At 69.9% G+C, this 55638-nt stretch carries 54 protein-coding genes and 1 riboswitch (2 of these 55 cut by a window edge); of the genes, 22 read left to right on the forward strand and 32 right to left on the reverse strand.

Annotated elements, in window-relative coordinates; genetic code table 11:
- Positions 1 to 78 carry the 3' end of a hypothetical protein gene (locus tag ASC76_RS15955; RefSeq protein WP_056468383.1) on the forward strand. It extends 1203 nt beyond the left edge of the window, so 78 of the gene's 1281 nt are visible here — the last part of the coding sequence; the start codon falls outside the window, past its left edge; the stop codon is at positions 76 to 78.
- A 228-nt stretch (positions 79 to 306) separates the two neighbouring features.
- Here ASC76_RS15955 and ASC76_RS15960 read toward each other — a convergent pair whose 3' ends face one another.
- A complete protein-coding gene (locus ASC76_RS15960) occupies positions 307 to 1833 on the reverse strand; it encodes a GMC family oxidoreductase (RefSeq protein WP_056468386.1) in 1527 nt (508 codons plus the stop codon).
- Positions 1834 to 2257: 424 nt separating this feature from the next.
- Here ASC76_RS15960 and ASC76_RS15965 point away from each other — a divergent pair, with 424 nt between their 5' ends.
- The 3 genes from ASC76_RS15965 to ASC76_RS25435 all read left to right on the forward strand — a co-directional run bounded on the left by ASC76_RS15965 (position 2258) and on the right by ASC76_RS25435 (position 5728).
- Positions 2258 to 3673, forward strand: a complete 1416-nt coding sequence (locus ASC76_RS15965) for an esterase-like activity of phytase family protein (protein WP_371262138.1) — start codon at positions 2258 to 2260, stop codon at positions 3671 to 3673.
- Between the two features lie 102 nt (positions 3674 to 3775).
- Positions 3776 to 4741: a hypothetical protein gene (locus ASC76_RS15970; RefSeq protein ID WP_157615750.1), complete on the forward strand. Its 966-nt coding sequence runs from the start codon at positions 3776 to 3778 to the stop codon at positions 4739 to 4741.
- 3 nt (positions 4742 to 4744) lie between these two features.
- Complete coding sequence (locus ASC76_RS25435; protein ID WP_157615752.1) at positions 4745 to 5728, forward strand: hypothetical protein; 984 nt, start codon at positions 4745 to 4747, stop codon at positions 5726 to 5728.
- 310 nt (positions 5729 to 6038) lie between these two features.
- Here ASC76_RS25435 and ASC76_RS15980 read toward each other — a convergent pair whose 3' ends face one another.
- From ASC76_RS15980 to ASC76_RS15990, 3 genes are read right to left on the reverse strand one after another with little or no spacing between them, the layout of a single operon-like run.
- Positions 6039 to 7514 (reverse strand): efflux transporter outer membrane subunit, encoded by a 1476-nt coding sequence (locus ASC76_RS15980; protein WP_235580486.1) that lies wholly within the window; start codon positions 7512 to 7514, stop codon positions 6039 to 6041.
- Entirely contained in the window at positions 7511 to 8746 is a 1236-nt protein-coding gene (locus tag ASC76_RS15985) for an efflux RND transporter periplasmic adaptor subunit (RefSeq protein WP_056468395.1), read from the reverse strand. Before ASC76_RS15985 ends, ASC76_RS15980 begins: the two co-directional genes overlap by 4 nt.
- A gap of 4 nt (positions 8747 to 8750) precedes the next feature.
- Positions 8751 to 11969: an efflux RND transporter permease subunit gene (locus tag ASC76_RS15990; RefSeq protein ID WP_056468398.1), complete on the reverse strand. Its 3219-nt coding sequence runs from the start codon at positions 11967 to 11969 to the stop codon at positions 8751 to 8753.
- 20 nt (positions 11970 to 11989) lie between these two features.
- Between ASC76_RS15990 and ASC76_RS15995 the strand changes: the two genes are divergently transcribed.
- Together ASC76_RS15995 and ASC76_RS16000 are read left to right on the forward strand one after the other, a co-directional pair.
- A complete protein-coding gene (locus ASC76_RS15995) occupies positions 11990 to 12787 on the forward strand; it encodes an alpha/beta fold hydrolase (protein WP_235580487.1) in 798 nt (265 codons plus the stop codon).
- 37 nt (positions 12788 to 12824) lie between these two features.
- Positions 12825 to 13424 carry a MarC family protein gene (locus ASC76_RS16000; protein ID WP_056468401.1) on the forward strand — a complete coding sequence of 200 codons (600 nt, stop codon included), beginning with the start codon at positions 12825 to 12827 and terminating at the stop codon, positions 13422 to 13424.
- Positions 13425 to 13442: 18 nt separating this feature from the next.
- On the opposite strand, the gene ASC76_RS16005 is transcribed toward ASC76_RS16000, so the two are convergent.
- Both ASC76_RS16005 and ASC76_RS16010 read right to left on the reverse strand, forming a co-directional pair.
- A complete protein-coding gene (locus ASC76_RS16005) occupies positions 13443 to 14966 on the reverse strand; it encodes a M81 family metallopeptidase (RefSeq protein ID WP_056468404.1) in 1524 nt (507 codons plus the stop codon).
- 10 nt (positions 14967 to 14976) lie between these two features.
- Positions 14977 to 15777, reverse strand: coding sequence for a ferritin-like domain-containing protein (locus ASC76_RS16010; protein WP_056468407.1), 801 nt, complete (start codon positions 15775 to 15777; stop codon positions 14977 to 14979).
- Between the two features lie 86 nt (positions 15778 to 15863).
- Here ASC76_RS16010 and ASC76_RS16015 point away from each other — a divergent pair, with 86 nt between their 5' ends.
- Together ASC76_RS16015 and ASC76_RS16020 are read left to right on the forward strand one after the other, a co-directional pair.
- A complete protein-coding gene (locus ASC76_RS16015) occupies positions 15864 to 16388 on the forward strand; it encodes a gamma carbonic anhydrase family protein (RefSeq protein ID WP_056468410.1) in 525 nt (174 codons plus the stop codon).
- The gene (locus ASC76_RS16020; protein WP_056468413.1) at positions 16385 to 17359 is read left to right on the forward strand and encodes an Hsp33 family molecular chaperone HslO; all 975 of its coding nucleotides are present in this window, start codon (positions 16385 to 16387) and stop codon (positions 17357 to 17359) included. The genes ASC76_RS16015 and ASC76_RS16020 overlap by 4 nt, the downstream gene beginning before the upstream one ends.
- A gap of 27 nt (positions 17360 to 17386) precedes the next feature.
- On the opposite strand, the gene ASC76_RS24780 is transcribed toward ASC76_RS16020, so the two are convergent.
- The 12 genes from ASC76_RS24780 to ASC76_RS16085 all read right to left on the reverse strand — a co-directional run bounded on the left by ASC76_RS24780 (position 17387) and on the right by ASC76_RS16085 (position 31337).
- A complete protein-coding gene (locus ASC76_RS24780; RefSeq protein WP_082549224.1) occupies positions 17387 to 18247 on the reverse strand; it encodes a zinc ribbon domain-containing protein in 861 nt (286 codons plus the stop codon).
- Positions 18248 to 18347: 100 nt separating this feature from the next.
- Positions 18348 to 19019, reverse strand: a complete 672-nt coding sequence (locus tag ASC76_RS16035; RefSeq protein ID WP_056470944.1) for an AAA family ATPase — start codon at positions 19017 to 19019, stop codon at positions 18348 to 18350.
- Positions 19016 to 19639, reverse strand: coding sequence for a nicotinamide riboside transporter PnuC (gene pnuC, locus ASC76_RS16040; protein WP_056468421.1), 624 nt, complete (start codon positions 19637 to 19639; stop codon positions 19016 to 19018). The genes ASC76_RS16035 and pnuC overlap by 4 nt, the downstream gene beginning before the upstream one ends.
- Before the next feature lie 38 nt (positions 19640 to 19677).
- A complete protein-coding gene (ftsB, locus tag ASC76_RS16045; RefSeq protein WP_056468424.1) occupies positions 19678 to 19956 on the reverse strand; it encodes a cell division protein FtsB in 279 nt (92 codons plus the stop codon).
- A gap of 21 nt (positions 19957 to 19977) precedes the next feature.
- Complete coding sequence (gene eno / locus ASC76_RS16050; RefSeq protein WP_056468427.1) at positions 19978 to 21261, reverse strand: phosphopyruvate hydratase; 1284 nt, start codon at positions 21259 to 21261, stop codon at positions 19978 to 19980.
- 31 nt (positions 21262 to 21292) lie between these two features.
- A complete protein-coding gene (kdsA, locus tag ASC76_RS16055) occupies positions 21293 to 22150 on the reverse strand; it encodes a 3-deoxy-8-phosphooctulonate synthase (protein WP_056468429.1) in 858 nt (285 codons plus the stop codon).
- Positions 22151 to 22163: 13 nt separating this feature from the next.
- Positions 22164 to 23816, reverse strand: a complete 1653-nt coding sequence (locus ASC76_RS16060) for a CTP synthase (RefSeq protein ID WP_056470949.1) — start codon at positions 23814 to 23816, stop codon at positions 22164 to 22166.
- A gap of 47 nt (positions 23817 to 23863) precedes the next feature.
- Positions 23864 to 24694 carry an alpha/beta fold hydrolase gene (locus ASC76_RS16065; protein ID WP_056468431.1) on the reverse strand — a complete coding sequence of 277 codons (831 nt, stop codon included), beginning with the start codon at positions 24692 to 24694 and terminating at the stop codon, positions 23864 to 23866.
- On the reverse strand, positions 24694 to 25518 hold the full coding sequence (locus ASC76_RS16070) for a proteasome-type protease (RefSeq protein ID WP_056468433.1): 825 nt from the start codon (positions 25516 to 25518) through the stop codon (positions 24694 to 24696). Before ASC76_RS16070 ends, ASC76_RS16065 begins: the two co-directional genes overlap by 1 nt.
- Positions 25515 to 28106, reverse strand: coding sequence for a DNA mismatch repair protein MutS (mutS, locus tag ASC76_RS16075; protein WP_056468436.1), 2592 nt, complete (start codon positions 28104 to 28106; stop codon positions 25515 to 25517). The genes ASC76_RS16070 and mutS overlap by 4 nt, the downstream gene beginning before the upstream one ends.
- Entirely contained in the window at positions 28103 to 30277 is a 2175-nt protein-coding gene (locus ASC76_RS16080) for an FUSC family protein (RefSeq protein ID WP_157615753.1), read from the reverse strand. Before ASC76_RS16080 ends, mutS begins: the two co-directional genes overlap by 4 nt.
- 22 nt (positions 30278 to 30299) lie before the next feature.
- Positions 30300 to 31337: an inositol monophosphatase family protein gene (locus ASC76_RS16085; RefSeq protein ID WP_056468443.1), complete on the reverse strand. Its 1038-nt coding sequence runs from the start codon at positions 31335 to 31337 to the stop codon at positions 30300 to 30302.
- Between the two features lie 117 nt (positions 31338 to 31454).
- Between ASC76_RS16085 and ASC76_RS16090 the strand changes: the two genes are divergently transcribed.
- Complete coding sequence (locus tag ASC76_RS16090) at positions 31455 to 32189, forward strand: RNA methyltransferase (RefSeq protein ID WP_235580488.1); 735 nt, start codon at positions 31455 to 31457, stop codon at positions 32187 to 32189.
- A 79-nt stretch (positions 32190 to 32268) separates the two neighbouring features.
- Positions 32269 to 33048, forward strand: a complete 780-nt coding sequence (gene cysE, locus ASC76_RS16095) for a serine O-acetyltransferase (protein WP_056468447.1) — start codon at positions 32269 to 32271, stop codon at positions 33046 to 33048.
- A 27-nt stretch (positions 33049 to 33075) separates the two neighbouring features.
- On the opposite strand, the gene ASC76_RS16100 is transcribed toward cysE, so the two are convergent.
- From ASC76_RS16100 to yjgA, 3 genes are read right to left on the reverse strand one after another with little or no spacing between them, the layout of a single operon-like run.
- Complete coding sequence (locus tag ASC76_RS16100; RefSeq protein ID WP_157615755.1) at positions 33076 to 34770, reverse strand: FecR domain-containing protein; 1695 nt, start codon at positions 34768 to 34770, stop codon at positions 33076 to 33078.
- 9 nt (positions 34771 to 34779) lie between these two features.
- The gene (gene mog, locus ASC76_RS16105) at positions 34780 to 35388 is read right to left on the reverse strand and encodes a molybdopterin adenylyltransferase (protein WP_056468455.1); all 609 of its coding nucleotides are present in this window, start codon (positions 35386 to 35388) and stop codon (positions 34780 to 34782) included.
- On the reverse strand, positions 35385 to 35933 hold the full coding sequence (yjgA, locus tag ASC76_RS16110; protein ID WP_056468458.1) for a ribosome biogenesis factor YjgA: 549 nt from the start codon (positions 35931 to 35933) through the stop codon (positions 35385 to 35387). The genes mog and yjgA overlap by 4 nt, the downstream gene beginning before the upstream one ends.
- Before the next feature lie 116 nt (positions 35934 to 36049).
- On the opposite strand from yjgA, the gene pmbA reads away from it, so the two are divergent.
- Complete coding sequence (gene pmbA, locus ASC76_RS16115; RefSeq protein ID WP_056468461.1) at positions 36050 to 37447, forward strand: metalloprotease PmbA; 1398 nt, start codon at positions 36050 to 36052, stop codon at positions 37445 to 37447.
- 6 nt (positions 37448 to 37453) lie between these two features.
- On the opposite strand, the gene ASC76_RS16120 is transcribed toward pmbA, so the two are convergent.
- From ASC76_RS16120 to ASC76_RS16135, 4 genes are all read right to left on the reverse strand, one after another.
- A complete protein-coding gene (locus ASC76_RS16120; protein ID WP_056468464.1) occupies positions 37454 to 37798 on the reverse strand; it encodes a TIGR01244 family sulfur transferase in 345 nt (114 codons plus the stop codon).
- Positions 37795 to 38241, reverse strand: a complete 447-nt coding sequence (locus tag ASC76_RS16125; protein WP_056468468.1) for a GatB/YqeY domain-containing protein — start codon at positions 38239 to 38241, stop codon at positions 37795 to 37797. The genes ASC76_RS16120 and ASC76_RS16125 overlap by 4 nt, the downstream gene beginning before the upstream one ends.
- Positions 38242 to 38343: 102 nt before the next feature.
- Positions 38344 to 38556, reverse strand: a complete 213-nt coding sequence (gene rpsU, locus ASC76_RS16130; protein ID WP_056468472.1) for a 30S ribosomal protein S21 — start codon at positions 38554 to 38556, stop codon at positions 38344 to 38346.
- Between the two features lie 165 nt (positions 38557 to 38721).
- Positions 38722 to 39618, reverse strand: coding sequence for a LysR family transcriptional regulator (locus ASC76_RS16135; RefSeq protein WP_056468475.1), 897 nt, complete (start codon positions 39616 to 39618; stop codon positions 38722 to 38724).
- An 85-nt stretch (positions 39619 to 39703) separates the two neighbouring features.
- On the opposite strand from ASC76_RS16135, the gene ASC76_RS16140 reads away from it, so the two are divergent.
- Genes ASC76_RS16140 through ASC76_RS16185 form a run of 10 tightly spaced genes read left to right on the forward strand, consistent with a single transcriptional unit; the run spans position 39704 to position 48801 of the window.
- Positions 39704 to 40420 carry a succinate dehydrogenase/fumarate reductase iron-sulfur subunit gene (locus ASC76_RS16140; protein ID WP_056470955.1) on the forward strand — a complete coding sequence of 239 codons (717 nt, stop codon included), beginning with the start codon at positions 39704 to 39706 and terminating at the stop codon, positions 40418 to 40420.
- A gap of 53 nt (positions 40421 to 40473) precedes the next feature.
- Positions 40474 to 40761, forward strand: coding sequence for a hypothetical protein (locus ASC76_RS16145; protein WP_056470958.1), 288 nt, complete (start codon positions 40474 to 40476; stop codon positions 40759 to 40761).
- Positions 40758 to 41114, forward strand: coding sequence for a succinate dehydrogenase, cytochrome b556 subunit (sdhC, locus tag ASC76_RS16150; RefSeq protein WP_371262139.1), 357 nt, complete (start codon positions 40758 to 40760; stop codon positions 41112 to 41114). Before ASC76_RS16145 ends, sdhC begins: the two co-directional genes overlap by 4 nt.
- Positions 41115 to 41137: 23 nt before the next feature.
- On the forward strand, positions 41138 to 42124 hold the full coding sequence (locus ASC76_RS16155; RefSeq protein WP_056468479.1) for a tripartite tricarboxylate transporter substrate binding protein: 987 nt from the start codon (positions 41138 to 41140) through the stop codon (positions 42122 to 42124).
- 9 nt (positions 42125 to 42133) lie between these two features.
- Positions 42134 to 43009: a fumarate hydratase gene (locus ASC76_RS16160; RefSeq protein WP_056468482.1), complete on the forward strand. Its 876-nt coding sequence runs from the start codon at positions 42134 to 42136 to the stop codon at positions 43007 to 43009.
- Positions 43010 to 43022: 13 nt separating this feature from the next.
- Positions 43023 to 43637: a fumarate hydratase C-terminal domain-containing protein gene (locus tag ASC76_RS16165; RefSeq protein ID WP_056468485.1), complete on the forward strand. Its 615-nt coding sequence runs from the start codon at positions 43023 to 43025 to the stop codon at positions 43635 to 43637.
- On the forward strand, positions 43634 to 45364 hold the full coding sequence (locus ASC76_RS16170) for an L-aspartate oxidase (RefSeq protein WP_056468487.1): 1731 nt from the start codon (positions 43634 to 43636) through the stop codon (positions 45362 to 45364). The genes ASC76_RS16165 and ASC76_RS16170 overlap by 4 nt, the downstream gene beginning before the upstream one ends.
- Before the next feature lie 45 nt (positions 45365 to 45409).
- Positions 45410 to 46390, forward strand: coding sequence for a tripartite tricarboxylate transporter substrate binding protein (locus tag ASC76_RS16175; protein WP_056468491.1), 981 nt, complete (start codon positions 45410 to 45412; stop codon positions 46388 to 46390).
- Between the two features lie 10 nt (positions 46391 to 46400).
- Entirely contained in the window at positions 46401 to 48029 is a 1629-nt protein-coding gene (locus ASC76_RS16180) for a thiamine pyrophosphate-binding protein (protein WP_056468494.1), read from the forward strand.
- A 22-nt stretch (positions 48030 to 48051) separates the two neighbouring features.
- The gene (locus ASC76_RS16185; RefSeq protein WP_235580489.1) at positions 48052 to 48801 is read left to right on the forward strand and encodes a sulfite exporter TauE/SafE family protein; all 750 of its coding nucleotides are present in this window, start codon (positions 48052 to 48054) and stop codon (positions 48799 to 48801) included.
- Here the strand turns inward: ASC76_RS16185 and ASC76_RS16190 are convergent, their stop codons facing one another.
- The 3 genes from ASC76_RS16190 to ybiB are packed head-to-tail and all read right to left on the reverse strand — an operon-like array spanning position 48802 to position 52162.
- A complete protein-coding gene (locus ASC76_RS16190) occupies positions 48802 to 50019 on the reverse strand; it encodes an NAD(P)/FAD-dependent oxidoreductase (RefSeq protein WP_371262140.1) in 1218 nt (405 codons plus the stop codon).
- On the reverse strand, positions 50007 to 51140 hold the full coding sequence (locus ASC76_RS16195) for a sterol desaturase family protein (protein WP_056468497.1): 1134 nt from the start codon (positions 51138 to 51140) through the stop codon (positions 50007 to 50009). Before ASC76_RS16195 ends, ASC76_RS16190 begins: the two co-directional genes overlap by 13 nt.
- Positions 51141 to 51199: 59 nt before the next feature.
- Positions 51200 to 52162 (reverse strand): DNA-binding protein YbiB, encoded by a 963-nt coding sequence (ybiB, locus tag ASC76_RS16200; RefSeq protein WP_056468500.1) that lies wholly within the window; start codon positions 52160 to 52162, stop codon positions 51200 to 51202.
- 274 nt (positions 52163 to 52436) lie between these two features.
- On the opposite strand from ybiB, the gene ASC76_RS16205 reads away from it, so the two are divergent.
- Positions 52437 to 53486, forward strand: coding sequence for a sensor domain-containing diguanylate cyclase (locus ASC76_RS16205; protein WP_082549225.1), 1050 nt, complete (start codon positions 52437 to 52439; stop codon positions 53484 to 53486).
- Between the two features lie 19 nt (positions 53487 to 53505).
- Here the strand turns inward: ASC76_RS16205 and ASC76_RS16210 are convergent, their stop codons facing one another.
- From ASC76_RS16210 to ASC76_RS16225, 4 genes are all read right to left on the reverse strand, one after another.
- Complete coding sequence (locus ASC76_RS16210; protein WP_056468503.1) at positions 53506 to 54324, reverse strand: sulfite exporter TauE/SafE family protein; 819 nt, start codon at positions 54322 to 54324, stop codon at positions 53506 to 53508.
- Positions 54321 to 54788 carry an EVE domain-containing protein gene (locus ASC76_RS16215; protein ID WP_056468506.1) on the reverse strand — a complete coding sequence of 156 codons (468 nt, stop codon included), beginning with the start codon at positions 54786 to 54788 and terminating at the stop codon, positions 54321 to 54323. Before ASC76_RS16215 ends, ASC76_RS16210 begins: the two co-directional genes overlap by 4 nt.
- A gap of 245 nt (positions 54789 to 55033) precedes the next feature.
- Positions 55034 to 55345, reverse strand: coding sequence for a cell division protein ZapA (locus ASC76_RS16220; RefSeq protein WP_056468509.1), 312 nt, complete (start codon positions 55343 to 55345; stop codon positions 55034 to 55036).
- Positions 55342 to 55581: a cell division protein ZapB gene (locus ASC76_RS16225; protein WP_056468512.1), complete on the reverse strand. Its 240-nt coding sequence runs from the start codon at positions 55579 to 55581 to the stop codon at positions 55342 to 55344. The genes ASC76_RS16220 and ASC76_RS16225 overlap by 4 nt, the downstream gene beginning before the upstream one ends.
- 49 nt (positions 55582 to 55630) lie before the next feature.
- Positions 55631 to 55638, forward strand: a riboswitch (cobalamin riboswitch); it runs 236 nt beyond the window's last position.

A 55638-nucleotide genomic window follows, 5' to 3' on the forward strand; every position in this document is an offset into this window, starting at 1 on the left:
GACGGCGGCGCCTTCTCGGGCGACCTCAAGGCGCGGGGGACGCTTCTTGCGCTCAAGGGATGCAATTGGCCGGGATGAACGGCCGGTCTTCGAAGCGGTGACCTCAACATCCCGACCCCCAGTTGCCGGTGGACCGCGCGAGAATGATGGCGGCGAGCCGACGCTGGTCGCCACCTCACCGGTAGCCGTTCGTGCTGGCATCTGCTCACGACTGCACAGCGCAATGCGTCGTCGTGTACGGGGTCGTTGGGTCTGTGCGATCCTGTCACCCGTGCACCCGCGCCTGCTCGCGCTGCCCATGTGGGCTCACAAGACACGCCGAATGAGGTCGGCCGCCCTTTCCGCGATCATGATGACCGGAAGGTTTATGTTTCCCGAGGTGATCTGCGGCATCACCGAGGCGTCAACCACGCGCAGGCCGCGCAGCCCGTGCACCCGCAACTCCGCATTCACTACGGCATCCTCGCCTGGCCCCATCCGACAGGTCCCCACCGCGTGATAGATACAACTTCCGGTGTTGCGTATGTGGCGTTCCAGAAGGGCATCTGTCGCCGCGGCGGGACCGGGTGCCAGTTCGCCGTCCAGATGGCGGGCGAGCGGCTCGGCTGCTGCGATTCGCCTTGCCTCGCGCAGCCCCTCGATCTGCAGCGCGAGGTCTTCGGGCTCCGTCATGTACGCCGGATCGATCAGCGGAGGGTCTAGCGGGTCGACCGAACGCAGGGCGACGCTGCCCCGGCTGAGCGGGCGGCATGCTTGAACGGCAATGGCCATGGCCGGAGCCTGCCCGCGCGCCGCGGTCATAACCGGCGCTTGCGGCACGACAAGGAACTGAATGTCGGTTGTGTACACCTCGCTCGATCGCGCGCTCTTCATGAACAGTCCGGCTTCAACCAAGTTGCTGCTGGGGCGAGCGGGCACAGGCGCCTTCAGTGCCAGCACCAGGGAGGAAGCCGGGTGGTCACAAAGGTGACGACCGACTGCCGGCAGCGCATGCCTGATGCGGACGCCGTGCGACTGCAGCGCAACCGGGTCACCGATCCCGGACAGCATCAGCAGCTTCGGGGAGTCGATCGTGCCGGCGCACACCAAGACCTCTTGCATAGCCTCGATCCGTCGTGCCTGCACGCCGTCGAAAATGTCGACACCGACTGCGCGGTCGCCGTCGAGCACGACGCGCAGAGCCCGCGCTCTGGTGATCACCTGCAGATTCGGGCGCGCCATCGCCGGCCGCAGATAGGCGGCTGCAGTGCTGCAACGAGCACCGTCGCGGACCGACAGGTGGTACAGACCGGACCCGTCGCGGTACTCGCCGTTGAAATCGGGATTACGACGATGTCCACAAGCCACGGCGGCATCGATGAATGCATGCGCCATCGGGTTCGGCGTCGTCGGCGCGGTCACCGCGAGAGGCCCGCCCACTCCGTGCAAAGCCGAGGGGCCGAGTACATGGTCCTCGCAGCGCATGAAGTAGGGCAGCACGTCGCGCCAGCCCCAACCAGGGTTGCCCAGATCGCGCCAGTGGTCGAAGTCGTGCGGGTCGCCGCGGATGACGATCATGGCGTTGATGGCGCTCGTCCCTCCCAGGCCCTTGCCGCGCGGGCAGGGGATGCTTCGCAGCGCGTAGCCGCTCTGCATGGTCGTCGCGTAGCCCCAATTCTCGTCGCGGTCCCAGAGCAGCGGCCACTGGCTCGGCTGTCGCACCACGCTGGAGTCGCCGTCTCCACCGGCCTCGATCAGCGTGACCCGGCAGTGCGGGTCTTCCGACAGGCGGGCGGCCAGCACGCAGCCAGCGGAACCGGCACCGACGATTACGATGTCCGAGCCATTGGTCATGAGCCCTCCTCCGCGGCGCAGTTGCGCGGTGCCGATGTCCGCGTCGCTCTCGCGTGCAGCCCATTGGATACTTCAACGCAGCAGTGGGCAAGTCGGGTCGTTAAAGGGGGGCGAAATCGCGTAAACCGTGGTTGGGCAAACGGACCCACGGCCCCCGCTTCACCGGCAACGTGATGTTCCATACCGGTCGTTCGTGACCTTCAGGTTATGGCCGCGAACAGCCAGTGACTTGGCGCCCTTCGCTGTCTTTTTCAGTCCAGCGAAGTCGAAGGTCAGCTTCTCGTGATCGTGGTCGTCGCGAGTCGACCGTCAGATGATCAGTACGTCGAATCGACTGCCGCGAAGCAGTCGTTGGATTTCATCGAACTGCCACATCACGCGGCAATCATGGCGGGTTCTGTCCGACCACACCCGAGGAGCCCCCGTGACCCGACCGACCCGACCGCTGTTGATGTCCCTTCTGATCGCCTCGGCTTGTGCCGCGATGAACGCGCGGGCCGGAGTCGACCTGATCGCGATCGGCCAGCTCGGCGGGCATGGCAGCGACCTGTCGGCCGCGACCGGCACCCCGCTGGAGAACGGTGCGCCGGGCAATCTGCTCGGTGGGTTGGGCTCGGGTTTCGCCTACGCCGGCTGCAACAGCTTCGTCGCCCTGCCGGACCGCGGCCCGAACGCGATCGCCTACAAGCCGGCGGTGAGCGACACGGCGTCGTACATCGATCGTTTCCATGGCCTCGAGATGCAGTTGGCTCCGAGCGCGACCGGTGCGGCCTTGCCTTTCACGCTGACGCCGACCCTGGCGGCCACGACCTTGCTGCACAGCGGTCAGCCGCTGGTCTACGGCAGCGGCGTGGCGGCAGGACTGCCCCATGGGGCACCGGCCTTGAACGCGCTGAACCACACCCACTACTTCACCGGCCGTTCCGACAACTTCGACTCGACACGCCGCTCGACGGACGCTCGCGACGCCCGGCTCGACCCGGAAGGTATCCGGGCCAGCAATGACGGGGAGAGCGTTTACGTCACGGATGAATACGGGCCCTACGTCTACCGCTTCAACCGCAAGACCGGCCGGCGCACCGCGGTCTATGCGCTGCCGGATGCGTTCGCCGTGACCACGCCAAGCGCCGACGGCAATGAGGAGATCGCTGTCAACACCAGCGGCCGCGTGGCCAACAAGGGTATGGAGGGCTTGGCCATCTCACCCGATGGCGCATCGCTGTTCGGCGTGATGCAGAGTCCGCTGTTGCAGGACGGCGCCACCGACGCTCCCTACACGCGCATCGTGAAGATCGACCTCGAGACCGGTGCGACGATGCAGTTCGTCTACCCGCTCACCAATATCGGCACGGCGAAGAAGCCGAAGTACCCAACGGTCAGCGAGATCGTCGCCATCAACAGCCACGAGTTCCTCGTTGATGAACGCGATGGCAAAGGCCTGGGTGACGGGTCGACTGCCGTGTACAAGATGCTCTATCGCATCGACCTCGCCGGCGCGCTGGATGCGAGCCTGGTGGCCGGTGCCGGCGCGCTGGCGCCGTATGCGGTGGCCAAGACGCCGTTCCTCGACATCGTGGCCGCGCTCAACGCGCATGGCATTGCGAGCAACGAAATTCCGGCCAAGCTCGAAGGCATGACCTTCGGCCCCGAAGTGATGATGGGCGGCGTCAAACGACATACGCTTTTCATTGCCAACGACAACGACTTCACTCCCACGGTCACCGACGGGCTGCACCCGGGCGGCATCGAGAATCCGAATCGATTCTTCGTCTTCGCCGTCGATGCCGTCGACTTGGCCGGCTATGTCCCGCAGGCGTTCGCGAAGAAGAACTGCCGCTGAGCGGTTCAAGCCAAGCCAGCCCGGTGTGAACGGGTTGGCGTGTTGACTTGTGTTCGATCCGACCACGAGGTCTGAGCGGCGCGTGTTCGATGCGAGACCATCATGGAATCCAGCGGCAACGCTGTTCGGCCCGTGCCGTGGAACAAGGGCAAGATCGTGGGTCAGAAGGCACGAAGGACGAAAGAAGCGCTGGCGCGCGCGGCAACCCGCCGCGGCGCAAGAAATTCACGCAAGCGAGCAGTTGGCGCGGACCGCGACGCTTTAGCCGAACGCTCCCTCCCTCAGAATCCCGGGATGCGCGCCAATTTGCGCGCCGAGTCCAGTGCTGGAGCCTATGACGGTATCCGGCTGACGTTGCAGCATTTGTCGAAGGGGAGGTCCATGGTCAACCGTTTCGCGCCGATTGCGCTGGCTTGTGCGATGGCGGGCTTCGTTCCCGCAGTGGGCGCCCAACAGCAGACGGCGGCGGGTGCACAGAAATTCCTGGCCATGCTGGCCAAGGATGGAGCGCTTTATCTTCAGGCCCTCGACAAGACTTCAGGCGCCATGACTGTGGAGGGCACCAAGACTTATACGAATCGTTGGCTGAAGAATGGGGTACCGCAAGACGACGGTCCGTATGGGGGCGGTGGCACCGACCCGGCGACTGCGCGGCTGAAGAATCCGCTGAGCGTCATCAGCGTGGCGAATGTCGACCCCCGTGCCCAGACCAATGACTGCGCGACCCGCATCGAAACCACCACGCAGGAGAAACCCGGGGAAACCGAGGTCAAGGACGGAACCGCATCGAAGGAGACGTTCTTTGGCTACGACGAGTTGCCCTACCGCGTCACCAAGACGTCGAAATTCGAGGATCCCGCTGTCAAATACGCCGGTCCCTACTACATCGTCTGGGGCAAGACCGTGACAAGCCGCGGCACCAACGTTATCGCCGCGAATGTGCAGGACCCGAGATTCAATGCGCATCTCCTGTTCGTGAGCAACAACCCGGAGATGCTGGATCGAGTCGAATATGCGATGAAGTTTCTGATCGCGAGTTGCGACAAGACCGCCTCTACGGGTTTCTGAACCATGCCCACGAACGACCAACACTTCATGTGCGTCGCATTACTGGCGCTGTTATGCCTGCCCGTGGCGTCCGGCGCGCAGACGCCGGTACCGGATAGCGAGGCCTCCGCGCCGGCTGTGGAGGCGCCGCGCCAGCTGTCCGAACAGGACCTCGCCAAGCTGCGCCGCAGCGTGCAGAGCAGCAAGGTCCGCGCGGTCGAGGAAGCGCGCCTGGCGGAATTGCGGCGGCAGGAGCAGGCACGTCAGTTTGAAGAGCAACGCCGCCAGTACCAGGCGCAGGCTGCAAGAGCGGCGCAGGAGGACGCGCGCGCGGAAGCCGAGGAAGAAGCCGACCGATCGCGCCGGGCTGCGAAATTGAATGCATCCAGGGCCGCCAGCGAACGGGCGCTGGCGCAGTCGATGGCGCGGCTGAATGACACCGCGAACCGCGTTCAGGCCCAGCAGGCCCAGCAGGTCGAACGCCAGCGCGAGCAGGCCGAGGTACAGCAACGCACCGAGCGGCAACGCCAAGTGAAGTTGATCAACCAGGCCACGCAGCGCCAGGACGAGGAGGCCGCCCGACTGGCCAGACAGCGCCAGCAGTCCGAGCAGGCGCGCGCCGACGCGCAGGCGGCCGAACGGGCGCAAACGCAGCGCCGGCACGACGAACAGTCGCGCCAGCAGATGGCGGCCGAGCCAGCGCGCCAGCAAGAGAAACCGCAAAGATTGCAGGCCTCCACCGGCTCGCTAACGTTCGACGAAAAGTCCAGGTCACCAACGTTGCCGGCTGCCGTGCCTGCGACCATGCCCAACGTGGTGCCGCCCTCATCGCCGACCCGCGCCACACGCATGTTTTTGGGCAAGAGCTGCGCCGATGCCCGCGCAGGCGCCCAGACCTGGGTTGGTAAGAACGGCACGTTTTCGACCGACCGCGAGGAAGCGAACGGCTACGACGGCTTTTGCCGCTTATGGATTTACGGTTGGAGCGGTTCGTCAGGAGCACAGTGACCGGCCAGTCTCGGAAGGCGACATTGGACGACAGTTCGATCGCGTTCTGCATGCGCAAGAGCCCCCGCCTCAATGGCGGTCTGTGGATTCCGAAGCTTCAACACCCCAGAATCCGAACGCCTCGGATCGCACGATCTTTGGTCGCCATACGGATGGCGGCGCGAAAACCTTTTGCCGTAGCGTGCCGAACGCGGACCTTGACGAGCGGCCGCTTGTGGCCAGCAGGTGACGGTCAGGATTCGTGCGTGACCGATTGCAATCTCTCTCAGGCAGTCCGTCCCAATCGCCGGCTGCGGCAAACAAGAACCGCTCAGTTGGCGCGGGACTGCCGCTGCGCCGCCCCCTCCCAATCCCCACCTAACGCCTTGATCAAAAACACCGACGTCACCCGCCGCTGGCTCGCCAACTGCGTCGCCTGCCGCTCCACCCCGAGCAGCGCCTGCTGCGCGTTGATCACGTCGAGGTAGGTCGTCGCGCCGCCTTCGTAGCGGCTGGTCGCCATGTCGAGCACGCGGCGCGAGCTGGCGACGGCGGCGTTGGCTTGCGCGGTCGCGCGTTCGAGCGCGGCCAGGCCGGTGATGCCGTCCTCGACTTCCTGCATCGCGGTCAGCACCACGCGGCGGTAGTTGGCCACGGTCGCGTCGTAGCCGGCGGCGGCGAAGTCGACATTCGCGCGGAGGCGCCCGCCGTCGAAGAGCGTCTGCGTCGCCGTCACGCCGAGCGACCACAGCAGGCTGGGCGCGTTGAACAGGCTCGCGAGTTCACGGCTGTCCACGCCGAGCGACGGTGCGAGCAGGATGCTCGGGTAGAACGCGGCCCGCGCGACGCCGATCTGCGCGTTGGCGGCGGCCATCGCGCGCTCGGCTGACGCCACGTCGGGGCGGCGTTCGAGCACGTCGGACGGCACGCCGAGGGCGATGCTCGGTGCGGCGCCGATGCGCGCTTGCGGGTCTGCATCCGGCGCGAGCGTGAACAGCGGCGCGGGCGTGCCGGTCAGCGTCGCGATCGCGTGCTCGAACGGGTCGCGCTGGCGGCGCAGCACGTCGACCTGCGTCAGCGTGTTGTCGAGCAGCGCCTGCTGCTGCGCCACGTCGAGGCCGGAGGTCGCGCCGCCGTCGTGGCGCGCGGTCACGAACTGGAGCGCGCGGCGTTGCAGCGCGATCGAACGGGCGAGCACGTCGAGTTCGGCGTCGAGACCGCGCAGGTTGAAGTACGCGGTGGCGAGGTCGGCGGTCAGCAGCAGGCGGGTGTTCTCGAGGTCGATCGTCGATTGCTCGGCGCTCGCGCGCACCGCCTCGATCGAGCTCGCGACGCGGCTGGCCAGGTCGACCTCGTAGTTGACGGTCAGCGCGAGCGCGTAGTCGTCCTGCACGGTCGAGACGTTCGGCGACGCGTAGTTGCTGAGCGGCCGGTTGGCCGAGCTCTTGAGCCGCTGCACGCGCGCGCCCAGGCCGATCTGCGGGAACAGCCCGGCGGACGCGCCCGCGACCTGCGCGCGTGCCTGCGCGAGCCGCGCGCTGGCGATCTGCAGCGTCGCGTTGTTCGCGAGCGCCTGGCGCTGCAGCGCGTCGAGTTCGGCGTCGCCGAAGCGCAGCCACCACGAGCCCTTGGGGGCGGCGTCGGCCGGCGCGCTCTCGCGCCACGGCGGCTCGATCTTCCAGGCGACCGGCATCGGCGTCGGCGGCGGCTGGTAGGCCGGGCCGGTGGCGCAGCCGGCGAGGGCGAGGACTAGGGCGATGGCGATGGCGGTCAGCGCGGCGCGCAGGCCGGCGCGCGGCTGCCTCACGGCGCGTCCTTGGCGCCGCTGGCCGCCGTTGCCGGGGCCACGGCCACCTTGTCGCCGTTGGCCAGCGAATCGGGCGGGTTCAGCACCAGCACCTCGGCCGGCTTCAGGCCGTCGAGCACCTCGACGGTCTCGCCGAGGTTGCGTCCGATCTTCACCGGGCGCAGCGCCACCGTGCCCTGCGCGTCGAGCACCGCGACGCGGATGCCTTCGGCGCGGATCAGCAGCGTGTTCGCCGGCACCGCGAGCGTGGCGGTGGCCCGCAGCGGCAGCTGCACCTGCACGTAGGCGCCGGGCAGCAGCACGCCCTGCGGATTGGGCAGCGCGACCTCGACCTGCATCGTGCGCGTGCTCGCGTCCAGCGACGCGCCGGTGCGCGCGACCGTGCCCTCGAACGGCTGCCCGCGCAGCTCGCCCTGCGTGACGACGACCTTCTGGCCCGGCTTGACGAGTTGCGCGTACGACTGCGGGACGTTGATGTAGACGCGCAGCGGATCGACCTGCGTCAGCACGAACAACGCGCGGCTGCTGCCGCCGCCGGCGTCGATCAGGTCGCCCACGTCGACATTGCGCCGCGTGATCACGCCGGCGAACGGCGCGACGATGCGCTTGAAGCCCTCGGTCTGGCGCAGCCGCTGCACGTTGGCGTCGGCCGCGGCCACGTTCGCGAGGGCCTGGGTCGCGGCGCTGCGGCGCTCGTCGAGCTCCTGCTGCGAGACCACGTCCTTCTGGCGCAGGCCCTCCCAGCGCGCGAGCGTGCTCTTCGCGAGGTCGAGGCTGGCGGCGGCCTGCTGGCGCGCGGCCACGGCCTGCGAGAGCTGCTGGTCGATCTCCGGCGTCTCGATCTCGGCGAGCAGCTCGCCCTTGGCGACCGTGCTGCCGATGTCCTTGGTCCAGCGCTTCAGGTAGCCGCTGGCGCGCGCCGCGATCGGTGACTGCACCTGCCCCTGCAGCGTCCCGGGCAGCGCGATCGTCTGGCTCGCATCGCCGCCCTTCACGGTGGTGGTCTTCACGTACTGCACCGCGCGCTCGGCGGTGCCGGTCTCCAGCGCTTTCGCGTTCGCGAGTCGGCTGAACACGGTGCGGCCGGCGCCGAGCGCGAGCAGCACCAGCACGACGACGGTGAGGACCTTCGCGCGGCGCACGACCTGCTGGCGCTTCAGGTGCTCGCCGGGTTCTCCGTCGGCCGCGTCGATGGCATGGATGCCCAGCGCCGCGTGGCGTTGCTCTGTCATGGGGTCAGGACTCCTGGGGCAAGGGGTGTGCGGGCGGCGCGCCGTGATCGGCCTGCGCAGTGCGCCGCTGCGCGAGGCGCCGGTGCACGCCGGCGAACACCACCGGCACGAACAGCAGGGTGGACACGGTCGCGAACAGCAGCCCGCCGATCACCGCGCGGCCGAGCGGCGCGTTCTGCTCGGCGCCTTCGCCGAGGCCGAGCGCCATCGGGATCATGCCGATGATCATCGCCAGCGCGGTCATCAGCACCGGGCGGATGCGGGTGGCGCCGGCCTCGAGCGCGGCCGAGAGCGGCGGCACGCCGGCCTGGAGCCGGTCGCGTGCGAACGAGACCAAAAGGATCGAGTTGGCCGTGGCCACGCCCATCGTCATGATCGCGCCGGTGAGCGCCGGCACCGACAGCGTGGTGCCGGTGATGAACAGCATCCACGCGATGCCGGCGAGCGCGGCCGGCAGCGCGGTGATGATGATGGCCGCGTCGATCCACGACTGGAACGTCACGACGACCAGCAGGTACACGAGCACGATCGCCACGCCCAAGCCCACGCCCAGGCCGATGAACGACGCCTCCATCGTCTGCACCTGGCCGCGCATCACCACCTGGCTGCCGCGCGGCAGCTTCTTCTCGATCGCCGCGACCTTCTGCTTCACCGCGGTCGCCACGCTCGCCAGGTCGGTGCCCTGCACGCTGACGTAGACGTCGATCGCCGGCAGGATGTTGTAGCGCGATGCGATCGCCGGCTGGCGCCCCGGCGCCACCTCGACCAGGTTGCCGAGCAGCTGCGTGCTGCCGTTGTTCGTGGCGGCCGCGCCGGTCGACGCGACCGGCAGGTTCAGCAGCGCGTCGAGCGAATCGACGCGGTACTGCGGGGTCTGTACCGCGATGCTGTAGACCACGCCGTTCTGCGGGTTGAGCCAGAACGCGGGCGCAGTCTGCGAGCTGCCGGACAGCGCGATCAGCACGTTCTGCCCGACGTTCTGCACCGTCAGGCCGAGCTGCTGCAGGCGCGAGCGGTCCACCTGCAGGTCGACGGCCGGGGCGTCCAGACGCTGGTGCACGTGCGCGTCGACGGCGCCGGGGATCTGGCGGATCTCCTTGGTCAGCTCGGCCGCGAGCGCGGCGTTGGCGGTGATGTTGTTGCCGGTGAACTGCACGTCGATCGCCGCCGGCAGGCCGAAGTTCAGGATCTGCGTGACGATGTCGGCCGGCTGGAAGAAGAACTCGATTCCGGGGAAGCGCTTGGGCAGTTCGGCGCGCAGCAGCGAGACGAACTCCTCGGTCGGGCGGTGGCCTTCCTTGAGCGAGAGCTGCATCTCGCCGTCCAGCGTGCCGATCGTCCCGGCGTTGCTGTACGACAGGTTGATGCCGCTGTTCGGCACGCCGAGGTTGTCGAGGATGGTCTCCAGCTGGTCCTGCGGGATCAGCTCGCGGATCGCGGCTTCGACCTGGTCGGCGATGCGCGCGGTTTCCTCGATCCGCGTGCCGGTGGCGGCGCGCATGTGCAGGCGGATCTGGCCGGCGTCGACGGTCGGGAAGAAGTCGCGCCCGAGGAACGGGTACAGCCCGCAGGACAGCAGGCAGAACGCGAGGAACGCAACTGCGAAGCGCGCGCGGTGCGCGAGCAGCGACGACAGCATCAGCGTGTAGGCGCGGCGCACGCGCTCGAACTGCGCGTCGAAGCGGCGGTACAGGCGTTGCAGCGCACTGGCCGGCCGGCCGCTCGCGGCGTCGGCGGCGTGGGCCGCGTGCACCCCGCCCATCAGCAGCATCACCAGCGTGGGCACCAGCGTGCGCGAGAGGAGGTAGGACGCGACCATCGCGAACACCACCGCCTCGGCCAGCGGCACGAACAGGAAGCGCGCGACGCCGGACAGGAAGAACATCGGCACGAACACGATGCAGATGCACAGCGTCGAGACGAACGCGGCGGCGCCGATCTCGTGCGCGCCGGTCAGGATCGCCTCGTTCAGCTTCGTTCCCATGTGCAGGTGACGCTCGATGTTCTCGATCGTCACGATCGCCTGGTCGACCAGGATGCCGACCGACAGCGCCAGGCCGCCAAGCGTCATCAGGTTCAGCGTCTGGCCGAGCGCCTGCAGCGCCAGCACCGAGCTGAGGATCGACAGCGGGATCGTCAGCGCGATGATCAGCGTGCTGCGCCAGTTGCCGAGGAACAGCAGCACCATCGCCGCGGTCAGCGCCGCGGCGATCAGCGCCTCGATCACCACGCCCTTGACCGCGGCCTTGACGAACACCGACTGGTCGAACAGCGGCGTGATCTTGATGTCCGCGGGCAGCACCTGCGCGACCTGCGGCAGCAGCGCGCGCAGGCTGGAGACGATGTCGAGCGTGGAGGCGCCGCCGTTCTTCAGCACCGACAGCAGCACGCCGCGCACGCCGTCCTGGCGCACGATGTTGGTCTGCGGCGAGAAGCCGTCGCGCACGTAGGCCACGTCGCGCAGGTAGGTGGTGGTGCCGCCGACCGTGCGGATCGGCAGGTCGTTGAGCCCGGCGATCTCGTTCGGCGAGCCGTTCATCCGCACCGCGTATTCGGTGGCGCCGAACTTGGCGGTGCCCGCGGGCAGGATCAGGTTCTGCAGGTTGATCGCGTTGACGACGTCGGCCGGCGCCATGCCGCGCGCCTGCAGCGCCGCCATGTCGAGGTCGACCGAGATCAGCCGGTTCTTGCCGCCGTACGGGAACGGCACCGCGACGCCGGGGATCGTGATCAGCTGCGGGCGCAGCGTCTGGATCGCGGCGTCGAACAGCGCCTGCTCGGGCTGCACCGGGCTCGACAGGCCGAGCTGGATCACCGGGATGCTGGAGGCCGAGTACTTGATGATCAGCGGCGGCGTGATCCCCGGCGGCAGCTGGCGCAGCTGCGTCTGCGCGATCGCGACGACCTGCGCCAGCGCGGTCTGGATGTTCGCGCCGGGCTGGAAGAAGACCTTGATCACCGCGATGCCGGCGAGCGATTGCGACTCGATGTGCTCGATGTCGCTGACCGTCGTCGTCAGGCTGCGCTCGTTCTGCGCCGTGATCCGTTGGCCCATTTCCTGCGCGGACAGGCCGTTGTAGTTCCAGATGATGCTGATGACCGGGATGTCGATCTCGGGGAAGATGTCGGTCGCCATCTTCAGCAGCGCGAACGGCGTCGCCAGCACGATCAGCATCGCCATCACGATGAAGGTGTACGGGCGCCTGAGTGCGAGCTGGACCATTGGCGGGATGATATTCAGATATGACGAATCACGCGTTCACGAAAGCCCGCCGCTTCGCGGGGGGCGTGTGCCTGGCATGGCTCGGCGGCTGCGCGCTGTGGCGGCCGGTGACGGTGCCTATCGGCACGCTGCGGTTGCCCGCGCCGTGCACCGCGCGGCCGGACACGCTGCTGGTGATGCTGCCGGGCTCGTGGTCGCGGCCCGAGGAGTTCGTCGACGAGGGCATGGTCGCGGCGGTGCGCGCGCGCGGCATCGCGGCCGACATCGTGATCGTCGACGCGCACGTCGGCTACTACAGCGACCGCAGCATCGCGGTTCGGCTGCAGCAGGACGTGATCGGCCCGGCGCGCGCGCAGGGCTATCGCCACGTCTGGCTGCTCGGCATCTCGATCGGCGCGTTCGGCGCGCTCATTTATGCGGAAGGGCAGCCGCAACTGATCGACGGGATCGTCGCGCTCGGTCCGTACCTCGGCAAACGCGCGCTCACCGAGGAGTTGCGGGCGCAGGGCGGCGTGCAGCGCTGGCGTGCGCCGACCGGCGCGCTCGACCCGGGCGACATCGACACGATCGTGTGGCGCTGGCTGCAGCCCTACGCCGGTGTCGTGCAGCCGCCGCAGCGGCCGGCGCTCTACCTCGGCTACGGGCTCGACGACCGGTTCCGGGCGGGCGACGAGCTGCTCGCCGCCGCGTTGCCGCCGTCGCACGTGTTCACGGAACCGGGCGGTCACGACTGGGCGCCGTGGCGCGCGCTGTGGGGGCGTGCGCTCGACGTCGTTCCGCTGCCGCGCGACCCCGGCTGCAAGGTGCCCGCGGGTTGATCGACGCGGCGGCGCGCGGCCCCCACAATCGCGCCGCATGGACCACAGCTTCCTCTCGGCGTTCATCCTGCTGCTGCTCGTGCTCGACCCGCTCGGCAGCCTGCCGGTCTTCATCCCGATCATGCGGACGGTGCCGCCGGAGCGCCGCGCCTGGGTGGCCGTGCGCGAGGTCGGCATCGCGTTCGGCGTGCTGGTCGCGTTCATGTTCCTCGGCGAGGGCTTCCTGCACGTGATGCGCCTGTCCGAGCGCGCGCTCGAGGTGGCCGGCGGCGTGATCCTGCTGATGGTCGCGATCCGCATGATCTTCGGCCACGCCGGTGGCGTATACGGCGTGCCGGAAGGGCGCGAGCCGCTGATCTTCCCGCTCGCGGTGCCGCTGCTGGCGGGGCCGTCGGCGATGGCGACGGTGCTCCTGCTCGCGTCGCGCCAGCCGGACAAGGTGCTCTCCTGGGTCGGCGCGCTGGTGGGCGCGATGGCGGTGTCCGGCGCCGTGCTGCTGCTGTGCGACCGCATCCGCCGGCTGATCGGTGACTCGGTCGTCTCGGCGCTCGAGAAGCTGATGGGGCTGGTGCTGACCGCGATCGCGGTCGAGATGATCCTGGCCGGGTTGAAGCGCTACTTCATGGCGCCGCTGTAGCCGCCGGTGCCGGGTTCGTCAGGGCCGGGTCGCCATGCCCGCCGGCAGCTTCGTCCACGGCAGGTCGCCCGGGTCGGCGGCCATCGGGCCGGGCGCCTTCGCAACCAGGATGTGCGAGGCGATCGGCGCGAACGCGGCGCGGAAGTGCACCGAGCTCTTGTTGACCAGCAGCTTCATCTGCTCGGGTTCCACGCCGAGGTAGCGGTACAGGTCCAAGTCGAGCATCTGCGCCTTGGCGCTGGCCAGCAGCACGCGGATGCCCTCGACCTCGACGCACGCGCTCGGCCCGAGCCGCATCGTCGCGCCCGCGGTCATCGGCCCGTGCATCGCGACGACGCCGTCGCTGACCGCGAGCACGCGTGCCGCCCCGGCCCGCACCGCCGGCTCCGTCGTGCGCCCGCCGACGATGCCGACGGCACGGCCGATCGACAGTGGCAGCGTCGCGCCGACGCCCGCGGCGCACGCGGCCTGCGCCGCCTCGGGATCGAACAGCAGGCCGATCGCGACGCCGCCGGGCAGCCGCGCGCCGGCCTGCGCGCGCAGCAGCGCGTGGAGCAGGCCGGTGGTGTTGGCATCGCCGCCGGCGCCGGGGTTGTCCTGCGTGTCGGCGATCACGACCGGGCGCTCGGCCTCGGGCGCGAGCGCGAGCGCGATGGCGCGTTCGATCGCGTCGTCGGGTTCGAGCAGCTCGACCTTCCAGTCGGCGCGCCGTGTCACCGCAACCTCGGTGTGCAGCTGCTGCACCGCGCTGCGCACCCGCGCCGGGTCGATGCCGTACCCGAAAAGCACCGGGCCGCATTCGGCGAAGTCGGCGGCCGAGAAGCCCATCGCGAAGCTGAGCTCGACATCGTGCTGCGCCTCGATCTGCTCCAGCAGCGTGATCACCGACGCGGCCGGCTGCATCAGCGTGCACTGGGCGTTCAGCGGCAGCAGGAACGGCACGCGCTCGGCATGCAGCGCGCGTTCCGCCGCGGCCGGCACCATCCGCCGCGCCAGCATGCGCGCGGCGCGCACGCCGGTCTCGCGCATGTCGACGTGGGGGTAGGTGCGGTAGGCGGTCATCGCGGTCGCCTGGTCGAGCATGCGGGCGGTGACGTTGGCATGCAGGTCCAGGGTCGTGACCAGCGGCATCGCCGGGCCGACGACGGCGCGGATGCGCGCCAGCAGCTCGCCCTCGGCATCGTCGGCGCCCTCGGCGACGGCGGCGCCGTGCAGGTCGATGAACACCGCGTCGAAGCCGCCGCGCTGCAGGTCCTCGACGATCTCGTCGCAGATGCGCGCGAAGGCGTCCGCGGTGACGCGGTTCGACGGCATCGCGCCGGCCCAGACCGACGGGCGCAGGTCCCAGCCGTGTTCGACCGCCTCGCCGATGAAGCCGCCGAGCGCCTGCGCCGTCGGCGCCATCTGCGCCAGCATCGCGTCGCCGCGCGCATACGCGGGGTAGCCGGCGCCGGCCTCGAACGCGGCCCAGTCGGCGGGAGAGGGCGCGAAGGTATTGGTCTCGTGGTGGAAGCCGGCGATGAAGACGGTGGTGGTGGTCATGTCGGTCGCGTCATGAAAGTTCGGCGATCTCCGCCGCGGTGAACCCGGCCGCCAGGCGCGCGCCGGTGTTGAAGGGCGGGCGCAGCTTCGGGGCCTCGTAGCGGCGCGCGAGTTCGGCGTAGTAGGACAGGGGCTCGTGGCCGTCGCGCGTGCACAGCCAGCGGTACCAGCGGTTGCCGATCGCGACGTGGCCGACCTCGTCGCGCAGGATCACGTCGAGGATCTCGACCGCGCGCAGGTCGCCGGCCTGGCGCAGCTTGGCCTGCATCGGCGGGGCGGCGTCGAGGCCGCGCGCCTCGAGCGTGCGCGGCACCAGCGCCATGCGCGCGGTGAGGTCGTGCGCGGTGCGCTGCGTCATCGACCAGAGGCCGTCGTGGGCGTCGAACGCGCCATAGTCGAAGCCGAGCGTCACGAGGTGCTCGCGCAGCAGCGTGAAGTGCAGCGCCTCCTCGCTGGCCACGCGCAACCAGTCGCGGTAGTACTCGGGCGGCATGCCCGGGAAGCGCCAGACGGCGTCGAGCGCGAGGTTGATCGCATTGAACTCGATGTGCGTGACCGCGTGCAGCAGCGCGGCGCGGCCGTCGAGCGTGAACGGCGAGCGCGTGGGCACCGACTTGGCGGGCACCAGACGCGGCAGGGGCGGGCGGCCGGGCAGCGGCCCGGTCGGTTCGAGCTGCGCGGCCGGGGCCATCGACAGGGCGTCGAGCGCATCGAACAGGGCCCGCGTGCGCATCGCCTTCTCGCGCGGATCGGGCAGCGCGAGGAGGTCCAGCGCGTGCTGCCGCGCCGGGACGGATGCGTCGAAGCTCATGGGCGGCGATCATAGGCCCCACCCCGCGGCGGCCACGGGCCGACGCCTAGAATCGCGGGCTTCCGAACGACTGACCGGTGACCCGCATGGCCCTCTACGAACTCGACGCCCACCGCCCCCGTCTCGCGCCCGGCGCGTGGGTCGCGGACAGCGCGCAGGTGATCGGCCACGTCGAGCTGGCCGAGGACGCGAGCGTGTGGTTCGGCGCGATCCTGCGCGGCGACACCGAGCTGCTGTCGATCGGCAAGGGCTCGAACGTGCAGGACGGCAGCGTGCTGCACGCGGACCGGGGCTACCCGGTCACGCTGGGCGCGAACGTGACCGTCGGCCACCAGGTGATGCTGCACGGCTGCACGGTCGGCGACGGCTCGCTGATCGGCATCCAGGCGGTGGTGCTCAACGGCGCGAAGATCGGCAGGAACTGCCTGGTCGGCGCCGGTGCGCTGGTGACCGAGGGCAAGGAGTTCCCCGACGGCTCGATGATCATCGGCTCGCCCGCGAAGGTAGTGCGCCAGCTCACGCCGGAGCAGATCGCCGGCCTGCAGCGCAGCGCCGAGCACTACGTGGAGAACGCGCGGCGCTTCGCGAGCGGGTTGAAGAAGATCGGATGAGCGAGCTGCACAAATTCATCTTCGAGGGGCTGCCGGTGCGCGGCATGCTGGTGCGGCTGACCGACAGCTGGCAGGAGGTGCTGACGCGCCGCGCCGACGCCGCCGATGCGTTCCCGGCGCCGGTGCGTGCGCTGCTCGGCGAGATGGCGGCGGCCGGTGTGCTGATGCAGTCGAACCTGCGATTCGACGGCGCGCTGGTGCTGCAGATGTTCGGCGACGGGCCGGTCAAGCTCGCGGTGGCCGAGGTGCAGGACGACCTCGCGTTCCGCGTGACCGCGAAGGTCGTCGGCGAGGTGGCCGACAGCGCGCGGCTCGAGGCGATGCTCAACGTCCACGGCCAGGGCCGCTGCGCGATCACGCTCGACCCGAAATCGCGCCGGCCGGGGCAGCAGCCGTACCAGGGCGTCGTCGCGCTGCACGGCGACCAGCGCGAGCCGCTGCAGCACCTGGGCGAGGTGCTGGAGCACTACATGCTGCAGTCGGAGCAGCTCGACACGCGCTTGATCCTGGCCGCGGACGACAACGTGGCCGCGGGCCTGCTGATCCAGCGCCTGCCGGTGCAGGGAGAGGGCAACCTGCAGGGCGCGCAGCGCAACGAGGACCTGATCGGTCTGGACGAATCGTTCAACCGGCTGTCGCTGCTCGCCGGCACGCTGACGCGCGAGGAACTGCTGACGCTGGATGCCGACACGATCCTGCGCCGCCTGTTCTGGGAGGAGCCGCTGCGGCGCTTCCCGGCGCTGCGCGACGATTCCGGCCCGCGCTTCGCGTGCAGCTGCTCGCGCGAGCGGGTCGGCAGCATGCTCAAGAGCCTGGGCCGGCCGGAGATCGACGGGATCATCGCGGAGCAGGGTCGGGTCGAGATCTCATGCGACTTCTGCGGGCTCAAGTACCACTTCGATCCGGTCGACGTGGGCGGGCTGTTCACGCCGCCCGGCCAGCAGGCGCCGGGCTCGACCGCGACGCACTGAGCCGGCGCCGCCGCGACCTGCGCGCGGCTAGGGCTCGCGGCGCCGGTCCTCGGCGGCGCGGATGCGCTGGCACATCGGTTCGTTCGCGTGCTCGGCGCGGGCGCATTCGCGCGACTGGCAGATCGAGCGCGAGACCAGGCTGCGATCGGCGCAGCGCTCCGCGGCGGTGCGGAACGTCGGCGCCGCGGCGGGTGCGCGCGGCGTCGGGCGCGCGGCCGCTTGAACGCGACGGGGCGCCGGCGCGGCGTCGGACGCAACCGTCGCAGGCGCGCGCGGTTCCGGATTCGCGCGGGACGTGCGCGCCGGGCGCGCCGCGTCGTCCGCGGTCTCGGTGATCATGCCGTCGGGGCCGGGCGTGTCGATGGCGAGGGCAGGCGCGGCGCGCGGCGCCGCGGTCGAAGCGGCCGAGACGGGCGCGGCGGCTGCGGCGGGACGGATCGCGTCGAGCGCGGCCGGCGGCGGCGCTGCATCGAAGCTCGGCGATTCGGGCACCCGCATCGCGCCGTACCACCACAGCATGAACGCGGCGAGCACGACGGCGCCGCCGCCGAGCGCCGGCCACATCAACGGCGGGCGGCGGTTCGGGCTGGCGCGCGGGGCGGTCGCGGCGGCGGGGTCCGGGGTCCTCCACGGCACCGCGCGGACCACCTCGAGCGACGGCGGCGGCACCGCGCGCGGCTCTGCCGCCGCCTGGGCGGCCGGCAGCGCGGCGCCGCACTGCGAGCAGAAACGCGAGCCGGGGCGGATCGGCTGGCCGCAGGCCGGGCATGATAGTGCGGTGGCTGCCGCGGCCGCGCCTGCCGCGACCGGGAGCGGGCTGCCGCACGCGCGACAGAACTTCGCGTCGTCGGCGTGATGGGCACCGCAGGTCAGACAGCTCCGGGACATCGAGCTCCCTCGTCGTGGGTCGCGGTCATTCTCGCCGCGTTCGGCGGCGCGCAACCACCGGGTGCCGCGGAGTCCGCGGGCGGCGCTACGGATTGACGGTTCAGCCGAGCGGCAGCAGGCGGTGGCGCTCGCAGTCGGCGTCGCCGCAGCGCTCGCAGTGCCAGTGCCAGTGCCAGCGCGCGGCGCCGGACTCGGCGTCGGCGTCGGCGGGCGGCCCGGCGAGCGCGCGGCGCACCGCGGCGAGCGCGGCATCCCCGCGCGTCTCGCCGCTGCCGAACACCACCGCGTAGGGCACGGCCGCGCGCGCGAGCGCGGCGCGCACCTTGGCGTCGACCGGCTCGCGCACCTGCGGGCCGTCGCGCTGCAGGCCGTCGGCCTGCCACGGCAGATCGAGCGCGGTCAGCAGCGTCAGGTCGCAGCCCTGCGCGTGGGCGGCCTGCGCGTCCGCGTAGAGGCTGGTGTCGCCGAAGACCTGGTCGCTGTAGACCGCGATCATCAGCGCGGTGGTGTCGGCGATCACGACCGCATGCGCCGCCGCGGCGGCCGCGATGCGGCGCATCTGCTCGGCGGCGATGCTGCGCTGCTCGTCGATCCGCGGCGTGCGGCCGTGGGTGTCGCAGAACTCGCGCAGGTATTCGGGGACGACGACGACGTCGCGACCCTCGCCCGCGAGCGTCTGCGCGAGGGCGTGGGCGAGCGTCGTCTTGCCGGTGCTTTCGGCACCGAGCAGCGCGATCACGAGCCCGCGCGGGGTGTCGGTCTCCTCGCTCACGGCAGCATCCGTCGCCACGCCCGCCAACCGGCGAACGACATCGCGATGAACAGCGTGTAGAGCACGGTCGTCAGCCACAGGCCCTTGTACGCGAACAGCCCGACGCTGACGACGTTGACGACGATCCACGCCAGCCAGTTCTCGATGTACTTGCGGCCGAGCAGCCACTGGCCGATCACGCTGGCGGCGGTCGGGAACGCGTCCCACCACGGCACGTCGGTGTCGGTGAAGGTCTTCAGGAAGAGGCCGGTCGCGGGCCAGGCTGCGGCGAGGGCGGCGAGCAGCCACCAGCGGCCGCGCGCAGGCAGGGCGCGCACGCGCAGCTCGGCGCCATCGGCTTGCGTGCCGCGCAGCCACTGCCACCAGCCCCACAGCGCGACGACCGCGAAGAAGATCTGCAGGCTCGCGTCGCCGTACAGGCGGCTGTTCCAGAACAGCGCGAAGTAGAGCAGCGAGCTGACGATCGCGAGCGGCCACGCGACGGGGTTGACCCGCATGTTGAGCACGACCATCAGAACCGCGAGCACGAACGCGACGATCTCGAGCGCGCTGACCGGCGTGGCCCAGAGCGTGAAGGCTGGCGCGAAAAAGGGCTGCAGCGCGTGCAGCAGCGACTCCACCGGCGGGCCTCAGGGGCGGCGGGTTGCGATGCAGTGCATCAGCGCTTGGGCGCCGACACCTGCACCAGGATCTCGTCGGGCTTGACCATGCCGAGCTCGAAGCGCGCCTTCTCCTCGACCATCTCGAGGCCCTCTTTCAGGTCGCTCACTTCGGCGACCAGCTGCGCGTTGCGCGCGCGGTCGGCCGCATTGGCGGCCTGCTGCTCGGCCAGCTTGCCGCGCAACTCCATCATGCGCGGCACGCCGCCCTTGCCGAACCACAGTTCGGCCTGGACGAGCCCGATCAGCGCGATCAGCGCGAGCGAGACGTAGCGCATGGCGGCGGCGCGCGAACCGGGTCAGCGCAGGTTGTAGAACGCGGCGCGGCCAGGGTACGTCGCGACGTCGCCGAGGTCCTCCTCGATGCGCAGCAGCTGGTTGTACTTGGCGATGCGATCGCTGCGGCTCATCGAGCCGGTCTTGATCTGGCCGGCGTTGGTGCCCACCGCGATGTCGGCGATCGTCGAGTCCTCGGTCTCGCCGGAGCGGTGCGAGATCACGGCGGTCCAGCCGGCGCGCTTGGCCATCTCGATCGCGGCGAAGGTCTCGGTCAGCGTGCCGATCTGGTTGATCTTGATCAGGATCGAGTTCGCGACGCGCTTCTCGATGCCCTGCTGCAGGATCTTGGTGTTGGTGACGAACAGGTCGTCGCCGACCAGCTGCACCTTCGAGCCGAGGCGCTCGTTCAGGTGCTTCCAGCCGTCCCAGTCGCCCTCGTGCATGCCGTCTTCGATGCTGATGATCGGGTACTTGTCGACCCAGGTCGCGAGGATGTCGGTCCACTCGGGCGCGCTCAGCGTCAGGCCTTCGCCCTCCAGGTGGTACTTGCCGTCCTTGTAGAACTCGCTGGCCGCGCAGTCCAGGCCGATGGCGATCTGCGAGCCGGCGGTGTAGCCGGCCTTGTCGATCGCCTCGAGGATCATCTGGATCGCCGCTTCATGGCTCGCGACGCTGGGCGCGAAGCCGCCTTCGTCGCCGACCGCGGTGCTGATGCCCTTGTCGCCGAGGATCTTCTTCAGCGCGTGGAACACCTCGGCGCCGTAGCGCACCGCCTCGCGGAAGCTCGGCGCGCCGACCGGGATGATCATGAACTCCTGCAGGTCGAGGTTGTTGTTGGCGTGCGCCCCGCCGTTGATGACGTTCATCATCGGCACCGGCATCTGCATGCCGCCCATGCCGCCGAAGTAGCGGTACAGCGGCAGGCCCGATTCCTCGGCCGCAGCGCGCGCGACGGCCATGCTGACGGCCAGCGTCGCGTTGGCGCCCAGGCGGCTCTTGTTCTCGGTACCGTCCAGGTCGATCAGCGTGCGGTCGAGGAAGGCCTGTTCGCTCGCGTCCAGGCCCAGCACCGCCTCGCTGATCTCGGTGTTGACGTGTTCGACGGCCTTGAGCACGCCCTTGCCGAGGTAGCGCGACTTGTCGCCGTCGCGCAGCTCGATCGCCTCGCGCGAGCCGGTGGATGCGCCCGACGGCACCGCGGCGCGGCCCATCGTGCCGGACTCCAGCAGCACGTCGCACTCGACGGTCGGGTTGCCGCGGCTGTCGAGGATTTCTCTACCGACGATATCGACAATGGCGCTCATTCAGGTTCTCTCCGGGGTCAGGGAATCGGGTTCAGCAGGAAAAGTCGTTCTCGAGCAGCGGCTGGGTCTTGATCACCCGGTCGAGCGCGACGAGCTGGGTGAGCAGCGCGCGCATGTGCTTCAGCGGCACCGCGTTTGGGCCGTCGCTCATCGCGTGGGCCGGGTCGGGGTGCGTCTCCATGAACACGCCGGCCACGCCGACCGCGATCGCGGCGCGCGCCAGCACCGGCACGAATTCGCGCTGGCCGCCGGAACTGGTGCCCTGGCCGCCGGGCAACTGCACCGAGTGGGTCGCGTCGAACACGACCGGTGCGTTCGTCTCGCGCATGATCGCCAGGCTGCGCATGTCCGAGACGAGGTTGTTGTAGCCGAAGCTTGCACCGCGTTCGCAGGCCATGAAGTTGTCTTCCGGCAGGCCCTTCTCGCGCGCGGCGGCGCGGGCCTTGTCGATCACGTTCTTCATGTCGTGCGGCGCGAGGAACTGGCCCTTCTTGATGTTCACCGGCTTGCCGCTCTGGGCGACAGCGCGGATGAAATCGGTCTGGCGGCACAGGAAGGCCGGCGTCTGCAGCACGTCGACCACGCTGCTGACCTGGGCGATCTGCGATTCGTCGTGGATGTCGGTCAGCACCGGCACGTTCAGCTCGCGCTTGACCTTCGCGAGGATCTCCAGGCCCTTGTCGATGCCGGGGCCGCGGAAGGTGCTGCCCGACGAGCGATTCGCCTTGTCGAAGCTGCTCTTGAAGATGAACGGGATGCCGAGCGCGGCGGTCATCTCCTTGAGCTGCCCGGCGACGTCCATCTGCAGTTGCTCGGACTCGATCACGCACGGGCCGGCGATCAGGAAGAACGGCTGCGTGAGGCCGATGTCGAAGCCGCAGAGCTTCATGCCAGATCCTTCTTCATGCGGCCACCCTCTCGGCCGTGGCCTCGCGGTGGTGATCGAGCGCGGCCTTCACGTAGCTCGTGAACAGCGGGTGGCCGTCCCACGGCGTGCTCTTGAATTCGGGGTGGAACTGCACGCCGACGAACCACGGGTGTTGCGACTGCGGCAGCTCGACGATCTCGGTCAGCTTCTCGCGCTGCGTGATCGCCGAGATCACCAGGCCCGCCTTCTGCAGCCGCTCGAGGTAGTGCTCGTTGGCCTCGTAGCGGTGGCGGTGCCGCTCGGTGACGACCTTGCCGTAGATCTGGTGGGCGAGGGTGCCCGGCGCCACATCCGAACTCTGCGCGCCCAGGCGCATCGTGCCGCCCAGGTCGGAGTTGGCGTCGCGCTTCTGGATCGTGCCGTCGCTGTCCTGCCACTCGTCGATCAGCGCGATCACGGGGTGCGGAGTATCCGGCTCGAACTCGGTGCTGTTCGCGCCCTCGAGGCCGGCGAGGTGGCGCGCGACCTCGATCGTCGCGACCTGCATCCCCAGGCAGATGCCCAGGTACGGGATCTTGTGCTCGCGCGCGTACTGTGCGGTGCGGATCTTGCCCTCGACGCCGCGCTTGCCGAAGCCGCCCGGGACCAGGATCGCGTCGTACTTGGCGAGCTGGTCGATGTTGTCGTCGCCCAGCGTCTCGGAGTCGACGTACTCGATCTTGACCCGCGCATGGTTGTGGATGCCGGCGTGGCGCAGCGCCTCGTTCAGCGACTTGTACGAATCGGACAGGTCGGTGTACTTGCCGCACATCGCGATCGTCACCTCGTGCTTCGGGTGCGCGACCTCGTGCACCAGCTTGTCCCAGCGGCGCAGGTCGGCGGCCTTGGTCAGCAGCTGCAGCTTCATGCAGATCAGCTCGTCGAGCCGCTGCTCGTGCAGCATGCGCGGCACCTTGTAGATGGTGTCGACGTCCCACATCGAGATCACGCCCTGCGGCGCGACGTTGGTGAACAGCGAGATCTTGTCGCGCTCGTCCTCCGGGATCTCGCGGTCGGCGCGGCACAACAGCGCGTCGGGCTGGATGCCGATCTCGCGCATCTTCTGCACCGTGTGCTGGGTCGGCTTGGTCTTGAGCTCGCCGGCGGCAGCGATCCACGGCACGTAGGTCAGGTGCACGAAGGCCGAGTTGCTCGGACCGGCGCGCAGCGCCATCTGGCGCACGGCCTCGAGGAAGGGCAGCGACTCGATGTCGCCGACCGTGCCGCCGATCTCGACGATCGCCACGTCCACGTCGGCCGCGCCGCGCTTGACGAATTCCTGGATCTCGTTGGTGACGTGCGGGATCACCTGCACCGTCTTGCCGAGGTAGTCGCCGCGGCGTTCCTTCTCGAGCACGGTCTTGTAGATCTGGCCGGCGGTGAAGTTGTTGCTGCGCTTCATGCGGGTGCTGATGAAGCGCTCGTAGTGACCCAGATCGAGGTCGGTCTCGGCACCGTCGTCGGTGACGAACACCTCGCCGTGCTGGAACGGGGACATCGTGCCCGGATCGACGTTGAGGTACGGATCCAGCTTGATGAGGGTGACCTTGAGGCCGCGCGATTCGAGGATCGCCGCGAGCGATGCAGAAGCGATGCCCTTGCCCAGCGAGGACACCACACCGCCGGTGACAAAGACGTACTTGGTCATTGTGTGCAGCATCTGTTTGACACAAATGCTCTGGTGGTAAAGCGCGATTATAGGCGTGGGGTCCGGGCCGCCGGCTTCATCGATTCGATCAGTTTCAGGACCGTCGCGGCGGTCTCCGACGGGCGTTCGAGCGGGAACAGGTGCGAGCCTTCGATCGCGACGACCTTGCCTTTGGCCAGCCGCTCGGTCGCGCGCATGCCGACCTGGCGGACCTCGACCGATTCGGTCCCGCGCACGAACGCCATCTCGCACTGCAGCGGGTGCGCCCGCAGCACACGCGCGAGGTGGTGCGGCAGCGTGTTGTAGATCGCGGTCTCGACATCGCGGTGGAACGCGAGCCGCCGGTGCGTGCCGTGGGTCTCGGTGCCGGCGGCGATGTAGTCGCGCAGCATGCCGGGCGCCCAGCGCGCGAACGCCGGCTTGGCGGCGAAGTGTGCGAACGCGGCGTCGGCGCTGTCCCATTGCTGGCGCCGACGCTTCGAGACATGGCCCGGCGAGAATCGCTCGCCGATGCCCGCGGCCTTGGCGACCTGCACGGCGCGCGCCTTCCAGCCCGACAGGATCGGCGAGTCGAGCATCACGAGGCCGCTGGCGAGGTCGGGGCGCTTCGACGCGGCCATCAGGCTCAGGAAGCCGCCGAGCGAATGGCCGACCAGGTAGGCCGGGCCGCCGACTTCGTGTTCGATGTAGTCGATGAGCTGCGCGCGCAGGTGCGGCCAGTTGCTGGTGACCGGGAAACGCGGGTCGTGGCCGTACTTCTCGATCGCGTGCACGGTGTAGCCGGCGGCGCGCCAGGCCTCGAAGATCAGCCGGTAGGTGCCGGCCGGGAATCCGTTGGCGTGCGAGAAGACGATGGTCCGGAGAGCCGAACCCGGCATCACACGACCTTCTCGTCCGGATGCGTGATCTTCTTCATCGTCTCGTAGCGCTTGGAGGCGACGCACAGCGGCACGGCGGTCGGGCCGCTGCCCCATTGCGGGTCTTCGAGCGATTCGAAGGCCTCGCGCAGCTTCAGGCCCCAGTTGCCGCGGATCATCTGGAAGTACGGGTTGTGCTCGTCGATGCAGACGATCTGGTCGCTGTGCAGCGAGTGCGCCTCGTAGACCAGCAGGTCCAGCGGCAGGCCGACCGAGAGGTTGGACTTCAGCGTCGAGTCCATCGACACCAGCGCGCACTTGGCGGCCTCGTCGAGCGGCGTGGCGGGCGTGATCATGCGGTCGAGCACCGGCTTGCCGTACTTGGATTCGCCGACCTGGAAGTAGCAGGTCTCCCGCGTCGCTTCGATGAAGTTGCCGGCCGAGTAGACCAGGAACAGCCGCATCGCCTCGCCGCCGATCTGGCCGCCGAAGATCATCGATGCGTTGAAGTCGACGCCGGCGCGCTCGAGCGCCGCGCCGTCCTGGTCGTGCACGCGGCGCACCGCGGCACCGAGGACGCGCACCGCGTCGAACATGCTCTTGGCGTTCCAGATCGTGATCGGGTTGCCGTCGCGGTCCTCGATCTTCTCGACCTGCAGGATCTCGCGCACCGACTGGCTGATCGACAGGTTGCCGGCCGACAGCATCACCATGAAGCGCTCGCCGGGCCGCTCGTACACCATCATCTTGCGGTAGGTGCTGATCTGGTCGAGGCCCGCGTTGGTGCGCGAGTCGGACATGAACACCAGGCCGGCGTCGAGCTTGATGCCTACGCAGTAGGTCATGATTTTCCTTGGAGAGACTTGAGTTCGTAGAGCGCGGCGAGCGCTTCCTTGGGCGAGAGCATATCGGGGTCGAGTGCGGCGACCGCCGCGTCGAGCCGTGAAATTTCCGCGGCGGGCGCGGGCGGCGGTGCGGCGAACAGGTCGATCTGCGCGTCGGCCGCGTGCTTGCTGGCCTCCAGCGCCTCGAGCGTCGCGCGCGCCTGGCGCAGCAGGCTGGCGGGCATGCCGGCGAGTCGCGCGACCTGCACGCCGTAGCTGCGGCTGGCCGGGCCGGGCTGCAGCTCGTGCAGGAACACGATGTCGTCACCGCTCTCGACCGCCGAGACGTGCAGGTTGAATGCCCGGTCGTGCTTGACGGGCAGCTCCGTCAGCTCGAAGTAGTGGGTCGCGAACAGCGTGAACGCGCGCGTCCTGTCGTGCAGGTGGCTGGCGATGCTGCTGGCGAGCGCGAGGCCGTCGAAGGTCGACGTGCCGCGGCCGATCTCGTCCATCAGCACCAGCGAGTGTTCGGTCGCGCCATGGATGATCGCGGCGGCCTCGGTCATCTCGAGCATGAAGGTCGATTGCGCGTTGGCCAGGTCGTCGGCCGCGCCGATGCGGGTGTGGATCGCGTCCATCGGCCCGAGCTGGCAGGCGCGCGCCGGCACGAACGAACCCATCGCCGCGAGCAGCGCGATCAGTGCGACCTGGCGCATGAAGGTGCTCTTGCCGCCCATGTTCGGGCCGGTGATCACGAGCATCTTGCGGGCCGCGTCGAGCTTGCAGTCGTTCGGCATGAAGTTGGCGCCACCGGTTTCCATCAGGCGCGCCTCGACCACGGGGTGCCGACCGGCCTCGATGCGGATGCACGGTTCGCGCACGAACTCCGGGCGGCACCAGTTCAGCGTGGTCGCGCGCTCGGCCAGCGCGGCGAGCGCATCGACGCTGGCGAGCGCGCGGGCCAGCGCGGTGAGCGGCTCCAGGTGCACTTGCAGCTGGTCGATCAGTTGCTCGTACAGCAGCTTCTCTCGCGCCAGCGCCCGGTCCTGCGCGGACAGCGCCTTGTCCTCGAAGGTCTTGAGCTCCGGCGTGATGAAGCGCTCGGCGTTCTTCAGCGTCTGGCGGCGCTGGTAGTCGAGCGGCACCTTGCTCGCCTGGCCCTGCGTGACCTCGATGTAGAAGCCGTGCACCTTGTTGAATTGCACCCGCAGGTTGGCAATGCCGGTGCGCGCACGCTCGCGCGCTTCGAGCTCGAGCAGGAAGGCGTCGCAGTTCGCGCCGATGCCGCGCAGCTCGTCCAACGTAGCGTCGAAGCCCGACGCGATCACGCCGCCGTCACGCAGCAGCACCGCGGGCTCGTCGGCGATCGCGGCGGCGAGCAGCGCATGGATCTCGTCGGGTGGCGTCAGCGCCTCGCCGAGCAGGTCGAGCAGCGTGGCCTCGCCGAGCGGCACCTGCGCGCGCAGCGCCGGCAGCGCGTGCAGCGTCGCGCGCAGGCCGGTCAGCTCGCGTGGGCGCACCTGGCGCAGCGCGATGCGTGCGGTGATGCGTTCGACATCGCTGATGCCGCGCAGGGCGTCGCGCAGTTCGCTCACGCCGGCCAGGTGCAGCGCGTCGATCGCGTCGTGGCGCTGGGTCGCGACGCGGCGCTCGCGCAGCGGGTGGGTGAGCCAGTGACGCAGCGTGCGCGAGCCCATGCCGGTGCGGCAGGTGTCGAGCAGCGACAGCAGTGTCGGCGCGTCCTCGCCGCGCAGGGTCTGCGTCAGCTCGAGATTGCGGTGGGTGGTCGGCGGCAGGTCGAGCAGGTCGCTGGCGCGCTGCACGGCGAGCGTGCGCACGTGCGCGAGCGCCTGGCCCTGGGTGTGCTCGGCGAAGGTCAGCAACGCGGCGCCAGCGGCCTGGGCGGCCCGCAGCTCCTGCGCATTGAAGCCGGCCAGGCTGCTCGTGCGCAGCTGCTCGCACAGCTTGCGCAGGCCGAGCGACGTGTCGAACTGCCACGCCGGGCGATGGGTGACGGTGACGCGGGCATCGCTCAACGCGGCCGGGACACGATCGCGGTCGACCAGCACCTCGGCCGGCGCCAGCCGCACCAGCCACGCCCCGAGTTCGGCCTCGCTGCATTCGCTCAGGCCGAGCTCGCCGCTGGTCAGCGCCAGCCAGGCCAGGCCGATCTGCTTGCCCTGTGGCGCGACAGCGAGCAGCAGCGCGTCGCTCTTGTCGGCGAGCAGTTCGGTGTCGGTCACGGTGCCGGGCGTGACGACGCGCACGACCTTGCGCTCGACCGGGCCCTTGGCGGTGGCCACGTCGCCGACCTGCTCGCAGATCGCGACCGCTTCGCCGAGCTTGATCAGCTTGGCGAGGTAGCCGTCGACCGAGACGACCGGCACACCGGCCATCGGGATCGGCTCGCCGTTGCTGCTGCCGCGCGCGGTCAGCGTGATGTCGAGCAGGCGGTTGGCTTTGCGGGCGTCGTCGAAGAACAGCTCGTAGAAATCGCCCATGCGGTAGAACAGGAGCGTGTCGGGGAAGTCGGCCTTGATCTTGGTGTACTGGGCCATCATCGGCGTCAGCGCCGGTGCTGCGCCCGCGGGCGGCGTGAGCGAGGTCATCGTTGTCTTTCCTGCGCGCGCGCCAGTTCCCAGGCCTGCGCGGCGGCCAGATCGGCGCCGAGCGCGGCGGCCTCGTCGGCGGCGTCGCGCAGGCGCTGGTGCAGTTGCGCGGCTTCTTCGTGGGGGGAGATGGTTTCGGTGCGCGCCTCGACCGGCGTGGCCGTCGCGGCCGGCACCGCCGCGTTGTCGAGTGCGGCACTGATGCGCGCGAGGTGCGCCGCGAGCAGCGGCTGCGCCTGGGCATCGGGCAGTGCGCGCGGCTGCTCGCGCCAGGTGCGCAAGCCGCCGAGCTGCGCGAGCAGCCGGTAGCTGCGCAGCTGCACGCGCTCGAGCAGATCCAGCGGCGGCTGCACGGCGCGCGGTTCGGCGCGAGCGCGCTGCGCGGCGATCGCGATCGCGGCCAGGCTGTCGTGGACCTCGCGGCGCGCCAGGCGCCAGTCGGCATTCGCGGTCGACAGTTCGGTGCTGCCGAGCGCCACCTGGGCATGCTGCAGTTGCGCCTTGCGCAGGCGCTTGAGCAGCGCCGGCAGCTGGCGCCGCTCCCAGGCCGGCAGCACATAGCTGAAGGCCCAGGCCAGCGCGGTGCCGATCAGCGTGTCGGCCAGCCGCTCGAACAGCGCGAACTCGCCCGCGGTGTGCAGCAGGTGGCCCTGGATCAATGCGAGCACGGTGGCGGCCGTGGCGGCGACCAAATAGCGTACCTGCGCGAAGCCGTGCGCGATGCCGGCGCCGATCGCCAGCACCAGGAACTGCACCGGCACGCTCGGATTCAGGCTCAGCAGCGCGGTCACCAGCACGCAGCCGATCAGCGTACCGATCAGTCGCGCGTTGCGGCGCTCGAGCGTCTGCGCGACGTTGGTCCGCATCACGACCGCGATGGTCAGCAGGATCCACTGCGGGTGTGCCGCCCACGGCAGGTGCAGGCCGATGGTGTAGCCGACCAGCAGCGCGATCGTCACGCGCAGCGCGTAGCGCAGCACCGGCGAGTGACCGCTCATCGCGCGCTTGAGCGGCGCGATCGGCCAGCGCATCGAGGTGCGAAAGCGCGGCCAGTCGCGCGCCTGCTCGGCGAGTGCGAGGCGCGGCTCGTCGCCCCCGTGCTCGGCCAGGCGCAGCAGGCTCTGCATCTCGGCCCCCATCGCGTCGACGGCGCCGCGCAGCGTCGGCGGGACGGCGCGGTGCGCCTCGGCGGTGCGCGCGAGCAACGATTCGGCCAGGCGCGGCGGCAATTGCCCGCCGGTGAACAGCGACCAGCAGACGCGATCGAGGTGGGCACTGAAATCGCCCCACAGCGATTCGAGCGCCTGCGCCTGCGCCAGTGTGGGCGGCGTGCCGCCGCGCGCGGGTTGCATGTCGAGCTCGAGTTCGCAGGCGAGCGCCTGCTCGCGCAGCCGGATCGCGGCGATCAGCATGCCGGTCAGGCGCAGCTCGGCCGGCGTGGCGGGCTGGTCGAGCACCAGGTCGCGCGCCGTCTGCAGCTTGTCGGCCAGGGCGGCCTGTTCGCCGAGCAGCGCGCGCAGCTGGTTCTCGCGCCGGTCACCGGTGGCGGCCAGGCGCGCGCCCTGCTGACGCAGCATCACGGCGAGTTCGTTGATCGCATCGGCCAGCGCCTGCGATCGAAAGCGCAGGTTCAGCACGTGCGCACTGAACACGGCCCAGGCCGCGAACAGGAACGCGCCGACCTGGAACCAGGCGACATGGGCAAGCGCGGTGCGCCAGTCGTCGGGCGGGGGCGTGGACATCGCGAACACGATCGCCAGCAGCAGCGCGAAACCGAGCGGCCCGCCGCGCAGCCCCCAGGCTGTTCCGAGCATGCCGATGAAGCCGCCGACCGCGACGATGATGCCGAGCAGCAGGTCCACATGGTCGGGCGCGAGGTGCGCGAACTGCACCGCGGCCGTCATCGGCGCCGCCAGCCACAGCAGCGGCGCGATCTGGCGCAGCTTGCCGCGCGCCGGCGAAACCTGGTCGCCGATGCTCAGGGTGAGCATGCCGACCGAGGCCGACGCGGCGACGACCGGACCGGCGACGAGGAAGACCAGCACCGACAGCACGGCCAGCCCGAAGCCGACCGCCACGCCGTTCAGCACCCGGTGGCCGAGCAGCAGGCGCAGCCACACCGAATGGCGCAGCGACGGAATCGCCTCGAGGTTCAGCGGCGGCAACTGCATGCTGCGGCGACCGACGTCGGGCTCAGAAGGGCGCGTCGCCTCCACGCGGCGAGCGCGACCGCGGCGCGGCCTTGCGATCGGCCTCGGCGGCGGCCTGCTTCTCGGCCGCCATGCTCTCCTTGCTGATGCGCGTGGCGGCCTTCTTGACGGGCGCTGGCGCCGGATCGCGCGCGATCTCGACGCCCGCGGCGAGCGCATCCTCCGGCGTGATGCCGAGCGTGGTCTCGCCCGGCGCGACCGGCGCATCGGCCGCGATCACATGCGTGAACGGGCTCAGCAGGCTCACCAGCTGGCCGTAGACGCGAGGGCTGGCGGCCAGGCACTCGCGCTGATAGAGGTAGTCGGCCTCGCCGGTGAAGTTGCCGATCAGCCCGCCGGCCTCCGTGACCATCAGCGAGCCGGCGGCGATGTCCCACGGGCTCAGGCCGTTCTCGAAGAAGCCGTCGGTGTAGCCCGCGGCGACGTAGCAGAGGTCGAGCGCGGCCGACCCGGGGCGGCGCAGGCCCGCGCACGCCGGCATCACGGCTTCCATCATCTGCATGTAGCGCTTGAAGTTGTCGCCCTTGCGGAACGGGAAGCCGGTGCTGACCAGGCAGTCGGTCAACCGCACCCGCTTCGAGACGCGCAGCCGGCGGTCGTTCAGGAACGCGCCGCGGCCCTTGGACGCGTAGAACAGGTCGTTGCGGGTCGGGTCGTAGACGACGGCCTGCTGCACCTGGCCGCGGAACGCCAGCGCGATCGAGACCGAGTAGACCGGGAAGCCGTGGATGAAGTTGGTGGTGCCGTCGAGCGGATCGATGATCCAGACGAACTCGCTGTCCTTCGCGCCGTGTTCGCGCCCCGACTCCTCGGCGAGGATGCCGTGGCCGGGGTAGGCCGCCAGCAGCGTCTCGATGATCACGGCTTCGGCCTTGTGGTCGACCTCGGTGACGAAGTCGTTGGCAGACTTGGTCGTGATCTTCAGCAGGTCGAGGTCGAGCGATGCCCGGTTGATGATCGCCCCGGCGCTGCGGGCCGCCTTGATGGCGGTGTTGAGCATCGGGTGAAGGGCTTGGGACATGGCGGACCTATCGAAGGCGTGAAGGCGGCGAACGCGGGGCTGGCGGGAAGAAAGAGCGGGGCGGCGGACGGGCCGCTGCGGATAATCGCCATTTTACCTGCGAGCCTGCCCGTGCCCGTGCCTCAGTCCGATCGCCCCGATCCCACCCGCTTCGTCCTGATCGGCACCAGCCACGGCGGCAACGTCGGCGCCGCGGCGCGGGCCATGAAGGTGATGGGTTTCTCGGACCTCGTCCTCGTGGCGCCGCGCTTCGCCGACGTGCTGCAGCAGCCCGAAGCGCTGGCGATGGCCAGCGGCGCGACCGATGTGCTCGCCGGTGCGCGGATCGTGCCGACGCTGGCCGATGCGCTGGAGGGCATCCACCACGCCTGCGCGACCGCGATGACGCCGCGCGATTTCGGCCCGCCGACGCGGGCGCCGCGCGAGCTGTTCGCGGAACTGGCGCCGCAGTCGCAACGGGTCGCGTTCGTGTTCGGCTCCGAGCGCTTCGGCATGAGCAACGAGGACGTGTATCGGTGCCACGTCTGCCTGAGCATCCCGACGATGGCGGGCTACGGTTCGCTGAACCTGGCCCAGGCGGTGCAGTTGCTCGCCTACGACTGGCGCCAGGCGCTGGGCGGGTTCCCGGTGCAGCCGCGCACGGTCGACGCGCACCGCGCCGACGACACCGCGGTGCAGGGCCTGCTCGATCACTGGCGTCGCACGCTGATCGACATCGACTACCTCGACCCGGCGGTCCCGCGCAAGCTGATGCCGCGCTTGCAGCAACTCGTCAACCGCGCCCAGCTGACCGACGAGGAAGTGCACATCCTGCGCGGTGTGGCGCGGGCGGTCGAGAAGGCGCGGCGCTGACGCGCCCGGCGCGGTCTGCGCCGACGCGTTCGCGGGGCAACGGATAAACTGCGTCCGACCCCATTCACCGGATTCCCCCATGTTCCAGCGGCTGCGAGAAGACATCGCCTGCATCCTCGAGCGCGACCCGGCGGCGCGCAGCGCCTGGGAGGTGCTGACCTGCTATCCCGGTCTGCACGCGCTCGTCCTGCATCGGCGCGCGGCCTGGTTCCGCCGCAACGGCCTGCACTGGCTGGCGCGCTTCACGTCGCATCTGGGCCGCTTCCTGACCGGCATCGAGATCCACCCCGGTGCCACGATCGGCCGGCGCGTCTTCATCGACCACGGCATGGGCGTGGTCGTCGGCGAGACCGCGGAGATCGGTGACGACTGCACGATCTACCAGGGTGTGACGCTCGGCGGCACGTCGCTGGCGAAGGGCGCCAAGCGCCACCCGACGCTGGGCCGCGGCGTGATCGTCGGCGCCAATTCGCAGGTGCTGGGCGGCTTCACGGTCGGCGACGGCGCGCGCGTCGGCTCGAACGCCGTCGTGCTGAAGGAGGTGCCCCCGGGTGCCACCGCCGTCGGCAACCCGGCGCGCGTGCTGCACAAGGAGGCCGATGCGGTGCGCGAGGCCGCCGCCGCGAAGATGGGCTTCTCGGCCTACGGCATCACGCAGGGCGACGACCCGATGGCGCACGCGATGAAGGGCCTGATCGACAACGCCTCGGGCCACGAGCACCAGATCGCGATGCTGTGGGCGGCGATCGAGAAGCTGTCGGCGCGCTCGCGCGAGTTGCCGACGCCCGATTGCGTGCCGCAGGACGCGCGCACCACCGAGCAGTTCGACGCCGAACGCTTCAACCAGATGGTGAAGTGACGCCGCCGCGCGGCGCCGTCCGCGCGGTCAGAGCAGCAGCAAGAGCGGCAGCAGCAAGCCCAGGCCGGACCAGTCGCGCGGCACGTCGACCTGCACCTTCTCGCTGTACGGCGAGACGAACCCGTCGGGTTCGACGCTGCGGTAGCGGAAGTAGTAGCGGCCGCCGGAACCCGGCATCGGCAGGGTCCACTCCGAGCCGCTGACTTCGGCGCGCGTGACGATCTGCTTGAAGTCGAGGTCGCGCGCGAATTCGACCTGCTGCTTGTCTTCCGGACGGGCGCCGCTCCAGCGGAAGACGAGCGCGTTGCCGTCGGCCGAACGCGCGACCGCGGCGGGCTGGGGCGTCGGGCGCAGATCGAAGCGTTGGGCGTCGCCGAACGGGCCGTGGTCGCCGCTGGGTCGCACGCTCGCCAGCCGCCAGAAGTACGTGCCCGGCTTGGACAGCGTGGTCTCGAGAGCCGAGGCATCGAGGTTGTCGCGGTCCTCGACGATGCGCGTGAACGCCGCGTCCTCGGCCACCTGCAGCCGCGCGCGCGTGGCATCCACGTTCGGTGCCCAGGCGAACTGGACGGTGCCGACCGGCTGCTTCGCGCTCACCCGCGGGGCGCGGTAGGCGGGCGGCTCCGGGCGGGCCTTCAGCACGAACGGGCGAGCCGAATCGAAGCCTTCGATCCCCTGCGCGTCGATGCGGCGTGCGCGCACGTACCACTGGGCATCGTCCAGGCCGGCGATGCGCACTTCGGCGCCGGGTGCGACCTGCTGGTCGCTGACCATGCGGTCGAAGGCCGGGTCGGCGGCCACCTGCACGCGCAGTGGCGTCGACTCGCCGGGCAACGCGAACCGCACGATCGGGCGCTCGAAACGCTCCGGCAGCGCCGTCAGGTCGGGCGGCGGCAACAAGCGCGCGGGTGCGGAAGGCGGGCTCCCGCCGTCCGTCGACGCGCCGAAGCCGGCCGTCAGCGCGGTGCCGCCGGCGGCGCCGGCGGCGTCGAACGCCACCACGCCTTCCAGCACCTCCGCATGCGTGCGGCGTGGCGCGGCGTCGTCGTAGGCAACCCGGTACTGCGTCCCGCGCACGCCGACGACGGCGGTCGGCGTGACGACTTCGAGCGGCTTGGCGCGCAGCACCTTGGTCGCGAACACCTCGACCGAGCCGCGCAGCACCCGCATCGTGCCGGCGAACCAATGGCTGGGGGCGTTGGCGGCAGCCGCGTCATCGGCGCTGGCCGCAGCATGGGCCGGCAGCCGACCACCGAAGTTGCGGCTGGCCGCGACCTCGGCGAGGCTGGACGGCGGCAATCGAACGCGCGAGCCATCGGCCAGTTCGACCACGGCCGAGCCGTTGGGGCCGGTCTGGACCGACTGGCCTTCGTTCAGTGCGGCGCCGACTGCGAGCGGCGCATCGCCGCTGCGCACGTCACCGGTGACGCTGACGAGCGTCGCGCTGACGGCATCGCCGCGCAGCAGCCGGGCCGGGATGCGCAGGCGCTGGCCGGGCAGGATGCGGTTCGGGTCCGGGATCTTGTTGATGCGCGCCACTTCGCGCCACGCGGTGGGCGAGACCAGCACGCTGCTGGACAGGCCGATCAGCGTGTCGGCCCGCACCACGACGAATTCGACCATTGTGTCCGCGGCACGCACCGGCGCTGCGAACGCAGCGACGAGCGCCGCCGCGAGCAGGGCGCGGGCGAACGGGGTGGACGGATGGGCGGCGTGCTGCAATGTACGGCCTCAGGCGGGTGCAGACGGAGGACGCTGGGCCGACTTCGGCCGGAACGCGGCGCACACCGCCGGGTCGGTCTCGAGGTACGGGCCGCCGATCAGGTCGATGCAATAGGGCACCGCCGCGAAGATGCCGTGCACCGCTGGTCGGGCCGAATCCGCCGCGGCCGGCAGGCCGGCGAGCGTCTCGGCGATGGCCTTCGGTTGGCCGGGCAGGTTGATCACCAGCGCCTCGCCGCGGATCACCGCGACCTGGCGCGACAGGATCGCGGTCGGCACGAAGCTCAGGCTGATCTGACGCATCTGTTCGCCGAAGCCGGGCATGACCTTGTCGGCCACCGCCAGCGTCGCCTCGGGCGTCACATCGCGCGGTGCCGGCCCGGTGCCGCCGGTGGTCAGCACCAGGTCGCAATGCTGCCGGTCGACGAGGTCGACCAGGGTCGCGCTGATGGTGGCCTGTTCGTCGGCGATCAATCGTGTTTCCCAATGAATCGGATTGCGCACGGCTGACGTCAGCCATGCCTGCAGCGCAGGAATTCCCTTGTCCTCGTAAACGCCGCTCGATGCGCGGTCGCTGACAGAGATGAGGCCGATGCGTACCGGATCCAGGCCGCTCATTCGAGGGGGTGCTCCTTGATGAATTGGAACAACTCACGGAAGGCGCGGCCGCTGCGTTTCTCGGGCACGAGCGCGGCATCCTTGCGGGCGGCGCGCACGAGGCTGCGCAATTGCTGGACGTCGGTCTGGGGGTGGGCGCTGGTCCAGCGCGTGGTGGCGTCGTCGTCCGCCAGCAGTTCGGCGCGCCAGCGCTCGGCCTGGTGCAACGCGAGGGAATCCTTGGCGCGGCCGAGCTGCATGTCGGTCACGGCCTGGCGGATCGGCTCGACCTCGTGCTTGCGCATCAGCTTGCCGATGTACTGCATCTGGCGGCGCTTGCCCTCGAAGCTCTTGGTCTTCTTGAACTGGCGGATCGCGTCGAGCAGCTCTTCGGCGATCTCCAGCGCGTCGATGCGCGAATCGGGCAGCGCGACGACCGCCTCGCCCAGTTCCTGCAACTCGTGCGAGGCCTGCTTGAGGCGAGTCTTGCTCGGCTTCTCGTCGAAGGAATACACCGGCGCGGCGCGCAGCGTGTCGTCTTCGGTGGGTTCGGGCAAGGAAGGCATCGGGAAAGGGTCTGCGGAACGTGACGAAGTGGCACTCCGTGTGCGCTCGGTATCATAGTCCCGCACCCGCGCCTTGCCACCCGGCTTCCGCGCTTTGACCGGTTCGATCCCCACACATGTCCTCCCCCCAGCCCTCGGCCCTCCCACAACCCGGCTTTGCCTACGCGCCCGCGCAGTTCCAGCAGCATGTCGAGGACGCACTGGCGCTCGCCCGCTCGCTCGGGGCGAGCGACGCAGCGGTCGAGGTCTCCGAAGGCGTCGGCCTGTCGGTCTCGATCCGCAAGGGCGAGACCGAGAACGTCGAGCGCAACCGCGACAAGTCGATGGGGATCACCGTCTACATCGGTCAGCGCCGCGGCAATGCCAGCACCTCCGACTTCTCGCGCGCCGCGCTCGAGCAGACGGTACGCGCGGCGCACGACATCGCGCGCTTCACCGCCGAGGATTCGGCCGCGGGCCTGCCCGACGCCGAGGACATCGCCAGCGGCGATGAGGCGACCCGCGACCTCGACCTGTTCCACCCCTGGGCAGTCGATGCCGAGCAGGCGCTGCAGATCGCGCTGCGCTGCGAGGCCGCGGCGTTCGCGGTCGACCGGCGGATCACCAATTCCGAAGGCGCGGGCGTATCCGCGCAGCAATCGCACTTCTTCGCCGGCAACAGCCGCGGCTTTCGCGGCGGCTACGCCAGCTCGCGGCATTCGCTGTCGGTGGCGCCGATCGCCTCGCTGCCGGGCCGGCGCGGCGAGGACATGCAGCGCGACGCCTGGTACACCTCGATGCGCGCGTCGGACGAGATGGCGTCGCCCGAGGCCGTCGGCCGCTATGCCGCCGGGCGCGCGCTGTCGCGCCTGAAGTCTCGCAAGATCAAGACCTGCGAGGTGCCGGTGCTGTTCGAGTCGTCGCTTGCTGCGGGCCTGCTGGGGGCCTATGTGCAGGCGACCAGCGGTGGCGCGCTGTACCGCAAGTCCAGCTTCCTGCTGGACAGCCTGGGCAAGCGCGTGCTGCCCGAGCACATCGACATTCGCGAGGACCCGCATATCCTGCGCGGCAAGGGCAGCGCGCCGTTCGACGACGAGGGCGTGCGCACCGTGGCCCGCGACGTGGTGTCGGCCGGCGAGGTGCAGGGCTACTTCCTGTCGAGCTACTCGGGCCGCAAGCTCGGCATGCGCACGACCGGCCACGCCGGCGGCTCGCAGAACCTCACCTTGACGAGCCGGCTGACCCAGCCCGGCGACGACCTCGACGCGATGCTGAAGAAGCTCGGCCGCGGCCTGTTCGTGATCGAGCTGATGGGGCAGGGCGTCAACTACGTGACCGGCGACTATTCGCGCGGCGCGGCCGGCTTCTGGGTCGAGAACGGCAAGATCCAGTACCCGGTCCACGAGATCACGATCGCCGGCAACCTGCGGGCGATGTTCAAGGGCATCCAGGCGGTCGGCGCCGACGCCTACACGATGGGCAGCAAGACGATCGGCTCGGTGCTGATCGACCGGCTGAAGATCGCCGGGCTGTAGGGCGGCTCAGCCGCCGGTCGCCGCCCGGTAAAGCTTGCCGGAGCGCGCGCCGCTGCGGCAGAACGCGAGGATGGGCTTCGGCAGTTCGGCCAGCAGGGCTGCGAAGCGGGCGATTTCCTCGGGTGTCTGCACTGCCGGTTGGACCGGCAGGTAGGCGTACTGCAGGCCGGCGGCCCGGGCGGCCGCTTCCATCGCGGCGCTGGTCGGCTGATCCGGCCCACCTTCGAAGTCGGGCCGGTTGTTGACGACGCTCTTGAAGCCCGCCTGGACGGCCCATGCCATCGCGGCGGTGTCGAGTTGCGGCGCCACGCACACGTCGGCGCTCAGCTGCTGGACCTGCGGCGCGCTCATGATGCGAGCGCCTTCTTGACCGCGGCGGATACCAGGGCCATGTCGGCCTTGCCGGCGAGCTTCGTCTTCACGGCGCCCATGACCTTGCCCATGTCGCCCGGCCCCTTGGCGCCCAGCTCGGCGACGATCGTCGCGACTTCGGCGGCCACCGCGTCGGCATCCATGCGCTGCGGCAGGTAGCCTTCGAGCACGGCAAGCTCGGCGCTTTCCTTCTCGACCAGGTCGGGCCGGTTGCCGGCGGTGAACTGGGTGATCGAGTCCTTGCGCTGCTTGACGAGCTTGTCGACGATCGCGATCACGGCGGCGTCGTCGAGCACGATGCGCTCGTCGACCTCGCGCTGCTTCAGCGCCGCGAGCAGGCCGCGGATCGTCAGCAGGCGCGGCGCGTCCTTCGCGCGCATCGCCGTCTTCATGTCTTCGGTGATCTGGTCTTTGAGGGTCATCACAACTCCAGTCGGCACAAACGAGAAAGCCCGCGGTGCGCGGGCTCTTCAGGGGCAACGACGGATCGAGGACGACCCGCCTACCGCGACGCTACGACCGCGTCAGAACAGCTTCTTCGGCAGCTGCATGCTGCGCACGCGCTTGAAGTGACGCTTCACGGCGGCCGCCTTCTTGCGCTTGCGCTCGGCAGTGGGCTTCTCGTAGAACTCACGGGCACGCAGGTCGGTCAGCAGGCCGAGCTTCTCGATGGTGCGCTTGAAGCGGCGCAGTGCCACGTCGAATGGCTCGTTTTCTTTGACGCGAATCGTAGTCATGTAAAGGGTTGATCCTGAAATTGAAGTGCGCTCGGTGTCGGCGAGTTCCGAAAACCGGAGGGTCCGGAGTTCCTGTTCTCGTGGGCTCGCCAATCGCAACGCGGGGTTTTGCCAGCAAAGACCGTCGATTATAGCCCGACACAACCGACACCGCAATTGGCCGCGTCAAGGCGTTCCAGGCGTGCCGTTCGCGGCGAAATACGCCTTGATCGCCTCCGTCACCCGCGCCCGGCTGTGCTGGCGCCGCTCCAGCAGGCCGACCGAACGCTGCACCGCCACGCCCGGCAGCGGCACGATCCGCAGCGCCCGGTCGCGCGCCCACTGCAGGTTGGCCAGTTGCGGCACGATCGACACGCCGAAGCCCTGGCGCACCAGCGCCACGATCGCCTCGAGCGAGTTCAACTCCATGCGCGTGCGTGCGGCGGCGCCGCACTGCGCCAGCACCTCGTCGACCAGGTGGCCGGTCCAGGTCTGGCGGTCGAAGCGCAGGAACGGGCAGTCGGCCAGGATCGCCAACCCGTCGGCGGGCACCGTGAAATGCGGCTTGGCCGGGACGATCAGCACCATCGGCTCGGTGTAGAGGCGCGTCCACACCAGGTTGGAGGGCAGGCGGATCGGCGGTTGCGTGACGACGGCGGCGTCGAGCTCGCCGCGGTCGACCCGGCCGGCGAAGTCGGCCGACTGGCCCGCGAACAGCGTCACGTCCAGATCGGGGTGCTGGCGGGTCAGCGACCACAGGCTGTCGGCGAACGCGCCCATCAGCGCCGACACGAGCGCGCCCATGACCACGGTGCCGGTCAGCGCCTCCCCGGCTTCGTCGGCTGCCAGCGCTTCGTAGCGCGCGATCAGTTCCTTGACCGGTGCCACCATGCCGCGCCCGGCCGTGTTGAGCACGATCGCCCGGCCGCTGCGGTCGAACAGCACCTTGTGCAGCTCGTCCTCGAGGGCGCGGATCTGCTGGCCGACCGCCGCGGCGGTCAGCCCGATCTCCTTGCCGGCGGCCGAGAAACTGCCGAGTCGGGCGACGGCGAGAAAGCTCCTGAGGGTGCGAATGGACGACATCGACCGCCACTCTAAAGTTTTTTCATCGCTCGATACAAGAATAATTCGCTTTAACTTTCGATGGCGCGTCGCGATGATGCGCGCCATGTCGACGATGCTCACAGTCAAGGTCTGGCGCGGCGCCCAACAGGGCGAATTCACGCGCTACGAGGTGCCGCGCCAAGCCAGCCAGACGGTGCTGGACGTCGTGACCCACATCCAGCGCTTCCTCGAGCCGACGCTGAGCTATCGATTCGCCTGCCGCGTCGGCATGTGCGGGTCGTGCGCGATGACGGTCAACGGCAAGGCGTGCTGGACCTGCCGCACGCATGTCGCGAAAGTCGCCGGGGACGGCGAGCTGGAGATCGCGCCGCTGTCCAACCTGCCGGTCATCAAGGACCTGGCGACCGACATGAGCGCGTTCTTCGACAAGTGGGCGCGCGCCAAGGGCCAGTTCAAGGGCACCGCGACGCGGGCCGACGACTTCGCGAAGGTCGCTCCCGCTTCGCCCGAGCGGGCCGCCGCGAACGCCGGCATCGAGTGCATCGGCTGCGGCGTCTGCTACGCGTCGTGCGACGTGGTCGGCTGGCGCCCGGATTACCTCGGCCCGGCCGCGCTGAACCGCGCCTGGACGCTGGTGAACGACGTGCGCGACGTGCAGCAGACCGAGCGTCTGCGCGCCGTCGCCGGCGATGCCGGCTGCCACGCCTGCCACACCCAGGGCTCCTGCACCGAGCGATGCCCCAAGCAGCTGGCACCCACGCTGTCGATCGCCGGCCTGAAGCGCAAGGTCGCGAAGGCCGCGGTGCGGGGCGAACTGTGAGCGGCGCCGCGATCGCCCAGGCCAAGCGCTGGTACTGGCAGCGCGTCAGCGCGATGGTGCTGGCGTTGTGCGTGCTCGTGCACCTGGGCGTGCTGATCTACGCGGTGCGCGGCGGGCTGAGCGCGGCCGGCATCCTCGGTCGTACGCAGGGCAACTGGGCGTTCGGCGCGTTCTACGCCGTCTTCGTGGTGGCGTGTGCCGTGCATGTGCCGGTCGGCCTGGCGAACATCGCCCGCGAGTGGTGGGGTCTGCGCGAAGACGCTGCGCTGTGGCTGTCGCGCGCGTTCGGCGTGCTGCTGCTCGTGATGGGCCTGCGCGCGGTCTGGGCGGTGGTCGCATGATGCGCCGCAACGACCAGCGGGCGCGCGCCCATCCCGCGTACTGGGCCTTCCTGATGCACCGGCTGTCGGGCCTCGGGCTCGCGCTGTTCCTGCCGATCCACTTCTGGGCGCTGGGCCATGCGCTGCACGGCGCTGCGGCACTGGACGGTTTCCTGCGCGCTACCGACCGGCCGCTGTTCAAGTTCGCCGAGTGGGGCCTCGTCGTCCTGCTCGCCCTGCACATGACCGGCGGCGTACGCTTGCTGATCATCGAGTTCGGCCAGGTGTCCAACCTGCGCAAGGACTGGATCGCCGGCTCGATCGGCTTCGCTGCCGTCGCGGGCATGGCGTTCGCGCTTTCGCTTCTGTCCTGATTCGAGAAAAACGGAGACACCCCATGAAGATGACCACCCGACGCTCGACCCTCGCCGGCCTGCTGGCCGCCACCGTGCTGACCGTCTGGACGCTGCCCGCCATGGCGCAGGAATCGTGGCCGAACAAGTCGGTGCGCCTGGTGGTGCCCTTCGCGCCCGGCGGCTCGACCGACGTGATCGCGCGGATGATGGCGCAGAAGCTCAACGAGATCTGGGGCCAGACGGTGATCGTCGACAACCGCGCCGGCGCCGGCGGCAACCTGGGGGCGGACATCGTCGCCAAGTCGCCGGCCGACGGCTACACGCTGCTGTTCGGCACCGGCAGCATCACGATCAACCCGCAGCTCTACAAGAAGATGCCGTTCGACACGAAGAAGGACCTCGTGCCGATCACCAACGTCGCGAGCGGCCCGATGCTCGTCGTCGTGCCCGACGACTCGCCGCTGACCAGCGTGAAGGACCTGATCGCCCAGGCGAAGGCCAAGCCGGGTTCGGTCAACTTCGGCTCGGCCGGCGTCGGCAGCCAGGTGCACCTGGCCGGCGAGAACTTCGCGAACGCTGCGGGCGTCGACATCGTCCACGTGCCGTACAAGGGCGAGGCGCCGGCCTACACCGACCTGATCGCGCACCAGACGCAGATGATGGTCGGCAACTTCGCGGCCGCGTCCGCACTGCTCGGCAAGGGGCGCCTGCGTGCGCTGGCGGTCACGAGCAAGCAGCGCATGCCGTCGATGCCCGACGTGCCGACGGTGTCCGAGAGCGGCCTGCCGGGTTTCGAGAACACCGGCTGGTTCGGCCTGCTCGCGCCGGCCGGCACGCCCGCGCCGATCCTCGCCAAGATCCACGCCGATGTCGTCAAGGCGCTGACCTCCACCGAGATCAAGGCGCGCCTTTACGTGCAGGGCATGACGCCGGTCGGCAATTCGCCGGCCGAGTTCGTAAAGGCGATGGACGAGGAGTCCCAGCACTGGGCCACCGTCGTGAAGAACCGCAAGCTGTCGGCGAACTGAGGTGATGCGATGAAGGTCGATCTGCAGGCGGTGGAAGACGCCGCCAAGGAACTCTACATCCGCGCGCTGAAGGTGCTGCCGCCCGACATCAAGGCGGGCTTCGGCCGCCTGCAGACCACCGAGACCGGTGCGACGGCGAAGCAGATGCTCGGCACGATGGTGACCAACATCGCCGTCGCTGAAAAGACCGACAACCTGCTGTGCCAGGACACCGGCGTGCCGATCTACAACGTCTGGATCGGGCGCGACGTGCAGGTCGACGGCCACGCGCTCAAGCAGGCGCTGCGTCGCGGCTGCGAACGCGCGACCCGCGAGTACCCGCTGCGCAGTTCGGTCGTCCATCCGCTGACGCGCAAGAACGAGCACTCGTCGTGCGGCATCGAGGTGCCGGTGATCCATATCGATTTCAGCGACACGCCGGAGCTGCTGCAGATCGAGATGATCCCGAAGGGCAGCGGCTCGGAGAACAACTCGTTCCTCAAGATGGCCATTCCCGCCGAGGGCATCGACGCGATCAAGACCTTCGTGATCGACTGCGTGCTCGCCGCCGGCGGCAAGACCTGCCCGCCGACGATCGTCGGCGTCGGTCTGGGCGGCACGTCGGATCTGGCGGTCGCGCTGGCCAAACGTGCGGCCACCCGCGAACTCGGCACGCACTGCGCCGACGCCGACGGCGCCGCGCTCGAGGCGCAGCTGTCGGCGGCGGTCAACCAGCTCGGGGTCGGCCCGCAGGGGCTGGGCGGCGACTCGACCGCGTTCGCGGTCCACATCGAACTGGCGGCGACCCACATCACGATGAACCCGATCGCCGTCAACATGCAGTGCCATTCCGCACGGCGCGCCCGCGCGAGCTTCACGCCGGCCGGCGTGAGCTACGGCTTCTGAAGCGAGGTTCACGATGGCCCACCACAACCTCGAGATGCCCGTCACCGAAGCGCAGGTGCGCGCGCTGCGGGTCAACGACACCGTCACGCTGCAGCGCACGCTCTACGGCATCCGCGACGCGACCCAGATCCACCTGTTCGACCGCGGCCGCACGACGCGCTTCGACCTGAACGGCCACGCCGTCATCCACACGGCGCCGAACGTCAAGAAGGTCGAGCCCAGCGATGCCTATCCGGCCGGCTACCAGCCGATCTGCATCGGCACGACGACCTCCGACCGCATGGAACGCTTCACCCGGCCCCTGATGACGCGCAACGGCGTGCGCCTGATCGTCGGCAAGGGAGGATTGCGCGAGGGTTCCGCGGCAGCCTTCAGCGAACTCGGCGGCGCCTACCTCGCGATCGTCGGCGGCACCGCGGCGCTGGAGACGACCTGGGTCGAGCAGATCGAGGATGTGGACCTCGACGACCTGAACCCCGAGTCGCTGTGGAAGTTCCGCATCCGCGATTTCGGCCCGCTGCTGGTCGGCATGGACAGCCATGGCGGCAGCCTCTACGACGTGGTGCGCCACGATACCCAGGCTCGGCGCGCGCAGGTGCTGGCCGCGTTGGGGGTGAAAGCGTCATGACACCGATCAAGCGCCTCCAGACCGACATCCTGATCCTCGGCTCGGGCGGCGCCGGCCTGTTCGCGGCCCTGCATGCGCACCAGAATGCGCCGGAGCTGTCGATCACCGTCGCCGTCAAGGGCCTGCTCGGCAAGTGCGGCTGCACCCGCATGGTCCAGGGCGGCTACAACGTCGCGCTGGCGGCCGGCGATTCGGTCGAGCGGCACTTCATGGACACGATCGAGGGCAGCAAGTGGCTGTCCGACCAGGACCTGGCGTGGACGCTGGTCACCAAGGCCGTCGAGCGCGTGCACGAGCTGGAGAACGAGCTCGGCTGCTTCTTCGACCGCAACCCCGACGGCACCGTGCACCAGAAGGCGTTCGCCGGCCAGACCTTCGACCGCACCGTGCACAAGGGCGACCTGACCGGCATCGAGATCATCAACCGGCTGTCCGAGCAGGTCTGGTCGCGCGGCATCGCGCGGCTGGAAGAGCACCGCGCGATCGAACTCGTCAAGACCGCCGACGGCAGCGCGCTCGCCGGCGTGCTGATGATCGACATGCGCGACGGCGCGTTCGTGTTCGTGCAGGCCAAGGCCGTGCTGCTCGCCACCGGCGGCGGCCCGACCATGTACAAGTACCACACGCCGTCCGGCGACAAGACCTGCGACGGCCTGGCGATGGCGCTGCGCGCCGGCCTGCCGCTGCGCGACATGGAGATGGTGCAGTTCCACCCGACCGGCCTGCTGGCCGGCACCGGCACGCGCATGACCGGCACCGTGCTGGAGGAGGGCCTGCGCGGCGCCGGCGGCTACCTGCTGAACGGCGACAAGCAGCGCTTCATGGACCGCTACGACCCACGGCTCGAGCGCGCGACGCGCGACATCGTCTCGCGCTCGATCTTCTCGGAGATGCGCGCCGGCCGCACCTCGCCGAACGGCGGCGTCTACATCCAGATGTCGCACCTCGGGCCCGACAAGGTGCGCCAGCAGTTCAAGGGCATGGTCGAGCGCTGCGACGACTGCGGCTTCGACCTGGCCGGCGGCCTGGTCGAGGTGGTACCGACCGCCCACTACATGATGGGCGGCGTGCAGTTCAGTGCCGATTGCAGCACCGCGCTGCACGGCCTGTTCGCCGCGGGCGAGGACACCGGCGGTGTGCACGGCGCGAACCGGCTCGGCGGCAACGGCGTCGCCAACTCGACGGTCTTCGGCGGCATCGCCGGCGACCGCATGGCCGCCTGGGTGCGCGCCGAGGGCGCCTGGCACGCGGCCGACGAGGCGTCGATCGCGGCCAGCATCGCGCGCCACGAGGCGCCGTTCGCGAACGCGCCCGGCAACATCGAGCCGATCCGCGAGGCGCTGTTCGACTGCATGTGGGAGGACGTGGGCATCCTGCGCACCGCCGAAGGCCTGCAGCGCGCGCTCGCGACGCTGGACGACCTGGAGCGCCAGCTCGACCGCGTCGGCGTGGCCGATGGCGACCGCGCCTTCAACCTGAGCTGGCACGACTGGCTGAACCTGAAGAGCCTGATCGCCGTCAGCCGCGTGATCGCCACGTCCGCGCTGGCGCGCGAGGACTCGCGCGGCGCGCACTTCCGCGAGGACCATCCGGACACCGGCGACTTGCCGGGTTCGACCTACATCGTCGTCACGCAGGCGGGCGACGAGCTGACGATGAGGCGCGAGCCGGTGCGCTTCACGCGGGTCGAGCCGGGGCAGACGATCCTGAACGACGCGAGCGGCTGAACGCCCGCCGCGCCGATCCACATCACAACACCAGGAGACGACCGCTTGCACACCCACCACCGCGTCATCGCGAGTTGCCTCGCCGCCTGCTCCATCGGCGCTGCGGCGCAGACGAGCAGCTACCCCGACCAGCCGATCCAGCTCGTGATCCCGTTCAGCGCTGGCGGCGACGCCGACGGTGCCGCCCGCGCGCTCGCGCTGGTCGCGCAGAAGACGCTCGGCCAGCCGCTGGTGCCGGTCAACCGCGCCGGCGCGAGCGGCGGCATCGGCTCGATCGCGGTGCGCAATGCCAAGCCGGACGGCTACACGCTGCTGGTCGCGCGCGTTGGCTCGCAGGCGGTGCTGCCGGCGCTGCAGCCGACAGCCGGATACAAGTGGAACGACTTCACCTTCCTCGGGCTGCTGGAGCTGAACCCGTATGTGTGCGTCACGCGAGCCGACTCGACCATCCGCTCGCTGAAGGATCTGGCCGATGCGCTGCGTGCGCGCCCGGGCAAGCTGAACTACAGCACCTCGGGCCCGGCAACGATCCTGAACTTCGGCCCGCAGCTGCTGTTCGACACGCTCAAGCTCGGCAAGGACGCCGCGGTGCAGATCGCCTACAAGGGCGGCGGCGAGGCCGCGCTCGCGGTGCTGGCCGGCGATGTCGACTTCAGCTGCGGCAACCTGAGTTCGATGATGGGCAACATCAAGGGCGGCAAGCTGCGCGCGATCGTCACGACCACGCCAGAGCGCGTGAAGGACCTGCCCGACGTGCCGACCGCACGCGAGGCCGGCTACCCGCAGCTCGAGGCGATCGTCGGCTGGAGCGCGCTGTACGGCCCGCCCGGCATGAGCAAGGAGCTGGTCGAGCGCTGGGCCGGGATGCTGGCCGGCGCTGCGAAGGACGCGCAATGGATCGCCGCGACCGAGAAGGCCGGCAGCATCCCGCGGGTGCTGAGCCCGTCGGACACCGAGAAGTTCGCGGCCGACCAGTTCGCCGTCTACGAGCGGCTCGGACGCCAGCTGCAGATCGAACTGAAATAGGACCGAACCGATGAGCCCCTCTCCCCAGCAGCGCGGTGCGGACGCGTTGATCGGCGCGCTCGAAGCCGCCGGCGTGCGCCGCGTCTTCACGCTGTCCGGCAACCACATCATGCCGATCTTCGATGCGGCGTTCGACTCCCGCATCGAACTCATCCACACCCGCCACGAGGCGAGCACGGTGCACATGGCCGACGCCTACGCACGCATCACCGGCGAGGTCGGCATCGCGCTGGTCACCGGCGGGCCGGGCCACGCCAACGCGGTCTCGGCGCTCTACACCGCGCAGATGGCCGAGGCGCCGGTGGTGCTGCTGTCGGGCCACGCACCGAACGACCAGCTCGGGCAGGGCGCCTTCCAGGAGATGCGCCAGGCCGAGATGGCCGCGCCGGTCGTCAAGGCCGCGTGGACCTGTGCCAGCGCGGACGCGGTGGCCGGCGACATCGCGAAGGCGATCCGCCTCGCACGCTCGGGGCGGCCGGGTCCGGTGCACCTGAGCCTGCCGACCGACGTGCTCGACAACGCCGCGACACCGGCGCCGCTCGCGGCCGCGGCGTTCGCGGCCGAGCCGATGCCGCTCGATCGCGCCGTCGCGAACGACCTGGCGCAGCGGCTCGCGCAGGCCAAGCGCCCGATGGTGCTCGTCGGCGCGTCCTGCATGACGCGCCCCGGCCGCGCGCTGATCGCCGCCCTGGAGGCGGCCAGCGGCGTGCCGGTGATCGGGATGGAAAGCCCGCGCGGCATCGCCGACGCGAGCCTCGGTGCGTTCGCGCAGGTGCTGGCGCAGGCCGACTGCCTCGTGCTGGTCGGCAAGCGGGTCGACTTCACGCTCAAGTTCGGCAAGGCCCCGTTCCCGGCCGAGGCGGCCGTCCACCAGGTCGACGCCGAGGCGGCCGAGATCGAGCGCACGCGACGCGCGCTCGGCAGCCGCCTGCACGTGACGGCGCTGGCCGATGCGGCCTCGACGCTGCAGGCGCTGACCGCAGCCGCGGTCCGCTCGACCGCGACCGACTGGCTCGCCGACGTGCGCAGCGCGCTCGCGTACCGGCCGCCGGCCTGGGAGACCGCCCGCACGGAGGTCCCGGGCCGCCTGCACCCGGTGCAGATGCTGCGCCCGCTGCAGGGGCTGCTCGACAGCCATCCCGACGCGGTGCTGGTCTGCGACGGCGGCGAGATCGGGCAGTGGGCGATGGCCTGCCTGAGCGCACCGCACCGGGTCAACAACGGCGTCGCCGGTTCGATCGGCTCGGGCCTGCCCTATGCGCTGGCGGCGCGCTGCGCGGTGCCGGCGGATGCGCCGGTGGTTGCCGTGATGGGCGACGGCACGATCGGCTTCCACATCGCCGAGTACGACACGGCGGTGCGCTATGGCCTCGGCCTCGTCTCGGTGATCGGGAACGACGCGCGCTGGAACGCCGAGTACCAGATCCAGTTGCGCGACTACGGCGCGGACCGCCTGATCGGCTGCGAACTGCGCCCGATGCGCTACGACGCGGTCGCCCAGGCATTCGGCTGCCACGGCGAACAGGTCACCGACCCGCTCGCGATGGCCGCAGCGGCGCAGCGCGCCCACGCGAGCGGTCTGCCGGCCTGCCTGAACGTGATGATCGAGGGCGTTCCGGCGCCGCAGATCAAGCGCTGACCCGACGCAAAGGCGCAGGCGCTTGATCGATCTGCCGACGAGCACGCTGCTGGCCTCGGCGGCCATCGTCACGCTCGGCTACGTCGTGTACGGGCTGACGGGCTTCGGCTCGTCGATCATCGCGGTGCCGTTGCTGGCGCAGTTCTTCCCGCTGCGCTTCGCGGTGCCGATGATGCTGGTGTTCGACCTGCTGACCGGGCTGCTGCTCGGCCTGCGCCATCGGCGCGACCTGAGCCGGCCCGAGCTGCTGCGGCTGCTGCCGATCGTCACGGTCGGCATGGTCGCCGGCGTGACGCTGCTGGTGCAAGTCGAGGAGCGCTGGCTGCTGCTCGGCCTCGGCGGCTTCGTCGTCGCGTACGCGGCGTGGAGCCTGCTGAACCGCGCGGTGCCCGCGCCGGTTTCCGCCCGCTGGGCCGTGCCGGCGGGGCTGCTGGGCGGCGCGTTCACCGCGCTGTACGGCACCGGGGGGCCGATCTACACGATCTACCTCGCGCGCCGGCTGACAGACAAGGCGATGTTGCGCGCGACGATCGGGGTGCTGATCTTCTGCACCGCGCTGATCCGGTTGGTGCTGTTCACCGGCAGCGGCTTCTACCAGCAGGCGGGGCTGCTGCCGCTGGCGTTCGCGCTGCTGCCGTTCGCGGTGATCGGCTACCTCGTCGGCAGCCGGCTGCATGCGCGGCTGTCGACCCGGCGCGCGGTGCAGGCGGTCTGGGCGCTGCTGATCGTCGGCGGCACGAGTCTGGTGGTGCGCGCGATCGCGATGCCGTGATCAGGCCGGCGTGAGCGCGGTGGCGCACGCGAACCCGCTGGCCCAGGCCCACTGGAAGTTGTAGCCGCCGAGCCAGCCGGTCACGTCGACCACTTCGCCGATGAAGTGCAGGCCCGGCACCAGCCGGCTGGCCATCGTCTGCGAACTCAGCTCGCGCGTGTCGACGCCGCCGGCCGTGACCTCGGCCTTGCGGTAGCCCTCGGTCGCCTGGGGCTTGAGCTCCCAGCGCTGGAGCCGGGCGGCGAGTTGCGCCAGGTCGCGGTCGCGCTGCTCGGGCAGCGTGCGTTCGGCCAGGTCCGGCGTTGGCGCCAACCAGGCCTCGGCCAGCCGCTTGGGGATCAACTCGGCGAGCTCGTTCGCGAGCTTGCGGCGCGAGGCCTGCTTCGCCTGCAGCAACTCGGCATTCAGATCGCGGCCGGGCGTGAGGTCGAGGCGGATCGGCGTGCCGGGGCGCCAGAAGCTGGAGATCTGCAGCACCGCCGGGCCGCTCAGTCCGCGGTGGGTGAACAGCAGGTCCTCGAGGAACGCGGTGCGCGCCTTGCCCTCGCCGGTCTCGATCGAGGCTTCGAGCGAGAGCCCGGACAGCGCCGCGAACGGCGCCCAGCTGACCGGGTCGAACGTCAGCGGTACCAGGGCCGGGCGGGTCTCGACGATCGCGTGGCCGAACTGGCGAGCGAGCCGGTAGCCGAAGTCGGTCGCGCCGATCTTCGGGATCGACAGGCCACCGGTCGCGACCACGAGCTGCGGTGCGCTCACGGCGCCGCGATCGGTGTCGAGCTCGAAACCGGCATGGCCATGCCGCACGCCGTGCACCGCGCAGGGTTGCCAGCGCACGACGCCGCCGGCCTCGCACTCGCGCAGCAGCATCGCGATGACCTGCTCGCTGCTGTCGTCGCAGAACAGTTGGCCCTTGTGCTTCTCGTGCCAGGCGATCCGGTGCGATTGCAGCAGCGCGATGAAGTCGGCCGGCGTGTAGCGCGCCAGCGCCGAGCGGCAGTAATGCGGGTTGGCGGACAGGAAGTTGGCCGGCGTGACGTCGCGGTTGGTGAAGTTGCAGCGCCCGCCGCCGGAGATGCGGATCTTCTCGGCGACCTTCTCGGCGTGGTCGACCAGCAGCACCTTCAGCCCGCGCTGCCCGGCGATGGCCGCGCAGTGCAGGCCGGCCGCGCCGGCGCCGACGACGATCGCGTCGAAGGTCTCGGGGCTCAGCCGCGCCACACGAACGGAAACGCGAGCTGCTTGAAGAAGCCGTTCGGCACGTAATCGCCGACCACGCCGTACTGCTCGGGCCACTCGCGGTCCGATTTCACCGCGGTGCCGAACGCGTAATCGATGAACGCGAAGTGGGCCGCGTAGTTCTTGTCGATCGCGGCGTCGTCCTGCGAATGGTGCCAGTGGTGGAAGTTGGGCGTCACGATCACGTAGCGCAGCGGGCCGAGCCGGACGCTCACATTCGCGTGGTTGAACACCGCCTGGAAGCCGACGATGATAATGTACGCATCGATGACCTCCTTGCTGAAGCCGAGCACGTAGATCGGCGCCAGCACCAGCGTGCGGGTGATGATCAGCTCGAGGATGTGCTGGCGCGAGCCGGCCAGCCAGTCCATGCTCTTGACGCTGTGGTGCACCGCGTGCAGGCGCCAAAGCAGCGGCACCTCGTGGTATGCGCGGTGCGTGGCGTACTGCACCAGGTCGGCCACCAGCACGATCAGGAACAGCGCGACCCAGAAGTTCAGCCCCTGCACCCAGCCGCGGATGCCGTCCTGCGCGGCCCAGCCGAATAGCTTGTGCACCAGCAGGTTGGTCGCCAGCAGCACGAAGCCGACGATCATGTGGTTGACGATGAAGTGGTGAAAGTCGGTCTGCCACTCCGGACGGAACACGGGCTGGTCCTTGCGCAGCGCGAACAGCTTCTCGATGAAGATGAAGATCAGCGTCGAGCCGAGCAGGTCGAGGATGAACCAGTCCAGGCCGATGTAGGGCGTGTTGTCGGCGAAGTCGTTGACCGGCACCTTGTGCCCGCCGAGCGCGAGCGACAGGCCGATCAGCACGAACGCACCGAGCGCAAGCCACCGCGCCCGGCCGCGCACGATGTTGAACAGCGACAGCGCGCCCGACAGCACCAGCGACCAGAACAACAGCAGGCGCATCACGTCGACGTTGTAGGAGCGGCGCAGCTGCGGCGTCGTCAGGTACTCGGGCCAATGGAAGGCCAGCACCCCCAGGAAACAGAGAATCGCCAGCGACAACGCGATCACGCCCGAGACCATGCCCTTCCCCGGGCGCAGCGCGCCGTGCGATTCGCTGAGCTTGTTGAGCTTGTCGAGTTCCCGCTTCATCGTGCCCTCCCAGGCCTGTGTCGGTGTCGATGGGCCGCGATTATGGAGCGCCGGCGTCGTTATGCGCCGATCTGCCGGTCCTTCGGCGCGGCGGTGCGCTCGATCGCGGCCAACGCGCGCATCAGGCAGTCGACCTGCTGCGTCAACGGTGCCGGCGCCGGCTTCTCGCCGCTGACCACGGCCTGGATGTAGACGGCCGTCGTCGCCGCGTAGATCTCGCGCGGCAGCACCGGCAGTTCGGTCAGCACGCCTTCATGGGCGGCACGCGACAAGTCGGCACGCCGCTGGCCGCCGATGAACACGTCGAGCTTCGGGGCGCGGCGCGGATCGGCGACGGGCTCGCCTTCGGTACCGCGCATCAGGACCGCATTGGCGCCGGTGTGCGCGAGGAATTCGGCCAGCGCGTTCGCGTACTCCGGGTGCGTGTGGTTCACGACCCGCAGCGACGCATCGGTGGTGCACGGCCCGAGCAGCTTGGCGATCGTGTGGCCGGAGTTGCGCAGGCCGACGATGCGGCGCACGTCGAGCAGGCGCGCGAGCGGCGGGCACAGGTCGGCGGTGGCGATGAAGACCGGCTCGCGCCGTGCCCAGCCGTTCTCGATCTCCTCGGCGTCGCGCGCGAACGGCAGACCCAGGTCGCGGAAGATCTCGGCGGTGCTGACGCGGCCGGCGTCGCTCATCGGCCCGTGCACCAGGACCTGCGCGCCTTCCTGCGCGAGCAACAACGCCAGCAGCGGCGTCAGGTTCGGCAGCTTGCGGGCGCCGTTGTAGGACGGCAGCACCACCGTCGGGCGCGACGGGCGCAACGGGATGCAGCGCTCGTGCGCCGCTTGCAGGAAGCCGCTCAGCTCCGCGGTCGATTCGCCCTTGATGCGCATCGCCAGCGCGAACGCGCCGACTTCGAGATCGGTGACCTGGCCGTCGAGAACCTGGCTCATCAGGTCGTGCGCCTGCACTTCGGTCAGCGACCGTGCGCCGTCCTTGCCGCGGCCGATTTCCTTGATGTAGCGGGTGATCGTCATTCGTCTTGTCTCCGCAGCGCGGTTCGCAATTTTCAGGCCCGAATCCCAGCCTGCAACATTCCATGACAGATCGGTGGAATTGCCCGGACCAGCGGAAAACCTGCCGAGCGGCCGCGTCCGAACCAATATCACACGTGGTGCGCACGGCTATGATCAAGTTAGGGGTGTGGCTGCGTTTTTCGCCTCGTGGCGCTTGCCATCGTGCAGCCCCACGCCCAAGATTGTTGAAGCGCCGGCGTGACGCCCGGTCGATTCCGCCGAGGACGATGGAGTGATGAACGAGAGCACACCGGCCCTGCCGCAGGAGCGCATCCAGGACGTGCGTCGCCTGGCGGATACGCTCGGGGTCCAGGAAGCGGCGCTCGCGAGCGTGCTGATGGATCTGCTCGATCGCGTCGATGTGCTGCTGTCCATCAAGGACGTCGCCAGCGGTCGCTACCTGCACGTGAATGCAGCCATGGCTGCGCTGTTCGGACGCGACGTCGCGGCGATGGTGGGTGCCGCCGATGCGGAACTGCTGGAGCCCGCGCAGACCGCGGCCATGCGCGCTGCCGAGCAGAGCGCGCTTGCCCATGCCGCGCCCACGTTGAGCGAACACCGCATCGATCGCGATGGACGCAAGCGAGAGTTCCGCGTCACCCGCCTGCCGTTGCCGCGCGCCGACGGCGCCGCCGCGCGGCATGTGCTGGCAGCGTGGGTCGAGCAAACCACCGCGCACCAGCGCGAGCACCAGTTGCAGCGGGCGCTGGCGCAACTCGAGCAGCAGCAGGTCGCCGCCGAGGCCCAACGCCGGGAGATGGCCGACAACGGCTTGCGCGACAGCGCCACCGGCCTGTACCAGCGGTTGCACTTCGACGACCAGCTGCGGCGCGAGGTCGATCTGTCGTCGCGCGAACATCGCGAGTTCGCGCTCGTCTCGATCGCGCTCGATCCGCTGAGCGATGCGGTCAAGGCACTCGGCGCCGACGCCCGCGGCCGCGTGCTCGAGGCGCTCGGCCGCCTCCTGCGCAGCAACACCCGGGCGATGGACGCCTCATGCCGCCTCGACGAAGACCGCTTCGCGATCCTGTTGTCCGGCGTCGGCCTGGCCACCGCGCATTCGCGCATGGAAGGGCTGCGGCGCCAGTGCGCGACCCAGATCGTCGTCCTCGAAGGGCGCGACCTCGGGTTCACGGTGTCGATGGGTGTCGCGAGCTTCCCGCACACCGCGCATTCGGAGGCCGACCTGATGGACGCCGCCGACACCGCGCTGCGCGAGGCGCAGAAGCGCGGCGGCAACCACGTCGCGCTGGCCAGCATCCGGTTCGAGCTCGGCGCCACCTGACGCGGCGCCTGGCGCCGGTTCAGAGCCGGGTCGACTTGTAGACCATGTAGGCCGCGAGGCCGAACAGCAGCGCCGCGAACACCCGCTTCAGCTGGCGCATGTCCATGCGGTGCGCCGTGCGCGCACCGAACGGCGCGGTGAGCACGCTGGCGATCGAGATCGTCACCAGCGCGGGCAGGTACAGGTAGCCGATCGTGCCGGATGGCATGTCGCGCAGCGACCAGCCGGCGACCATGTAGCCGACCGTTCCGGCCACCGCGATCGGAAATCCCAATGCCGCGGAGGTCGCGACGGCGTTGTGGATCTTGACGTTGCACCAGGTCATGAACGGCACCGAGACGAACGCGCCGCCAGCGCCGACCAGCGCGGCGAACAGGCCGATGACGCCGCCGGCGCCGAGCATGCCGGCGGTGCCGGGCAGCTGGCGCGACGGCTTCGGCTTGCGGTCGATCAGCATCTGCGTGGCCGAGAAGCCGACGAACAGCGCGAACAGCAGCGCCAGCACGGGCGAGGGCAGCGCCTTGGCCAGCTGCGCGCCGAGCAGCGAGCCGATCACGATGCCGGGCGCGAGCAACCGCGCCACCGACCAGAGCACGGCGCCGCGCTGGTGGTGCGCGCGCACCGAGGCGATCGAGGTGAAGCAGATCGTCGCCAGCGAGGTGGCGATCGCCATCTTGACGACGTGTTCGGCCGGCATGCCCTTGCTCGACAGCAGGAAGGTCATGAACGGCACCAGCAGCATGCCCCCGCCGATGCCGAGCAGCCCGGCCAGGAAGCCGGTGAAGCAGCCGAGCACCAGCAGCTCGAGCACGAGCTGCGCCCCGAGCCCGCCGGTCATGCGGGCTTCTTCAGCAGCGCGAGAACGGCGCGCCACTCGTCGGCGCTGACGGTCGTGATCGACAGGCGGTTGCCGCGCTCGAGCACGCGCATGGTGGCCAGCGACGGCGCGGCGCGCATCTCGGCCAGGGAGAGCAGCCGCGTCTTGCGCGCCAGCTTCACGTCGACATGCTGCCAGCGCGGCGCGTCGGGCTTCGACTTGGCGTCGAAGTACGGGCTTTTCGGATCGAACTGGCTCGCGTCCGGGTACGGGGTGCTGGCCACCTCGGCCAGGCCGGCGATGCCCGGCTCGGGACACGAGGAGTGATAGAACAGCACGCCGTCGCCGATGCTCATCTCGTCGCGCATGAAGTTGCGCGCCTGGTAGTTGCGAACGCCGATCCACGGCACCGTGCGACCGGGCGCCGCGGCCAAATCATCGATCGAGCACTCGGACGGCTCGCTCTTCATCAGCCAATGACGCATCGTGCGAGACCGAGAGTGGGAGAAAGAAAGGTGTCCGCCGCAAACCATGAGCCGCATTCCTGAACCAGGAGTTCAGGTGGGCGAGGTCAGCCCGGCTTCGGGTTCATCTGACGCGAGACGATCACACCAACCGGGCGATGTTCCAAGCCCTTGCTCTACAGAGCATAGGTTCAAGGAAATATAAAACTCACGCGGATGCGACGGACGAATTCATTCTATGCCGCATGCGTGACGCGTGCGTGGATTCAGAGCAATTGCCCGTCGGCGCCGAGGGCCTGGTCGAGGCGTGCGATCAGGTTGTCGATGTCGACTTCGCCCGCCGGGGTGGCGCTCGCCGCCGACGCGGGCCGCGCCGCCGGCCGGCCGGCGAGCGCATAGGCGAGATTGAGCGCCGCGAGCACCGCGATGCGTTCGCGCGCCTTGACCTTGCCGCCGTCGCGGATCGCGCTCATCTCGCGGTCGACGTTGCCGACCGCCTCGATCAGCGCCGCTTCGCCGCCGTCGGGGCAGCCGAGCAGGTAGCTCTGCCCGAGGATCGTCACTTCCATCTGCTTCATGCGCGGTCGCTCCCGGGGGTGTCGTTGCCGGTCGAGGCGGGCGCCGCTTCCACGGGCAGGCGTTCGAGCAGCGCATCGATGCGGCTGCGCGCCGCGTTCAGGCGCGAGCGCAGGTTGTCGCGTTCGTGGGTCACGGTGGCCAGCTGCTGCTCGAGCAGCGTGCTGGTGCGCTGCAATTCGGCATGCCGCAGGAGCAGGCGCTCGACGCGGTCGGCGAGTTCTTCGATCTTCGACATGGCGCGCGACGTGGGGCTGGAGGGTGCGCCATTGTAGAGGCGCGCTCCGACTAGAAT

The organism is Rhizobacter sp. Root404 (assembly GCF_001425865.1).
Taxonomy (GTDB): Bacteria; Pseudomonadota; Gammaproteobacteria; order Burkholderiales; family Burkholderiaceae_C; genus LMDS01.

What these genes read in the sequence shown, in the direction of transcription:
- ASC76_RS16065 (WP_056468431.1), bottom strand. Translation starts at nt 24,694, where the DNA reads ATGCCGGGTTCGGCTCTCCGGACCATCGTCTTCTCGCACGCCAACGGA.
- ASC76_RS16205 (WP_082549225.1), top strand. Translation starts at nt 52,437, where the DNA reads ATGAACGAGAGCACACCGGCCCTGCCGCAGGAGCGCATCCAGGACGTG.
- eno (WP_056468427.1), bottom strand. Translation starts at nt 21,261, where the DNA reads ATGAGCGCCATTGTCGATATCGTCGGTAGAGAAATCCTCGACAGCCGC.
- sdhC (WP_371262139.1), top strand. Translation starts at nt 40,758, where the DNA reads ATGATGCGCCGCAACGACCAGCGGGCGCGCGCCCATCCCGCGTACTGG.
- ASC76_RS16120 (WP_056468464.1), bottom strand. Translation starts at nt 37,798, where the DNA reads ATGAGCGCGCCGCAGGTCCAGCAGCTGAGCGCCGACGTGTGCGTGGCG.
- ASC76_RS16020 (WP_056468413.1), top strand. Translation starts at nt 16,385, where the DNA reads ATGAGCGAGCTGCACAAATTCATCTTCGAGGGGCTGCCGGTGCGCGGC.
- kdsA (WP_056468429.1), bottom strand. Translation starts at nt 22,150, where the DNA reads ATGAAGCTCTGCGGCTTCGACATCGGCCTCACGCAGCCGTTCTTCCTG.
- ASC76_RS15995 (WP_235580487.1), top strand. Translation starts at nt 11,990, where the DNA reads ATGACGAATCACGCGTTCACGAAAGCCCGCCGCTTCGCGGGGGGCGTG.
- ASC76_RS16135 (WP_056468475.1), bottom strand. Translation starts at nt 39,618, where the DNA reads ATGTCGTCCATTCGCACCCTCAGGAGCTTTCTCGCCGTCGCCCGACTC.
- ASC76_RS24780 (WP_082549224.1), bottom strand. Translation starts at nt 18,247, where the DNA reads ATGTCCCGGAGCTGTCTGACCTGCGGTGCCCATCACGCCGACGACGCG.
- ASC76_RS16080 (WP_157615753.1), bottom strand. Translation starts at nt 30,277, where the DNA reads ATGCAGTTGCCGCCGCTGAACCTCGAGGCGATTCCGTCGCTGCGCCAT.
- ASC76_RS15985 (WP_056468395.1), bottom strand. Translation starts at nt 8,746, where the DNA reads ATGACAGAGCAACGCCACGCGGCGCTGGGCATCCATGCCATCGACGCG.
- ASC76_RS16155 (WP_056468479.1), top strand. Translation starts at nt 41,138, where the DNA reads ATGAAGATGACCACCCGACGCTCGACCCTCGCCGGCCTGCTGGCCGCC.
- ASC76_RS16145 (WP_056470958.1), top strand. Translation starts at nt 40,474, where the DNA reads ATGGTGCTGGCGTTGTGCGTGCTCGTGCACCTGGGCGTGCTGATCTAC.
- ASC76_RS15970 (WP_157615750.1), top strand. Translation starts at nt 3,776, where the DNA reads ATGGAATCCAGCGGCAACGCTGTTCGGCCCGTGCCGTGGAACAAGGGC.
- ASC76_RS16140 (WP_056470955.1), top strand. Translation starts at nt 39,704, where the DNA reads ATGTCGACGATGCTCACAGTCAAGGTCTGGCGCGGCGCCCAACAGGGC.
- ASC76_RS16180 (WP_056468494.1), top strand. Translation starts at nt 46,401, where the DNA reads ATGAGCCCCTCTCCCCAGCAGCGCGGTGCGGACGCGTTGATCGGCGCG.
- mog (WP_056468455.1), bottom strand. Translation starts at nt 35,388, where the DNA reads ATGAGCGGCCTGGATCCGGTACGCATCGGCCTCATCTCTGTCAGCGAC.
- ybiB (WP_056468500.1), bottom strand. Translation starts at nt 52,162, where the DNA reads ATGACGATCACCCGCTACATCAAGGAAATCGGCCGCGGCAAGGACGGC.
- ASC76_RS16195 (WP_056468497.1), bottom strand. Translation starts at nt 51,140, where the DNA reads ATGAAGCGGGAACTCGACAAGCTCAACAAGCTCAGCGAATCGCACGGC.
- ASC76_RS16000 (WP_056468401.1), top strand. Translation starts at nt 12,825, where the DNA reads ATGGACCACAGCTTCCTCTCGGCGTTCATCCTGCTGCTGCTCGTGCTC.
- ASC76_RS16165 (WP_056468485.1), top strand. Translation starts at nt 43,023, where the DNA reads ATGGCCCACCACAACCTCGAGATGCCCGTCACCGAAGCGCAGGTGCGC.
- ASC76_RS16225 (WP_056468512.1), bottom strand. Translation starts at nt 55,581, where the DNA reads ATGTCGAAGATCGAAGAACTCGCCGACCGCGTCGAGCGCCTGCTCCTG.
- ASC76_RS16085 (WP_056468443.1), bottom strand. Translation starts at nt 31,337, where the DNA reads ATGTCCCAAGCCCTTCACCCGATGCTCAACACCGCCATCAAGGCGGCC.
- ASC76_RS16070 (WP_056468433.1), bottom strand. Translation starts at nt 25,518, where the DNA reads ATGACCTACTGCGTAGGCATCAAGCTCGACGCCGGCCTGGTGTTCATG.
- ASC76_RS16170 (WP_056468487.1), top strand. Translation starts at nt 43,634, where the DNA reads ATGACACCGATCAAGCGCCTCCAGACCGACATCCTGATCCTCGGCTCG.
- rpsU (WP_056468472.1), bottom strand. Translation starts at nt 38,556, where the DNA reads ATGACTACGATTCGCGTCAAAGAAAACGAGCCATTCGACGTGGCACTG.
- cysE (WP_056468447.1), top strand. Translation starts at nt 32,269, where the DNA reads ATGTTCCAGCGGCTGCGAGAAGACATCGCCTGCATCCTCGAGCGCGAC.
- ASC76_RS25435 (WP_157615752.1), top strand. Translation starts at nt 4,745, where the DNA reads ATGCCCACGAACGACCAACACTTCATGTGCGTCGCATTACTGGCGCTG.
- ASC76_RS15960 (WP_056468386.1), bottom strand. Translation starts at nt 1,833, where the DNA reads ATGACCAATGGCTCGGACATCGTAATCGTCGGTGCCGGTTCCGCTGGC.
- pmbA (WP_056468461.1), top strand. Translation starts at nt 36,050, where the DNA reads ATGTCCTCCCCCCAGCCCTCGGCCCTCCCACAACCCGGCTTTGCCTAC.
- ASC76_RS16010 (WP_056468407.1), bottom strand. Translation starts at nt 15,777, where the DNA reads ATGAGCTTCGACGCATCCGTCCCGGCGCGGCAGCACGCGCTGGACCTC.
- ASC76_RS16160 (WP_056468482.1), top strand. Translation starts at nt 42,134, where the DNA reads ATGAAGGTCGATCTGCAGGCGGTGGAAGACGCCGCCAAGGAACTCTAC.
- ftsB (WP_056468424.1), bottom strand. Translation starts at nt 19,956, where the DNA reads ATGCGCTACGTCTCGCTCGCGCTGATCGCGCTGATCGGGCTCGTCCAG.
- ASC76_RS15990 (WP_056468398.1), bottom strand. Translation starts at nt 11,969, where the DNA reads ATGGTCCAGCTCGCACTCAGGCGCCCGTACACCTTCATCGTGATGGCG.
- mutS (WP_056468436.1), bottom strand. Translation starts at nt 28,106, where the DNA reads ATGACCTCGCTCACGCCGCCCGCGGGCGCAGCACCGGCGCTGACGCCG.
- ASC76_RS16060 (WP_056470949.1), bottom strand. Translation starts at nt 23,816, where the DNA reads ATGACCAAGTACGTCTTTGTCACCGGCGGTGTGGTGTCCTCGCTGGGC.
- ASC76_RS16125 (WP_056468468.1), bottom strand. Translation starts at nt 38,241, where the DNA reads ATGACCCTCAAAGACCAGATCACCGAAGACATGAAGACGGCGATGCGC.
- ASC76_RS16220 (WP_056468509.1), bottom strand. Translation starts at nt 55,345, where the DNA reads ATGAAGCAGATGGAAGTGACGATCCTCGGGCAGAGCTACCTGCTCGGC.
- ASC76_RS16005 (WP_056468404.1), bottom strand. Translation starts at nt 14,966, where the DNA reads ATGACCACCACCACCGTCTTCATCGCCGGCTTCCACCACGAGACCAAT.
- ASC76_RS16015 (WP_056468410.1), top strand. Translation starts at nt 15,864, where the DNA reads ATGGCCCTCTACGAACTCGACGCCCACCGCCCCCGTCTCGCGCCCGGC.
- ASC76_RS16215 (WP_056468506.1), bottom strand. Translation starts at nt 54,788, where the DNA reads ATGCGTCATTGGCTGATGAAGAGCGAGCCGTCCGAGTGCTCGATCGAT.
- yjgA (WP_056468458.1), bottom strand. Translation starts at nt 35,933, where the DNA reads ATGCCTTCCTTGCCCGAACCCACCGAAGACGACACGCTGCGCGCCGCG.
- ASC76_RS16210 (WP_056468503.1), bottom strand. Translation starts at nt 54,324, where the DNA reads ATGACCGGCGGGCTCGGGGCGCAGCTCGTGCTCGAGCTGCTGGTGCTC.